General features: G+C 45.2%; 40 protein-coding genes and 1 rRNA gene. 10 read left to right on the forward strand and 31 right to left on the reverse strand.

The genetic code is table 11. The features are described 5' to 3' along the window. From L3V37_RS22285 to dusA, 8 genes are all read right to left on the reverse strand, one after another. Positions 1–93: ribosomal RNA gene (locus tag L3V37_RS22285) — 16S ribosomal RNA — on the reverse strand; the annotation flags it as partial. A gap of 597 nt (positions 94–690) precedes the next feature. Next, on the reverse strand, positions 691–1470 hold the full coding sequence (locus L3V37_RS22290) for a phosphoadenylyl-sulfate reductase (RefSeq protein WP_054729680.1): 780 nt from the start codon (positions 1468–1470) through the stop codon (positions 691–693). Next, complete coding sequence (cysI, locus tag L3V37_RS22295) at positions 1463–3199, reverse strand: assimilatory sulfite reductase (NADPH) hemoprotein subunit (RefSeq protein ID WP_237307142.1); 1737 nt, start codon at positions 3197–3199, stop codon at positions 1463–1465. The genes L3V37_RS22290 and cysI overlap by 8 nt, the downstream gene beginning before the upstream one ends. Further along, positions 3199–5070 (reverse strand): assimilatory sulfite reductase (NADPH) flavoprotein subunit, encoded by a 1872-nt coding sequence (locus L3V37_RS22300; RefSeq protein ID WP_005381262.1) that lies wholly within the window; start codon positions 5068–5070, stop codon positions 3199–3201. Before L3V37_RS22300 ends, cysI begins: the two co-directional genes overlap by 1 nt. Before the next feature lie 117 nt (positions 5071–5187). Beyond that, positions 5188–5418, reverse strand: a complete 231-nt coding sequence (locus L3V37_RS22305; protein ID WP_005381264.1) for a hypothetical protein — start codon at positions 5416–5418, stop codon at positions 5188–5190. A gap of 157 nt (positions 5419–5575) precedes the next feature. Then, positions 5576–6235, reverse strand: coding sequence for a TIGR04219 family outer membrane beta-barrel protein (locus L3V37_RS22310; RefSeq protein WP_237307143.1), 660 nt, complete (start codon positions 6233–6235; stop codon positions 5576–5578). Between the two features lie 98 nt (positions 6236–6333). Next, the gene (gene pspG / locus L3V37_RS22315; RefSeq protein WP_005381266.1) at positions 6334–6549 is read right to left on the reverse strand and encodes an envelope stress response protein PspG; all 216 of its coding nucleotides are present in this window, start codon (positions 6547–6549) and stop codon (positions 6334–6336) included. A gap of 164 nt (positions 6550–6713) precedes the next feature. Further along, a complete protein-coding gene (dusA, locus tag L3V37_RS22320) occupies positions 6714–7694 on the reverse strand; it encodes a tRNA dihydrouridine(20/20a) synthase DusA (protein ID WP_017821727.1) in 981 nt (326 codons plus the stop codon). 321 nt (positions 7695–8015) lie between these two features. Between dusA and zur the strand changes: the two genes are divergently transcribed. After that, positions 8016–8480: a zinc uptake transcriptional repressor Zur gene (gene zur, locus L3V37_RS22325; protein ID WP_237307158.1), complete on the forward strand. Its 465-nt coding sequence runs from the start codon at positions 8016–8018 to the stop codon at positions 8478–8480. Between the two features lie 9 nt (positions 8481–8489). Continuing rightward, complete coding sequence (locus L3V37_RS22330) at positions 8490–8951, forward strand: chemotaxis protein CheX (protein WP_005381269.1); 462 nt, start codon at positions 8490–8492, stop codon at positions 8949–8951. Positions 8952–9049: 98 nt separating this feature from the next. Here L3V37_RS22330 and pgi read toward each other — a convergent pair whose 3' ends face one another. Then, complete coding sequence (pgi, locus tag L3V37_RS22335) at positions 9050–10702, reverse strand: glucose-6-phosphate isomerase (RefSeq protein ID WP_130545459.1); 1653 nt, start codon at positions 10700–10702, stop codon at positions 9050–9052. Between the two features lie 306 nt (positions 10703–11008). Here pgi and L3V37_RS22340 point away from each other — a divergent pair, with 306 nt between their 5' ends. Further along, positions 11009–11428, forward strand: coding sequence for a secondary thiamine-phosphate synthase enzyme YjbQ (locus L3V37_RS22340; RefSeq protein ID WP_005381271.1), 420 nt, complete (start codon positions 11009–11011; stop codon positions 11426–11428). Positions 11429–11466: 38 nt separating this feature from the next. On the opposite strand, the gene alr is transcribed toward L3V37_RS22340, so the two are convergent. Together alr and L3V37_RS22350 are read right to left on the reverse strand one after the other, a co-directional pair. Then, positions 11467–12543, reverse strand: a complete 1077-nt coding sequence (gene alr, locus L3V37_RS22345; protein WP_237307160.1) for an alanine racemase — start codon at positions 12541–12543, stop codon at positions 11467–11469. Positions 12544–12556: 13 nt separating this feature from the next. Then, a complete protein-coding gene (locus L3V37_RS22350) occupies positions 12557–13957 on the reverse strand; it encodes a replicative DNA helicase (RefSeq protein ID WP_005382759.1) in 1401 nt (466 codons plus the stop codon). Positions 13958–14178: 221 nt separating this feature from the next. Here L3V37_RS22350 and L3V37_RS22355 point away from each other — a divergent pair, with 221 nt between their 5' ends. Beyond that, positions 14179–14943 carry a DUF481 domain-containing protein gene (locus L3V37_RS22355; protein WP_005381276.1) on the forward strand — a complete coding sequence of 255 codons (765 nt, stop codon included), beginning with the start codon at positions 14179–14181 and terminating at the stop codon, positions 14941–14943. 77 nt (positions 14944–15020) lie between these two features. On the opposite strand, the gene rplI is transcribed toward L3V37_RS22355, so the two are convergent. The 14 genes from rplI to pilM all read right to left on the reverse strand — a co-directional run bounded on the left by rplI (position 15021) and on the right by pilM (position 26209). Further along, on the reverse strand, positions 15021–15473 hold the full coding sequence (gene rplI / locus L3V37_RS22360; protein ID WP_005381278.1) for a 50S ribosomal protein L9: 453 nt from the start codon (positions 15471–15473) through the stop codon (positions 15021–15023). Positions 15474–15506: 33 nt separating this feature from the next. Beyond that, positions 15507–15734, reverse strand: coding sequence for a 30S ribosomal protein S18 (gene rpsR, locus L3V37_RS22365; protein ID WP_000090472.1), 228 nt, complete (start codon positions 15732–15734; stop codon positions 15507–15509). 16 nt (positions 15735–15750) lie between these two features. Next, a complete protein-coding gene (gene priB, locus L3V37_RS22370; RefSeq protein ID WP_005381298.1) occupies positions 15751–16053 on the reverse strand; it encodes a primosomal replication protein N in 303 nt (100 codons plus the stop codon). A gap of 8 nt (positions 16054–16061) precedes the next feature. Beyond that, entirely contained in the window at positions 16062–16451 is a 390-nt protein-coding gene (rpsF, locus tag L3V37_RS22375; RefSeq protein ID WP_005381299.1) for a 30S ribosomal protein S6, read from the reverse strand. Positions 16452–16695: 244 nt separating this feature from the next. Continuing rightward, on the reverse strand, positions 16696–17367 hold the full coding sequence (gene rpe, locus L3V37_RS22380) for a ribulose-phosphate 3-epimerase (protein WP_005381300.1): 672 nt from the start codon (positions 17365–17367) through the stop codon (positions 16696–16698). Between the two features lie 92 nt (positions 17368–17459). Continuing rightward, positions 17460–18299: a Dam family site-specific DNA-(adenine-N6)-methyltransferase gene (locus L3V37_RS22385; protein WP_005381301.1), complete on the reverse strand. Its 840-nt coding sequence runs from the start codon at positions 18297–18299 to the stop codon at positions 17460–17462. Between the two features lie 69 nt (positions 18300–18368). Then, positions 18369–19880, reverse strand: a complete 1512-nt coding sequence (locus L3V37_RS22390; protein WP_237307144.1) for an SPOR domain-containing protein — start codon at positions 19878–19880, stop codon at positions 18369–18371. A 52-nt stretch (positions 19881–19932) separates the two neighbouring features. Further along, positions 19933–21033 (reverse strand): 3-dehydroquinate synthase, encoded by a 1101-nt coding sequence (gene aroB / locus L3V37_RS22395; RefSeq protein WP_005381318.1) that lies wholly within the window; start codon positions 21031–21033, stop codon positions 19933–19935. 32 nt (positions 21034–21065) lie between these two features. Beyond that, complete coding sequence (gene aroK / locus L3V37_RS22400; protein WP_005381319.1) at positions 21066–21584, reverse strand: shikimate kinase AroK; 519 nt, start codon at positions 21582–21584, stop codon at positions 21066–21068. 187 nt (positions 21585–21771) lie between these two features. Next, positions 21772–23517, reverse strand: a complete 1746-nt coding sequence (locus L3V37_RS22405; protein ID WP_237307146.1) for a type IV pilus secretin PilQ — start codon at positions 23515–23517, stop codon at positions 21772–21774. Positions 23518–23542: 25 nt separating this feature from the next. Next, positions 23543–24058, reverse strand: a complete 516-nt coding sequence (locus L3V37_RS22410) for a pilus assembly protein PilP (RefSeq protein WP_237307148.1) — start codon at positions 24056–24058, stop codon at positions 23543–23545. Further along, entirely contained in the window at positions 24048–24641 is a 594-nt protein-coding gene (locus L3V37_RS22415) for a type 4a pilus biogenesis protein PilO (RefSeq protein WP_053350733.1), read from the reverse strand. Before L3V37_RS22415 ends, L3V37_RS22410 begins: the two co-directional genes overlap by 11 nt. Further along, complete coding sequence (locus tag L3V37_RS22420) at positions 24634–25209, reverse strand: PilN domain-containing protein (protein ID WP_237307150.1); 576 nt, start codon at positions 25207–25209, stop codon at positions 24634–24636. The genes L3V37_RS22415 and L3V37_RS22420 overlap by 8 nt, the downstream gene beginning before the upstream one ends. Then, positions 25193–26209, reverse strand: coding sequence for a type IV pilus biogenesis protein PilM (gene pilM / locus L3V37_RS22425; RefSeq protein WP_237307152.1), 1017 nt, complete (start codon positions 26207–26209; stop codon positions 25193–25195). Before pilM ends, L3V37_RS22420 begins: the two co-directional genes overlap by 17 nt. A 144-nt stretch (positions 26210–26353) precedes the next feature. Here pilM and L3V37_RS22430 point away from each other — a divergent pair, with 144 nt between their 5' ends. Beyond that, positions 26354–28915: a penicillin-binding protein 1A gene (locus L3V37_RS22430; protein ID WP_005381325.1), complete on the forward strand. Its 2562-nt coding sequence runs from the start codon at positions 26354–26356 to the stop codon at positions 28913–28915. A gap of 53 nt (positions 28916–28968) precedes the next feature. Here the strand turns inward: L3V37_RS22430 and oxyR are convergent, their stop codons facing one another. Beyond that, positions 28969–29880 carry a DNA-binding transcriptional regulator OxyR gene (oxyR, locus tag L3V37_RS22435; RefSeq protein WP_005381326.1) on the reverse strand — a complete coding sequence of 304 codons (912 nt, stop codon included), beginning with the start codon at positions 29878–29880 and terminating at the stop codon, positions 28969–28971. Between the two features lie 169 nt (positions 29881–30049). On the opposite strand from oxyR, the gene L3V37_RS22440 reads away from it, so the two are divergent. From L3V37_RS22440 to L3V37_RS22450, 3 genes are all read left to right on the forward strand, one after another. Continuing rightward, positions 30050–30778, forward strand: a complete 729-nt coding sequence (locus tag L3V37_RS22440; protein ID WP_005395721.1) for a redoxin family protein — start codon at positions 30050–30052, stop codon at positions 30776–30778. A 191-nt stretch (positions 30779–30969) separates the two neighbouring features. Continuing rightward, positions 30970–32442 carry a dihydrolipoyl dehydrogenase gene (locus tag L3V37_RS22445; RefSeq protein WP_237307154.1) on the forward strand — a complete coding sequence of 491 codons (1473 nt, stop codon included), beginning with the start codon at positions 30970–30972 and terminating at the stop codon, positions 32440–32442. Positions 32443–32815: 373 nt separating this feature from the next. Further along, positions 32816–33097 carry a DUF3624 domain-containing protein gene (locus L3V37_RS22450; protein ID WP_025768083.1) on the forward strand — a complete coding sequence of 94 codons (282 nt, stop codon included), beginning with the start codon at positions 32816–32818 and terminating at the stop codon, positions 33095–33097. A gap of 194 nt (positions 33098–33291) precedes the next feature. Here the strand turns inward: L3V37_RS22450 and argH are convergent, their stop codons facing one another. From argH to argC, 4 genes are all read right to left on the reverse strand, one after another. Further along, a complete protein-coding gene (gene argH / locus L3V37_RS22455; RefSeq protein WP_005381331.1) occupies positions 33292–35166 on the reverse strand; it encodes an argininosuccinate lyase in 1875 nt (624 codons plus the stop codon). 242 nt (positions 35167–35408) lie between these two features. Continuing rightward, a complete protein-coding gene (locus L3V37_RS22460) occupies positions 35409–36623 on the reverse strand; it encodes an argininosuccinate synthase (protein WP_005381332.1) in 1215 nt (404 codons plus the stop codon). 84 nt (positions 36624–36707) lie between these two features. Next, the gene (argB, locus tag L3V37_RS22465; RefSeq protein ID WP_130545469.1) at positions 36708–37499 is read right to left on the reverse strand and encodes an acetylglutamate kinase; all 792 of its coding nucleotides are present in this window, start codon (positions 37497–37499) and stop codon (positions 36708–36710) included. Positions 37500–37520: 21 nt separating this feature from the next. Continuing rightward, on the reverse strand, positions 37521–38525 hold the full coding sequence (gene argC / locus L3V37_RS22470; RefSeq protein WP_237307156.1) for an N-acetyl-gamma-glutamyl-phosphate reductase: 1005 nt from the start codon (positions 38523–38525) through the stop codon (positions 37521–37523). A 144-nt stretch (positions 38526–38669) separates the two neighbouring features. Between argC and argE the strand changes: the two genes are divergently transcribed. Together argE and ppc are read left to right on the forward strand one after the other, a co-directional pair. Further along, positions 38670–39806, forward strand: coding sequence for an acetylornithine deacetylase (gene argE, locus L3V37_RS22475; protein ID WP_005381335.1), 1137 nt, complete (start codon positions 38670–38672; stop codon positions 39804–39806). A gap of 272 nt (positions 39807–40078) precedes the next feature. Then, on the forward strand, positions 40079–42712 hold the full coding sequence (ppc, locus tag L3V37_RS22480) for a phosphoenolpyruvate carboxylase (protein ID WP_005381336.1): 2634 nt from the start codon (positions 40079–40081) through the stop codon (positions 42710–42712). Positions 42713–42754: 42 nt separating this feature from the next. Here ppc and L3V37_RS22485 read toward each other — a convergent pair. Beyond that, positions 42755–42847: integrase core domain-containing protein (locus tag L3V37_RS22485; RefSeq protein ID WP_155489908.1), on the reverse strand; the 93-nt coding region annotated here is incomplete at its 5' end.

Genomic DNA, 42847 nt, shown 5'->3' on the forward strand with positions numbered 1-42847 from the left:
CCCGAAGGTTCAGATAACTCGTTTCCGCTCGACTTGCATGTGTTAGGCCTGCCGCCAGCGTTCAATCTGAGCCATGATCAAACTCTTCAATTTAAGATTTTGTTCGGCTCAATGAATACTGAACATTTCTTTCGCTAATAAATAGCAGAAGTAATGTTTGAATTGACTGTGCTGAATCTTTCGATTCAATGGTCACTTCGTTTCATTGAAACCTAATTTGATACCGAAGTATCGAATTGGATTATCATCAACGAGTGCCCACACAGATTGATAGGTCTATATTGTTAAAGAGCAACTCTTCTTTGTGATTAACATCACTTCGGAAGAGGCGGCCATTCTAGCGAGATAATTTATTGTGTCAAACACTTTTTCAAATTATTTCGTTTTTCTTTTCAGCCTTGCCGACTTTGCTTAAACCCTTGTGAGCCCTTGCCCTGTCGACGAGGAGGCATTATAGAGATCGCGCTCACATTGGCAAGTGTTATTTTTCAAAAATTGCAAAAATAATAGTTAAACGATGAGTTTTCGATCAAACCTTTATTTATTCAACTTTACCCCAAACTATCACACAACTTATCCACAGAGTTGTTCTTTGAGACGTGTTTTTCAAGTACCATAAATAAAGAAAGCTGCTTTATTGCAGCTATCTTTATTAAACTTAACCTAAACTCTATTTAAAGAGCATTATGGCTATATGCCAGACCCATCTTGTTCAGAGCCATCATCTTCGTGTAGGCCACATTCTCGCTTTAAGCCAAAGAATCGAGTTTCTTCCTCTGACATTCCCGGCTCCCATTTACGAGTAGTATGTGTATCACCAACTGAAAGGTAACCTTCATCCCACAATGGGTGGTATTTAAGGCCGTGTTGTTCTAAGTAGTAATGAACGTCTTTATTAGTCCAATCAATTACTGGTAGAAATTTAAACACACCGTTCTGAATTGATAGAATCGGTAAACCTGCACGAGATTTACTTTGCTCTCGACGCAGTCCAGAGAACCACGTTCCAACATTAAGCTCTTTTAACGCTCGACGCATCGGCTCAACTTTATTGAGCTTGTTGTATTTTTCAATTCCCTCTACGCCCTGCTCCCATAATTTTCCATATCGAGCTTCTTGCCAATTCGCACTTTCTTTGGCTCGATAAACTTTTAAATTTAGGTTGAGAGCATCTGTCAGCTCATCGATAAATCGGTACGTCTCAGCAAACAGGTAACCAGTATCGGTTAGAATGACGGGGATGTCCGTTTTGGCGCGAGTAACTAAATGAAGCATAACCGCGGCTTGAATACCAAAACTAGAAGAAACCGCGAACTCGCCTTCTAGATTATCTAAAGCCCACGCTACTCTCTCTTGTGCTGAAAGCTTTTCGAGCTCGACATTAATTTGAGCAAGACGGAGGATTTGCTCCGTCTTTGTTAATGTCAGTAACTCTGTAAGCTCCAACTTGGATGCTACAGAATCAAGCATGAAAGTCCCTCTTTGATACGAGCACTTCTTGGATAATGCCAGCACGAATAGTGAAATCGCCAAAGGCTTCGCCTTCTTCACGCTCTTTCGACCATCGAGCCACCAGCAGATCAATCTCTTCTAAGATTTGCTTATCCGTGATGTTCTCTTTATACATTTTTGGTACTCGAGTACCGGCACGGTTACCACCTAGGTGTAAATTGTAACGACCTGGCGCTTTACCAACTAGACCAATTTCAGCCAACATTGCACGACCACAACCATTTGGACACCCAGTTACACGCAAAATGATGTTGTCATTTTCTGGTAGGTTGTGCTTCTCCAGAATCCCCTCCACATCAGTAACAAACTGAGGAAGGAAACGTTCAGCTTCTGCCATCGCTAGCGGGCAAGTTGGAAAAGCAACACAAGCCATTGAGTTCTTACGCTGTTCACTTACGCCGTCGTCCATTAAGCCATGTTCACGAGCGATCTTTTCAATTTTCGCTTTTTCGTTTTTAGGTACACCCGCAACAATTAGGTTTTGGTTTGCTGTCATGCGGAAATCGCCTTTGTGGATTTTGGCAATTTCAGCAACACCCGTCTTAAGTGGTTTACCTGGAAAGTCTAATAAGCGACCGTTTTCGATGAAAAGCGCTAAATGATATTTACCATCAATTCCTTCTACCCAGCCAATACGGTCACCACGTTCTGTGAATTCATATGGACGGCTTTGCTCAAACTTAACACCAGCGCGTTTCTCGACTTCCGCTTTAAAGACATCGCTACCTACACGATCCAATGTGTATTTGGTTTTTGCGTTCTTACGGTTTGAACGGTTACCCCAGTCGCGCTGAGTTGTGACAACCGCAGCCGCCACATCAAGTGTTTTTTCTAGTGGGATGAAACCGAAATCGTCCGCACGGCGTGGGTAGGTTGACGTATCGCCATGCGTCATCGCTAAGCCGCCGCCGACCAGGACGTTAAAACCAACCAGCTTGCCGTTATCTGCAATCGCTACGAAGTTGAGATCGTTAGCGTGTACATCTACGTCATTTTGCGGTGGGATAACCACTGTGGTTTTAAACTTACGTGGTAAGTAGTTCTTGCCTAGAATCGGTTCGTCTTCTTCCGTGCTTTCTACTTTTTCACCGTCTAGCCAAATCTCTGCATAAGCGCGTGTTTTCGGAAGCAGGTGTTCACTGATTCTCTTCGCCCATTCGTAAGCTTCTTGGTGTAACTCTGACTCCACTGGGTTAGTGGTACACAACACGTTACGGTTTACATCACCCGCGGTTGCAATCGAATCAATACCAATACTGTTGAGCGTTTGATGCATCAACTTAATATTCGGTTTTAATACCCCATGAAACTGGAACGTTTGGCGAGTCGTCAGACGAATACTTCCATATAAAGAGTGCTCCGTTGCGAACTTGTCGATCGCTAACCATTGCGTTGGCGTGATGATGCCTCCAGGCATACGAGCACGAAGCATCACATTATGTAATGGTTCCAGTTTTTGCTTTGTGCGTTCATTACGGATATCACGATCGTCTTGTTGATACATACCGTGGAAACGAATTAACTGGAAGTTGTCGGCAGTAAAGCCACCAGTAATACGGTCCTGTAAATCTTGCTCAATGGTGCCACGTAATAAGTTGCTTTCTCGCTTCAGGCGCTCGTTATCAGATAGCGACCCTAACTCTTCACCTAATACAACCTGCTTATTATTGTCCGTAGAAAAAGTCATTAGTACACATCCCTCTGATAACGTTTCGCTTTACGTAGGTCATTAATAAATTGTTCTGCATCGTCACGCGGCATCTTGCCTTCTTGTTCAGCAACGATAACCAATGCGTCGTGCACATCTTTTGCCATACGCGTTGCATCACCGCAGACATAGATATAAGCGCCTTCTTGGATCCACTGCCACACTTGAGCTGCGTTTTCTAAGATGCGATGTTGTACGTAAACCTTTTCTACTTGGTCACGACTAAAGGCAACATCCAATCGGCTTAGTACTCCTGACTTGAGATACTTTTGCCATTCCACTTGGTACAAGAAGTCTTGAGTGAACGTGCGATCACCAAAGAACAACCAGTTTTTGCCTTCAGCATCGCGGTTTTCACGCTCCTGAATAAAACTACGGAATGGTGCGATCCCTGTGCCAGGACCAACCATGATAATTGGAGTGCTATCATCTTCCGGCAGTTTGAAGTTGTTGTTATGCTCGACAAATACTTTAACTTCATCTCCCTCTTCGAGACGCTGTGCTAAGAAACTAGACGCTCCACCATATCGTTTTTCGTCGTTTTGTTCGTACTCAACCAAAGCAACCGTTAGGTGTACTTCTTCATCGACCTCTTCTTGGCTTGATGCAATAGAGTAAAGGCGTGGAGTAAGACGACGAAGCAAACCAATCAACTCATCTGCGGTTAACTTGGTTTTCTTTTCTGCCAGTACATCAACGATTTGAGTATTTGCAGAGTACTCGCGAAGCTTATCTTTATCTTCCACTAACTTTTGTAGCTTCTTGCTACCGGATAACTCGGCAAACTTTGTGATGAGCTGCGGGTTAGATGTTGTGATTTCATATTTACTCACGAGAGCACTGTGGATTGACAAGCTTTCACCATCAACGTCAACAGTCTCAACCCCAGACAAACCGACCTTACCAAGAATGGCATTTGCAAGTTCCGAGCTATTTTCAAACCACACACCTAGTGCATCACCTGGCTGATACGTTAAGCCCGAGCCTTCTAAGTCGATTTCTATATGACGAACGTCTTTTCCAGAGTCACGGCCCGTGATTTTTTGACTGGTCAATAACGTCGCAGTGTACGGATTTTGTTTATTGTAAGGAGAGTGCGCAGTCGCAGCTTGACCCACAGGAAGTTGAACCACATCCGCTTCAGAGCCAGAAGACAGTGTATCTTTTACCTTGTCTAACGCATTCTTACGCCATTCAGTTGCAGGGGCTTCATAATCCACATCGCAATCAAGACGCTCGATAAATGGAGTCGCGCCTAGCTTTGATAGGTAAGTGTCGAAGTCTTTACCGGTCTGACAGAAGAACTCGTAGCTAGAATCTCCCAATGCAATAACACCATATTGCAGGTTTGGCAGCTTTGGAGCCTTCTTCGATTGCAAAAACTCATGTAGCTCAATGGCATTGTCTGGCGCTTCGCCTTCGCCGTTAGTCGATGCCACAATAATGACATGCGTTTCTTTGGCTAAGTTTTTACCTTTGTAATCGCTTGCATCAAAAAGTTCGACTGCAATTCCTTCTGCTTTTGCTTCCTGTTCCAGAGCTTCAGCAACACCTTTAGCATTGCCCGTTTGGGAAGCAAAAATAATACTCAGCTTACCTGCTGGCTTCGCTGATACGGCTGCCGTTGCTTGTGCAATTGGAGTTACCGCTGTGTTTGGTTGATTTTGAGCTAATCCCCAAAAATACCCACTGACCCAAGCAAGTTGCTGTGAAGACAACTCAGAGACAGTTTGTTGGAGTGAGCTAATTTGTTGGTCATTCAGAGGGCTTGCGATTGGAGGATTTCCTCCTTGCCCATTATTATCTTCAGACACATTCTTGTGAGAATACTCATTCTTTTGAAAAGACATTATCACGACATCCCTATTCATTGCGTGACGATAGAGTACCCACTCTCCTTAATAACAAGAAAGAATAGAAGTGAATGTTTTATAACTTTTTGGAAGTAAGAACGGCTTACTTTTTGCTCATCGGTCTTCAATGCGGACTTGTTGAAAGCCTACTGCCATTGCCGATTTTGACGCAGTATCCAAATCTTCATAAAGACATTCTTCGCCGTGACTGTCCGTTAGAAAAACAAAACCACCGCGCGCATGTCTGAACTCTACAACCCAACCACCCTCTTGGATTGCAGGCTCAATAATCGCTTCGATAAGCTGATTTTCACGGAATAGATGTCTTAGTTCATTTATTGTCATCGCTATCCCTGCTTTAACTTTCACATTGCTCCTAGGTAAGCATGGTCTAAGTCAGCCAAATAGGGAGAAATTTCGATTAGATATAATGAAGTGATATAAAAAAACGCCGCTTATAAAGCGACGTTTTAAGTAAATCGAATATCTAACATGGCTGAGTTTAGAACGCGTATTCCGCACTCACAAAGAAGCCGTTAGCAAAAATAAACTCTTTCCCTAGATCCGACATGAATTTATCGGACTCTAAATCAATCACACGGTAACCTCCTCGAAAAGCCAGTCGAGCTTTTTCGAGCGGTACATTGTATTGAACACCTGCCATGAAATCGGTGCTTTTAATACCTTTGTTGTCACCAAAGTTTATCTCACCAATCACATCAAAGTTTATATCCGGAACTTGAATTTCTGCGTAGCCATACCAAGCCCAAATCAGCTCATCAAATTCTTCTACACGCCTGCTTGAGCCAGCATCAATATATTTAGTGTCACTTAAATTACTGAACGTAAGACCCGCATCAAAGTGCAATAAATCATGCTCTAGAACGTGGTAATACAAGGTTAAATCGAGCTTATCGAACCCCATGTAATTCGCATCAACACTTGAGTAACGAAGGCGCGCATTAGGGACGTATTTAACATCATGTTCAATCGCCGCAAAAAAAGTGCCTGCGGTACTGCTATCTCGTCTCGCTTCATTAACTTTAGTGTCGGCAGCCCATACCTCTGCGCCGACTTTTGTCGATACAGAGTACTCTGCAAAAACAGGAAAAGATACTGCCAACGATAATGCCGTTAAAGCGATGTTCGCTTTATTTGTCATGTAGTATTTACTCCGAGATAGCTGATATTCACGTAGAGGACGTGAGAGGAAATATACCATATTCTCACGCCTCTCCATCAACTAAATGATGTTACTCATTATTTATAGCGGGGCTGAGCAACGTAATTCTTGAAGAACCAAATACCCAATGCAATCACGATTAACCATGGTAATAGTTTGAGTACCGCTCCAACCATTCCCAGTAAAAACATCACAACTAACGCAATACCAGTTGCTGCGAATACGGTCATCATTGTGATACCCGTAACCAACAAGGTCGCCGCAAAGACTAAAATAAAGATTAGCTCCAACATAATCACTTCTCCATTTGTTTTCAATAAACAGAGCAGTTTCCATACCAACTTACAGAAACGAAGTTAAGATTATGATTTTTAATAAAAAAACAAAGCCAGAGGCATTTCTGCACTCTGGCTTTACCATTCTTTAGTTGGTAATTTTAGCCATTCACTGGCGAATTTTACACATTCAATTCTTTTGGAATCTTAGCTAGCGCGTCTTGCAATACTTCTAGACCAGAACCTGGTTTGTGCGCATTTTCACTGATATGACGACGCCATTGACGAGCACCGGGCATGCTTTGGAACAAACCTAACATGTGGCGGGTAATATGACCAAGGTACGCACCTTTCGCTAATTGCGCTTCAATGTATGGGTACATCTCTTCAACAATTTCGCTGCGTTTCTTCACTGGAGCATTAGAGCCAAACAACTCTTGGTCTACCGATGCCAGTAAATATGGGCTTTGGTATGCTTCACGACCAATCATCACACCGTCAAGATGCTGAAGATGTGCTTTTGCTTCTTCTAATGATTTCACGCCACCGTTAATCGCAATCGTTAGGTGTGAGAAGTCTTGCTTCAATTGGTAAGCGCGTGGGTAATCCAATGGTGGGATCTCACGGTTTTCTTTTGGGCTTAGACCACTTAACCATGCTTTACGTGCGTGGATAGTGAACTGCTCACAGCCACCCTTTTCTGAAACAATAGAAACGAAATCCGTTAAGAACTCGTAAGAATCTTGATCATCAATACCAATGCGAGTCTTGACTGTTACAGGGATATCGACCACGTCTTTCATTGCTGCGACACAATCCGCAACTAACTGCGGTTCAGCCATTAGGCAAGCACCAAAGCGACCGTTTTGTACGCGGTCAGATGGACACCCCACATTTAGGTTAATCTCATCGTAGCCACGCTCTTGCGCTAGCTTGGCACACGTAGCCAAATCTGCTGGGTTTGAACCACCAAGTTGAAGGGCTAACGGATGCTCTTCTTCGTTATAAGCCAGGAAATCTCCTTTTCCATGAATGATCGCACCTGTCGTCACCATTTCAGTGTACAGCAGGGTTTCTTTGGTCATTAAGCGATGGAAGTAGCGACAATGACGATCAGTCCAATCTAACATTGGTGCTACGGAGAGCCTGCAAGAATGAGTCATGATATAAACACCCGTTTTTATGTTGCCAAGGTCGAGCGCAGCAGTACGCTCAAAAAATAAGTCGGGTATTGTATACCCAAGCACCTCTGGGTGCTAGTTTCAGCGAGAATGATTTGGTTGGCTGACTAGCCAAGTGCTTAGGAATACGCAGAAGTAATACGAATCTGTCATTCGTTGATTCATTCTGTGATGATTATTCCGCCTTCACACCACCACCGACTTGCTTTAATTCATGATTTTCGTTCTGATAGTGGGTAAAATGAAGCATTTCTAAACGAACTTCGTATAGAAATGATTTATCATAGAGCACGTCCGATAGTTATGGTGAAAGGTTTGACCCCAACAATCATTGAACAAATTGAAAGTATCTGCGCAGAGCGTGGAGTACGACTGACTCCGCAACGCCGACGCGTATTTGAACTCATTTGTTCTAATCGCCGCGCCTCAAGTGCGTATGAGCTATTGGAGCAACTAAAAGAGAGTGAGCCTCAGGCTAAGCCGCCCACTGTTTATCGAGCATTAGATTTTCTCCTAGAGCAAGGCTTCATCCACCGAGTGGAATCGACAAATAGCTTTATTACTTGTTGTTCTTTCAATACTCAGCAGCACTTTTTCCAATTACTAATTTGCGATAAATGTGGTGATGTCGTTGAACTCGAAGATGAGACGCTGATATCCTTGTTAGCCGAAAACGCCGAGAAGCATGGATTCAAACTGACCAACCAAGTTATTGAAACTCATGGTGAATGCCAGGCCTGTTCCTCCGAGACGAAAGAAAAAGTATAGAAGAACGTTATGCGCGCTGAATTTGTAAACCCGTTTTTAGCTTCTTTAATGAACGTGCTAAAAACTATGGCTTCTCTTGAGCTGAAGCCACAAAAACCGCGAATCAAAAAAGATGAGATCGCACGAGGTGACGTTTCTGGTCTGATTGGTATGGTAGGCCCACAAACTCGTGGTTCAATGTCGATCACCTTTGATGAAGCACTCGCCCTAGAAATCATGCAGAACATGCTTGGTGAACGTCCAAATGGGCTCAATGAAGAAGTGACCGATATGGTGGGTGAGATCACCAACATGGTTACTGGTGGTGCGAAACGCATTCTGGCAGAAAGTGGTTTTGACTTTGATATGGCAACACCGGTTGTGGTTTCGGGCCGAGGTCATACGATTCGCCACAAGTGTGAAGGCTCAATTATTATCATGCCTTTCTCTTCCCAATGGGGAAATGCCTTTATCGAAATTTGCTTCGAATAAAAGAGAAAAATAGGTTGGCACTGGCCAACCTATTTTGTTTTTGCCTCAGGCAATAAAAAGGTCAGCATTTGCTGACCTTTTCTTTATCTATTCAAACATTAAGCTTTGAACGCTTTAAATGCGTTGATTAGACCGTTTGTTGAGCTGTCATGCGAGCTGATTTGAGACTCATCTGCAAGCTCAGGTAGGATTTGGTTAGCCAGTTGTTTACCTAGCTCCACGCCCCACTGGTCAAAGCTGAAGATATTCCAGATAACTCCTTGTACGAAAATTTTGTGTTCGTACATTGCGATCAGGTTACCTAGCGTACGAGGCGTGATTTGCTTCACTAGAATAGAGTTTGTTGGACGGTTACCTTCAAACACTTTGAATGGCGCAATCGCTGCCACTTCTTCAGCATTCTTACCTACTTTCACCAACTCTTCTTTCACGGTTTCTTCATTTTTACCAAACGCTAGAGCTTCAGTTTGCGCGAAGAAGTTAGACATCAGTTTTTGGTGATGATCGCTAGCTGGGTTGTGGCTAATTGCAGGTGCAATGAAGTCACATGGGATAAGCTTAGTACCTTGGTGAATTAGCTGGTAGAACGCGTGCTGACCGTTGGTACCTGGTTCACCCCAAATGATTGGGCCAGTTTGGTAAGTTACAGCATTGCCGTCACGGTCAACGTATTTACCGTTTGACTCCATGTTACCTTGCTGGAAGTACGCTGCGAAACGGTGCATATACTGATCGTAAGGTAGGATAGCTTCTGACTCCGCACCGTGGAAGTTGTTGTACCAAATACCAATCAAAGCAAGAATCACTGGAATATTGCTTTCCAGATCTGTTGATACGAAGTGCTTGTCCATCTCGTGAGCACCATCAAGCAACTCAACAAAGTTGTCGAAACCTACTGCTAGTGCAATTGATAGACCGATCGCAGACCATAGTGAGTAACGGCCACCAACCCAGTCCCAGAATTCAAACATGTTCGCTGTATCGATACCAAATTCAGACACGGCAGTCGCGTTTGTTGAAAGCGCAGCAAAGTGTTTAGCCACATGAGCCTGATCACCCGCAGATTCTAGGAACCAATCACGAGCAGTGTGCGCGTTAGTCATGGTTTCTTGCGTTGTAAACGTCTTAGACGCGATCAAGAATAACGTCGTTTCTGGGTTAACTTTCTTCAACGTTTCAACGATGTGTGTACCATCAACGTTAGATACGAAGTGAAAGTTTAGATGATTTTTGTATGGCGCTAGAGCTTCCGTCACCATGTAAGGGCCAAGGTCAGAACCGCCGATACCGATGTTCACAATATCAGTAATTGCTTTGCCTGTGTAACCTTTCCATTCACCGCCGATAACGCGCTCAGTGAATGATTTCATTTTTTCTAGAACCGCGTTCACTGCTGGCATTACGTCTTCGCCGTCTACCATAACTGGAGTATTAGCGCGGTTACGTAGTGCAGTGTGAAGAACAGCGCGACCTTCTGTTTGGTTGATCGCTTCACCACTGAACATCGCTTCAATTGCAGATTTCAGCTCGGTCTCTTTCGCAAGAGCAAACAGATGCTTCAGAGTTTCCTCATTGATGAGGTTCTTTGAGTAATCGACTAGGATGTCTGAGCCGAAACGTGCAGAGTATTTGTCGAAACGCGCTGCGTCTTGAGCAAACAGCTCTTTAAGATCCATATCTTGTGCAGATTCGAAATGCGCCGTTAGCGCTTTCCAAGCTTGTGTTTGCGTTGGATTGATATTTTTCAACATGGTCTTTATCCCGATGTTACAGTAGGTTCCATTCCTTACAGTCTAGCGAAAACTGTGGAATCCCCGATTTAGCAAATAGAATATAAATTAGATGTTTGGGCAAATTGCCACAAAACAAGTCTTTGTAATTTTTTTTCAGGCGCCAATTATGACCGAGAGCTTTTACACTCACATTGAGTTAGGTCACGTTCCCTGCCCTGAAATTGAACAATTCATTTACGATGACAAGAATCATATCATTTACTAATGACAGGCTCTAATTGGAATAGGATAGACGCCAATTTATAAATTTCCAAAGGAACACGTATGTGGGCACAAAAAACACTGCAATTAAAAGCGAGAAGCCGCGGTTTTCACCTGATAACTGATGAAATTGAACAACAATTACCACAAATAAACGAACTTTCAGTAGGTTTATTACACTTATTTATTCAGCACACCTCCGCCAGTTTGACCTTAAATGAGAATGCTGATCCAACCGTGCGTATGGACATGGAAGCGCACTTCAATAAGTTTGTGCCAGAGCGTGCTCCTTATTATCAGCACACCTATGAAGGTGACGACGACATGCCGGCACATATTAAAGCATCACTGCTTGGCAGTAGTGTGACGGTACCAATCCAAAATGGTCGATTAGCTTTAGGAACATGGCAAGGTATTTACTTGGGTGAGCATCGAGACTTTGGTGGCGGCCGCCGCGTTATTGCTACGATTAACGGTGAGTAGATAAAACAAAGGCTAACCTTGGGTTAGCCTTTCGTTGTTTATTTGGAGTATTCCATCTCGACGCGAGGCGTTAGCTTAGTCACGAGTTCATACGCAATCGTACCAATGTGACCCGCCACTTTTTCTACTGGGAGCTCTTTCCCCCAAAGAATCGCTTCGTCGCTGACTTTATCCGTTGCGTCTGTTCCCAAATCGACCGTCAGCATATCCATGGAAACTCGACCTGCAATAGGTACTTTACGGCCATTAACCCACACCGGCGTACCGTTTGGAGCACTTCTTGGGTAACCGTCGCCATACCCTACAGCGATGACCCCAACTTTTGTATCTCGCTCACTGGTCCAAATACCACCATAGCCAACACTTTCGCCCTTCTTCACTTCACGTACCGCAATAAGGTGGGATTTAAGTGTCATGACAGGCTGATACCCAAGATCTTGCGCCGTTTTGTCATCGAATGGCGACACACCATACATGATAATACCCGGACGAACCCAATCTAAATGGCTTTGAGGCCATGCCAATAACCCCGCAGATGCCGCCAGTGAACGTTCCCCTTGGCAACCAGAAGTCAACGATTTAAACAGCTCAATCTGTTGTGGGGTAATATCGCTATCCAGCTCATCTGCACAGCCAAAGTGGCTCATGTAACGCAACGGTTTCGCTACATTTGGACACTCCTTCAGCCGCGTTACAAAGTCGTCATATTGTTCAGGACGAACCCCAAGGCGGTGCATGCCACTGTCAATCTTCAGCCACACGACAACCGGAGTTTCAAGGTCTGCTTGCTCCAAGGCGATAAGCTGCTCTTCACAGTGCACCACGGTTTGGATGTTGTTCGTCACAAGAACAGGTAAATCACCAGGAGAGTAAAAACCTTCTAGCAATAGAATCGGCTTTACTACTCCACAAGCGCGCAGTTGCAATGCTTCTTCAATGCGAGCCACGCCAAACGCATCCGCATGGTTAGCATGTTTTGCGACATGACGTAATCCGTGACCATAACCATTGGCCTTGACGACAGCCATCACTTTACTTTGTGGCGCTTGAGCTTTTACGCGCTGTAAGTTGTGCTGCAACGCAGACAAATCAATGCACGCCTTGGCCGCTTTCATATAGCTCATGGAATTACTCATCATCAATATCGAATGCAGGACCCGCGTAGTTGTCGAAACGCGAATGTTGACCTTGGAAAGTGAGGCGAACAGAGCCGATAGGACCGTTACGCTGTTTACCAATAATGATTTCGGCCGTACCTTTGTACGGACTATCTGGGTGATAAACCTCATCACGGTAGATGAACATGATCAAGTCGGCATCCTGCTCGATGGAACCGGATTCACGCAAGTCCGAGTTTACTGGTCGTTTATCCGCACGTTGCTCTAGGGAACGGTTTAGCTGCGACAGTGCCACAACAGGTACATTTAGCTCTTTTGCCAGCGCCTTAAGAGAGCGAGAGATCTCAGCAATCTCAAGAGTACGGTTATCGGTTAACGAAGGCACGCGCATCAACTGAAGGTAGTCGACCATGATCATAGATAGACCGCCATGTTCACGAGCGATACGGCGAGCGCGCGAACGCACTTCGGTCGGAGTTAGACCAGAGCTATCATCAATGTACATATTTTTCTTCTGCATCAGGATACCCATAGTAGAAGAAATACGCGCCCAATCTTCGTCATCTAGCTGACCCGTACGGATCTTGGTTTGGTCAACACGAGACAAAGAGGCCAACATACGCATCATCAACTGTTCAGCTGGCATCTCTAACGAGAAAATAAGTACGGGCTTTTCTTGTTGCATGGCCGCATTTTCACACAAGTTCATCGCAAAGGTCGTTTTACCCATCGATGGACGCGCTGCGACAATCACCAAATCAGAGCCTTGCAAACCTGCGGTTTTCTTATTGAGATCGGTGAAACCGGTATCGACCCCGGTAACACCATCTTGTGGCGTTTTATACAACAACTCGATACGTTCTAACGTCTTTTCGAGGATGTTGTCGACGTTTTGTGGTCCTTCGTTTTCACTAGTTCGAGACTCGGCGATAGCAAAAACTTTACTCTCAGCCATGTCTATTAAATCTTCAGAACTGCGACCTTGAGGGTCATAGCCCGCATCCGCAATTTCATTCGCGACACCAATAAGGCCACGAACAATCGCGCGCTCAGCGACAATATCAGCATACGCATTGATGTTAGCTGCACTTGGCGTATTCTTCGCCAAGTCAGCGAGGTAAGCAAAACCGCCTACATCTTCTAACAACTCGTGACGCTCTAGATATTCCGATAAAGTAATAAGATCGAGAGGTTTACCCGCTTCAAGAATGGTTTTTACACCTTCAAAAATCAGGCGGTGTGGACGACTATAGAAATCACTGCTCACAACACGTTCGGCAACGGTGTCCCAACGTTCATTATCCAGTAAAAGACCACCAATTACTGATTGCTCGGCTTCTAGTGAGTGAGGTGGCACTTTGATTGCGTCGACCTGACTGTCTGAAGGTTTGCGATTTCTGTTTTCCGCCATGACTTTGCTCGATAACTACTATTGACCCACGATTATAACCTTAACCTAACTGAGATGCTTCCCCGAAGCGACAATTACTTGTTAAGAAATCATCATGTGAACCACCCGGGTAATAGCCTGGTTCTTCCGCCTAGCTCTAATAAAAATTAACCTACCATTGACCCAACCAAATATCTGTATCAGTATCATGCCCCTCCTTTTTGATTACGTTCGAGGTTGATGTGTCCCGATACTGGTTACTTAGCTTTAGCCTACTGTGCGCTAGTGCATCGTATGCTGACGAATCAGTACAGCCAGAGCAAAATATTGATGTACCCGACCCACTAAAAACCGAGGTGGAGTTCGGCTATCAGGCTCACACAGGTAACACGGACTCTCGTTCCCTGAATGCTCGTTTGAGTGCTGAATATACGTCAGGTCGACACCGTTCTAACGGTGAATGGAAGTACTACAACTTGTACAAAGACGGTGAAGAAGATAAACGCTCATCCACCTATTCCCTACAGAGTGACTACAAGTTAGGCCCTAAGACGTATTTGTATGGCAGCTTTAAAGGAGTGGATTCTCGCTACAGTGCTTATTTTAAAGACTATACGTTGTCAGGTGGTTTGGGTTACCAGTTCTCCTACACTGAGAACTTCATTTTAGAGGTAGAAGTAGGCCCTGGTTTTCGCTATCAAGAGCCAAACTTAGACGAAATAGATGATGACGATATTGTCTTTCCCGATATCGTTAGAGAAGGCATTTTTCGAGGAAATATCAACACAACTTGGCATGCATTGGATAATTTAAGTTTCGCAGCTGATATTACGTTGGTAACAGGTAGAAGTAACACACGTACTGATAGTGAACTCAGTGTAACCAATGATATTACTGAAGATATTGCACTGAAACTGGCGCACTCTCGTCAGTATCACGATAAAGTGCCTGAAGGCTTAAGCAAAGCAGACAGCGTATTTTCCGTTAATTTACTTTTCGCTTTTTAACCCTTTTTCTCTCAGTTTTAGAAATAAAAAAAGCACCTCCAAGGAGGTGCTTTTTAGTATTTCGTCTTGATACTGAATTACTCAGCAGCAACAACTTGTAGGTTCACAGTTGCGAAAACTTCAGAGTGAAGTTGAACGCTGATCTCGAACTCACCAGTTGTACGTAGAGCACCTTCAGGAAGGCGAACTTCGCTCTTAGCAACTTCAACGCCTGCAGCTGTGATAGCGTCAGCGATGTCACGAGTACCGATAGAACCGAATAGTTTGCCTTCGTCACCAGCTTTAGAAGCGATAACTACAGCTTCTAGAGCGTTAACTTTCTCTGCGCGAGCTTCTGCAGCAGCTAGTTGCTCAGCAACTTTAGCTTCTAGTTCAGCACGACGAGCTTCAAACATTTCAACGTTAGCTTTAGTTGCCATAACTGCTTTACCTTGTGGGATAAGGAAGTTACGAGCGTAGCCAGATTTAACGTTTGCAGTATCGCCAAGACCACCTAGGTTACCAATTTTATCAAGTAGAATAACTTGCATTGCTTAATCCTCTTTCTTAATAAAATGAACCGATTACTGATGCTTGTCAGTGTACGGTAGTAGAGCTAGGTAGCGTGAACGCTTGATAGCACGTGCTAGTTGACGCTGGTACTTAGCGCTTGTACCAGTGATACGGCTAGGTACGATTTTACCAGCTTCAGTGATGTAGTTTTTAAGAGTTGCTACGTCTTTGTAATCAATCTCTTGTACGCCTTCTGCAGTGAAACGGCAGAATTTACGACGACGGAAGAAACGAGCCATGGGCTATCTCCTGATCTTAAATTTGAGTAATGTTGTCGGCGTGTAACACTAATTTTCCCACGCCATTTCGGCCGGTTTGATAAGTGACAAAACCACTTACCTTAATGTTACTGCCTTGAACTAAATTCTGAGTTAGTGCTTGTGACCCAAGCCCGCTGACGACTACCGGCATACGACAATAAACTTGTCGAGGTAAGTCAGCTTCGATAATAGTAGAGCGATGCTCCAGCCAAAACCGACAGTGTTCAATGCCACCAGGGCTTTTACTACGAATGGGCGGTTTGGCAATGGTGCCGCTCAGCTCCATTCGATTGGCCATAAGAAAACTTACTCAGCAGCTTCTGACTTAGCTTCAGGCTTAGCTTCAGAACGCTCTTCACGACGTGGAGCACGCTCTTCTTTTTGCTTAAGCATGATAGATTGCTCAGTGATCGCTGCTTTAGTACGCATGATCATGTTACGTAGAACTGCATCGTTGAAACGGAAAGCAGTTTCTAGCTCATCAATTACAGCTTGGTCAGCTTCAACGTTCATAAGAACGTAGTGAGCTTTGTGAAGCTTGTTGATTGGGTAAGCCAGTTGACGACGGCCCCAGTCTTCTAGACGGTGGATTTTACCGCCAGCTTCAGTGATTGAACCAGTGTAACGCTCGATCATGCCAGCAACTTGCTCGCTTTGATCTGGGTGCACCATGAATACGATTTCGTAATGACGCATTGGTTGCTCCTTACGGATTATTCAGCTTCCACAAATGGCTCAGTCGTCCAGAGGAAGCAAGGAACTAAAGATAATTGACTGAGTTTAAGGAGCACGAATAGTACAGAAAGGGCGTAAAATAGGCAAGTGATTATTTGCTCATCGCAGCGGATATTTAATTTCTTCTAATACTAGAAAACACAAAGGCTGCCAACAACATGGCAGCCTTTAAAATCAGTGTGTTATTGCGCTGGCTTATCGGTGCTTATTTAACTTCAGCCAGTTCAGCGCGCATTTGATCGATCACTTGTTTGTAATCTGGCTCACCGAAAATCGCCGAGCCTGCGACAAACATGTCTGCGCCCGCTTCTGCAATTTCACGAATGTTGTCAACCTTCACACCGCCATCGATTTCTAAGCGGATATCACGACCAGACTCGTCAATCATCTTACGAACGGCACGCAGTTTATCTAGTGTATGAGGAATGAATGATTGACCACCAAAACCAGGGTTTACCGACATCAGTAGAATCATGTCGACTTTATCCATAATAAACTCAAGACTTGCAAGTGGCGTTGCTGGGTTTAGTACCACACCAGCCTGACAGCCGTGCTCTTTAATTAACTGCAGTGTACGGTCTACATGATCAGAAGCTTCTACATGGAACGTAATCATCGACGCACCCGCTTTTGCGAAATCAGGAATAATACGGTCAACGGGTTTCACCATTAGGTGAACATCGATTGGCGCTGTGATGCCATAATCGCGTAGTGCTTTACACACAGGCGCACCAAAAGTCAGGTTTGGTACATAGTGGTTATCCATAACGTCGAAATGCACCACATCCGCACCCGCTGCGAGTACTTTTTCTACATCTTCACCGAGACGAGCAAAATCTGCCGATAAAATGGATGGAGCAATAAGAAAATCTTTCATACCTGACCTCAGTAGTAATGAGCAAACAATCTGCGCGCAATTCTACCGAAGCCAGTGGGGAGATCCACTATTTAGATATAATAGTGTGAGAATTAAGAGTTTGATTTATCCATGTCTGGGGCATGAAAAAGCGCAAGTAGCTCATCAACTTTATTACGACCGTTACCATTACGGCTAATGGTACGCTTTACTTTTACCACATTAAGATCCGCACCGTGATACAACCGACGTGTCAAGGTAGTGTCGTGGTTAGAAATCAACACAGGAATGCCACGTTCAGTCGCTGTTCTTTCAGCAATGTCGGCTAATGCAGCTTGGTCGTCCAACGTGAAACCATTACCTGCGTATGAGGTGAAATTTGCCGTATTTGAAAGCGGCGCATAAGGTGGATCGCAATACACGACGCTCCCTTTGCGCGCACGACGAAATGTTTCAGGATAACCTTCACAAACAAACGTAGCTTTTTTGGCTTTTTCTGCAAAAAACTCCAATTCCGCCTCAGGGAAATACGGCTTTTTGTAAGAGCCAAACGGTACATTGAAGCCACCTTTTTTGTTGTAACGGCATAGGCCATTAAAACCAAAGCGGTTCATATACAAAAACGCTAAAGAGCGGTACATCACGTCATCGGTTTTATTAAACTCAGCGCGAATGTGTAGGTAGGCTTCTTTGCGGTTGTTCTCAGCGACAAACCAACGCTTCGCTTCAGAGATATACTCTTCAGGGCGTTCTTTCAGCAGGTTGTACAGATTGATCAAATCTGGATTGATATCTGCAAGTAGATAATGGTCATAATCGGTATTCAGAAACACTGAGCCCGCACCAACAAAAGGTTCAACTAGCTTTCGAGCCGGCGGCAAATGACGTTGGATGTCTTCAACCAGTCCGTATTTTCCTCCTGCCCATTTAAGAAAGGCTCGTTGCTTTTTCATCTACTGCTCTATCTATCGACCAAAAATTAAGGCTGCGGAATGTAACATATTTTTCAGGGAAGCTCAGGTTTATTTCACTCGTTCAATTTCACGGTGAACCTGACGGAGTGATTTTGCCCAAGGACTCACCGACTTAACCGAATCTGGCAAGCTTGCGACGGCATCACGAGCCATTTGAATTGTCGGATAATCTTGATATGTGATGATATACCACTCGGTGTCATTACGAACGGTAGGATAAATTCGCACTTGATTATTCAGTTGATGCTCATTGAGAAAGGATTGTACATCTTCCATTGAGGTCATAGCCGCGAGTTGTAAAGTATAAGCTCTTGGCGATAGCGCTTTTAGTTCTTCACGAGCAAATGAAAATTTCACAACAGGTTGGTTTGCCTCACCCTCTTCTGACTGAGCAGGTGCTTGCGTCATATCTTGATTCGGTTTTACGACTTTAATCAAAGGGGAGCTAGTTTCATCGGCGGTTTCTGTCTTCTCAGTACCTACGACATCATCAATCGCTTTTGTGTCTGCTGAATCAGCTTTACCTTCAAGCAATGCATCGACCACATTCGACTCAATCACCACTCTTTGTTGATTGTCATCACTGCCTACGCTCGCTACTTCTTCTGTCACTGCTGGCGGTAATGAATCAGAATCATCAACCGCACCAGACTTATCAAGACTGCTAGAGCCATCGGTTACAGGTTGCAGTGAAGACTGCGCTGCACTGATTCCTGACTCTTCAAAAGTTGGAATAGCCGTTTGCTCTAAACTGCCAGCAATTTGCTGCGCTTTATCATCAGGACTTGGTTGACTAAGCATCCACCAATAGCCACCAGCAGCAAGCAACAGTAATACTAATACCACCAACGCAATATTCAGGGGTGAACCGACAATCGAGCGGATAATGATCCGTTTTTCCACTTTCATCTCTCCTAACGCCATGATGTCACCCGGTACTGGGTCGACTTTTTTAAATGCATCTCGAACCCGTTTCTCAGACTCATCATCGACGTAGCGCGCAACAAGTGACTCAAAGAAACGACGAGCTTCCACTTCGGACAACATATCAATATCAAGCTCAACAGGCTTTATCTCTTGTCCATAACTGAGACGTGCTAGCAAACCTTCTAAACGTCCAGACTGTGTAAACAGTAAGACATTGATGGTCCAATTTGGCTTATGGTGCGCCTCTAAGACCAGCATCCAAAGCTCAGAGATAAGTGTCTCACTCAATAAATGCGCATCATCTACAACAATTGCAATGTCACACGGCTCATCACCTAAAAGCCTTTCAAGGCTATCAAGTAAAGGCTCTTGCTGATTAAACAATGCTTCTGAAACAAGTTGACTCAAAATAAGGACGCGATGCTGCACATCGTCTTGATTAGAATGACAAAGTAACAAACATTGATTCTTGTTACTGGCACCCACTTCAAGGTATCGCTGCGCTAACCAAGATTTGCCATACCCATCATGACCATTAATCGCAATGAGATTGGAACCAAAGTTAGTCAGTAGACCTAATCTATCAAGCAACTCGATTTGAGAATCTAATTCCAGTACGTGAGCAACACTCATCTAATAACCTTAATACACTACAAGAATGACGCCCAAAGGCGCCATTACAAGGTTAAATATCGCGACCGAAGTCTATTGCCTGTTTGAGTACGTCTTGTGTCGTATCAGCAATTACCTCGGCAGTGCCAATGCCTGTTGGCAAAACCAATCGTAATTGACCAGAGAGGACTTTCTTATCTCGCATCATGTGCTTGATGAAGTCATCGAAATTCATACTGTCTGGAGTATGCACAGGCAGTTTTGCACGACGCAAAATCGCAACAATACGCTCAAATTGCTCTTCCGAGATCAGACCGCGTAGATGCGACGTTTTGGCCGCCATAACAGTGCCGGAAGATACCGCTTCACCATGCAGCCAATTGCCATAGCCAAGTTCCGCTTCAATCGCATGACCAAAGGTGTGACCTAAGTTAAGCAAAGCACGGATGCCCGACTCTTTCTCATCCTGAGCCACCACTTCCGCTTTTATTTCACAGCAACGTGCGATCGCATAAGTTAGTGCTTCTTCATCCAACGCATACAAGCGCTCAAGATTGTCTTCTAACCATACAAAAAAATCTGCATCGTAAATAATGCCGTACTTAATGACTTCGGCGATACCCGCAGCGAACTCACGTTCAGGCAACGTCGACAGGCAGTTGGTATCAATGATCACTGCTTTAGGTTGGTAAAACGCACCTATCATGTTCTTACCCAACGGATGGTTAACCGCGGTTTTTCCACCAACCGAAGAGTCCACTTGGGATAGTAATGTGGTCGGTATTTGAATAAAGTCGACTCCACGCTGGTAACAGGCAGACGCAAAACCCACAAGGTCGCCAATAACACCACCACCTAACGCGATGATCACAACATCACGAGCATAACTCCCTTCCAGTAAGAAGTTCATGACTTGATTAAATACATCCAAGTTTTTGTACTGTTCACCGTCAGGCAATTCTAACAAGGATGCACTACAACCGAGCTGCTCGAGTTGCTTTAAAATTTTGTCTGCATACAAAGGCGCCACTGTGACATTACTGATCACAACAACTTTTTGTTTTGCATTTTTGTTTGAGAGAACTTGAGAGAGGTACGCCGGGTCCTCAAATAACCCGGCGCCAATAGAGATTGGGTAGCTACGCTCAGCTAGGTTGACCGTAATCCGTTCCATCGGTTTGCTCCAATTAAAAAAAAGATAAAGACTTATCTCTCTTCTAGCATTTTTACGATCTGGTTGGCTACCACTTTTGCACTTTGATCGTCAGTGCGAACAGTGTAATCCGCTACTTCTTCATATAAAGGATTACGTTCTTCAGCTAATTGCTCCAATACTTCGCGAGGGTTATCCGTTTGAAGTAAAGGACGCTTCTTGTCGCGGTTTGTACGCGCAAGTTGCTTTTCAATCGTCGTTTCTAAGTAAACAACAACACCACGTGCCGAAAGACGATTGCGGTTTTCTTTGCTCTTAACAGAGCCACCGCCAGTCGCAAGCACGATGCCTTGCTCTTGTGTTAGGTCTTCAAGTACCGCTTCTTCACGCTTGCGGAAGCCTTCTTCACCTTCTACATCAAAAACCCAAGAGATGTCTGCACCAGTGCGTTCTTCGATCACTGTATCGGAGTCAACAAACTCCATATGCAGTTGCTGTGCTAGATGTCTACCAATTGTACTTTTGCCGGCGCCCATTGGGCCAACAAGGAAAATATTACGTTTCTCAGCCATGTTTAGCAGTAATTTACAACATTGATTCAATAAGATCGCCACAAGAAAACACAGCTAAACTGCTGTTCTACAAGGCTTGTGGCACCAGTTCCTCACAGATAATTCGTGATAAGACCCGAAATTATCCAAGCATGGTGCCACTATTGCAACTTTATTTTTGATTTAATCAGTTTTTCCCGAGACAGAACTACTGAATCACCACCTTAGGCGTGACGAAAATTAACAGCTCACTTTTACCAACATTTTCATAACTTCGACGAAAAAGCGCACCTAATAGCGGAAGATCGCCCAACAAAGGCACTTTGTCCACCGAGTTAGTAATGCTGTGCTGAAAAATACCACCAAGAACTACCGTTTCACCGTTATTCACTAACACTTGCGTCCCGATACGTTGAGTATCAATTGCAACAGCTTCACCAGTGCCTGTCTTCACGACTTGTCCTGGTCTATCTTGCGTGACACTTAAATCCAATACTAAGCGGTTATCCGGTGTGATTTGCGGGGTTACCTTCAAACTTAATACCGCCTTTTTGAACGTCACCGTCGTTGCACCACTTGATGATGACTCAAGATAAGGAATCTCTGTACCTTGTTCGATATAGGCAGGTTTCTTATTGGTAGTGATCAAACGTGGGCTCGAGATAATCTCAGCTTTAGACTCTTGTTGCAGAGCAGAAAGCTCAAGATCCAACAAGGTGTCTGAACCTAACTTCGCAACTTGGAAAGCAAGACTGGTCGCATTCGGACTGGTTGCAGCTAAGTTTACATTTAGGAAGTCATCGATCCCTACTCCATCACCGTCACCACCGTCATCACCCCCTTCTCCATTATAGAGACCGATCGTGGCAAGGTTGTTCTCAATAGAACCGCCCACTGTATTACTGCCATTAATAGACGTAAAACCCCAACGAATACCTAGCTCGTCCATGTTACCTTCATTGATGGTCACAATACGCGCCTCAATTTGAACCTGTTTAACTGGAATATCCAAAGACTCAACAATTTCTCGAATCACCTCGATGTTTTCAGGTAACTCTCTAATCAATAACGAGTTAGTTCGCTCATCAATGGTCATACTGCCGCGCTCTGACAGCATGCTGATATTTCCTTCTCCATTGATCATCTCCGCAATGTCTGATGCTTTAGCAAAATTAACTTTGATGATTTCAGATGAAAGCTCTCCCATTTCTTCCGTCAGTTTTTGTTTTTCTAACTGCTGCTTCTCACGCAAGTCCAGCTCATCAGTCGGAGCAACTAAAATCACGTTGCCATCAACACGCTTATCTAACCCCTTAACTTGCAAAATAATATCCAGCACTTGCTGCCAAGGGACACCATCAAGACGAAGCGTGAGGTTGCCTTCTACAGAGTCGGAGACAACCAAATTGAATTGGTTGTAATCAGCAATAAGCTGCAAGACGTTTCGCACAGGAATATCTTGGAAGTTAATCGAAATAAGCTTACCTTCTCTTTCTAAAATGCTTTTATCTGGGGCTTTCTCATTAGGTTTGATCTTCGCTACTTTGATTTCCAAAAAACGCCCCGTTAAACGGTAATCATGCTTGTATTCTTCATTGATGTGCGCAACCAAGCGCGTCGTCGAGGTGTCGCGAAACACTTCTACGCTCTCAACCACAGTCGAAAAATCTTTCACGTCTAGGAGATACAATTGCTCGTCTTTTACTGAAGTGTTAAGCAAATCGATACTTAACCCTTCCTGTACACGCTTGATATCTACAATCGCGGCCGGTGACGCCAATTCGACGACAATCACGGCGTCTTTATCTTTATTAGTTCGAAAGTCGATACTTTTTAGGGCATTGGACGAAACTTCTTCAGCTGCCGCTAAAGGGGCTAAAAATACAAACAACCATAAGGAGAAGAGCCCAGTAAGTATCCTTGGTGTACGTGTTAATCCTTGTCTCATTTTCATTACTCAATATCAAAAATAAATGGGGCTATCTCAAAGCCAACTTAACTTTACGTTTTTGCCAACATCCTAAGCCGTCGGGCAACGTTTCATTAATCAACAAATAGGAGTGGCTGACGTGGGTCACTTTGCCATTATTGCGTCCGAGGTATTGACCCGGCTTAACTTTATAGACGGTGCCATTGGGAGCCTGAACGAGGCCAGAAACCGTTTTATCCATGCCCATGACACCTTTCAAACGTAATTGGCTTAATGGGAATTTTTCTAATTTGCCAGTTCGCCTTCTTGAGGGCGGTTGCCAACAATCTTTTCTTGCAACTGGCTGAGTCGCGATGGTGGCTTCTTTGGGTAATTCAAAGGGTGCACGCTGTACTTCCGGTGCGTACGTGACTGCAACATACTTGTCTGCGGGCTTAAGCTTCTCGACCTCTCGACGCGCCTGTGTTTCCACTCCTCGAATAAAATCCGTCAATGATTCATCATTCGCCTGGCAGCCCATCAATAGAGAACCCATCAGTACCAGCAACAAAGACTTACTTGTCATTTTTCGTCTCCTCCGGCTTAAACTGATAGGTATTAGCACGCACCCGAAAGTGCAGGGTTTCGCTCTCTTGGCTGACACGTTGCCAAGTCACATCTTTAAACGTGATGATTCGAGGTAGCGTCGCTATCGCCTGAGAAAAATGGCCGATGTCATGAAAGTCGCCCGTTAACTCAATGTTTAAAGGGAGACGATAAAGGAAGTGCTCTGATTGTTTTTCGCCCCAGTCGATTCGGGTGAAAGTCAGCTTATTGTCGATGCCAAGCTCATTCACTGAAGCGAGCATTGTAGCCAGCTCTTTTTGCGCAGGCAGTTGCTGCAGTAATAACTCGTAACGAGTGGTAAGTTCATCCAATTGAGATTGAAGCTGAGGCAACGCTGCCACTTTGTTCGCTTTGATCTTCAATGCCACCTTGAGTGTCTGCTCCTGCTGGATCAAGTGATTCAACTGTTCTTCTTTCGGTTTAAGGTAAAACCAATAACCTAAGCCTTGAATCACCATGATCAGAAGCGCGATTACTACAATCTGGGGCAACAATGGCCACTCGGCCATTTCATCGATTTCGAGATCCTGCCAATCAACCACGTTGAGCCTCCAATTTCTTCTCCGTTACTTTGAACATGAAAGACACTTTGAATGTTTGAAACTCTTTCCCAAAACGGGCTTTGCCGTGAACGATGGAATGCATTTCTACGTCGTTCAACTTGGCCGAGCGCTCCATGTTGTCCAGCATCGTGGCAAGTTTTGGAGTGCTATCTGAGATCCCAGAGATCTCAATTTCCAGATCATTCATTTTGATCTTGTCGACATATACACCTTCAGGGATAACGGCAGGCATTAAGTTCATGAACTCGGTCGTTTTGTTTCGTCCGTTTTGTAAACTTTCAACGACCTTTAGACGTTCGAGGATTTTGCTGTGCTCTTGCTCTGCAATTTTCATTGCTTCAATACGCTGGTCGAGTTCGGCAATGTAGTGAGTGAGGTAATCGAGCCGATCCTGTTGTTGATCTTGTTGGTACTCAAAAAACTTTCCAATACCCCACTGGATGCCAACAGCGACCAACATACCTAATGCGACCAAACTGATGAAACGACGTCGGTGCTCTTCTCTTTGATTCTCTCGCCAAGGAAGTAAATTAATGCGATAAAGCACGGGCGCCTCCTAGCCAATGAATGCCACGAACGGCCAGTCCGGCTGCTGTTGAGAAATGCTGCCAATCCACAGCACTACGCTTACGCTTAGACACCTTCATCTCAAATAGCCCTAGCGGATTTAGCAATTCACACTCTAACGACAATTGTTGAGACAACTCCTCTGCGAGCATGGGAGTGGAGGCTCCTTCCCCTGATAACCAGATACCCTTGATGTTTTGTGAGCCATTGATTGAGGTATAGAGCTGCATCTGGCGCTTTACTCGCTCTATGATTTGACGGTTAAACAGCTCTGTTTTCTCCTGAGCATCATCGGACAGAAAATCGACTGGAGAAGCGCTGTTTGCTCCGCGTGTGCCGTAAGCAAACTCTTTGTGAAACAGTTCACCTTGTTCGGTAAACATGGTGAAGGAGCTCGATAAGGTGCCAATATCGAGTAAGCAGTATTTGTTTTTGTCAGGAAAGCGATCGGCGGTGAGCTTCCAGATATGACCAAGGCTTTGCGAATGCACGTCCACTAAAACAGGTTTTAGTCCGGACTTTTGTAATGCATCGACTCGGCCTTCTACCACATCTTTTCTTGTCGCAAACACTTGATAGCTATCACTGCCACTCTGCCCGCCCTCAGCGCGAAGACGAACGAAGTCTAAACTCAGCTCTTCGACAGGGAATGGCGATTGATGAGAAAAGGCTTGTATCACTGCAAACTCAACTTCACTCTCTTCAAGATTTTGTTCTATTTGCAGTTTCTTGCTAATTACCGAGTTATCAGGAACTGAAATCGCCACTTTTTTAGCACCAAAAGGCAGTTCTTTTTTTATCTGCTTGAGGGTCTTTACAATTTCTTGATGATTTATGGTGTTATTTTCAGCGACAATACCTTCCTTTAGTAATATTTCTTTGTAACCCAACAGAGCGTAATTGTTGCCTGTGGGTTTAAGTACTACGGCTTTGAGGCTGTTATGGCCTATATCGATGCCGGTAACGATTAGCTTATCCATCTCTTACTCTCGCTCCGAAATTTCTTCGTGCAAAGGTTGTTATTAGCTTCCAAATAAGAGTTAATATCTCTTATGTGCTAAATTTTTGACCTAAGAGTACAAGGGTTTGCCGTTACACAGCCTCAACCAATCAGGGATTCTCCGGTGAAGTTCATAAAGCGTTTATTATTTTTAACATTGATTTGCATAATTCTTGGAGTCACCACAATATTTGGCTTCTATCAGTACGTGAAGCCTGAATTGCCAGATGTTGCAACTCTAAAAGACGTTGAATTACAAACACCTATGAAGGTGTTTAGTCAAGACGGGAAGCTGATCGCACAGTTCGGTGAAAAGCGTCGTATTCCTGTTACTTATGACGAAATTCCTCAAGACTTAATTCACGCGCTCATCGCAACCGAAGATAGCCGTTTCTACGAGCATCCTGGTATCGACCCTATCGGCATCACTCGTGCAGCTGTTGTTGTTGCGGTTTCAGGCTCGGCCAAACAGGGTGCAAGTACGATTACGCAACAGCTAGCTCGTAACTTCTTCTTATCTAATGAGAAGAAGATCATGCGTAAGATTAAAGAGATTTTTATTGCTATCCATATTGAGCAGCTTTTAAGTAAGCAAGAAATCATGGAGCTTTATGTCAATAAAATCTTCCTTGGTTACCGCTCATATGGCTTTGGTGCTGCCGCTCAAGTGTATTTTGGCAAGAGCCTTGATGAGTTGACGTTAAGTGAGATTGCAACACTCGCTGGTATGCCAAAAGCGCCATCAACCATGAACCCAATTTACTCTCTTGAGCGCGCAACAAAACGCCGTAACGTTGTATTAATGCGAATGCTTGATGAAAAATACATTACACAAGAGCAGTATGACGAAGCACGCAATGAGCCTATTGTGGCGCGTTATCATAGCGCTGAGATTGAGCTTTCTGCACCTTACGTAGCAGAATTGGCTCGTGCATGGGCAGTAAAAGAGTACGGTGAAGAAGAAGCTTACACCTCTGGCTTGAATATCTACATGACTGTGGATTCTAAACTGCAAGATGCTGCAAATACGTCTGCGGTAAATAACCTCTTGTCATACGATGAACGTCATGGCTACCGTGGTGCAGAAAGTGTGCTTTGGAAAGAAGGGGAAGCGGCCTGGGACAATGAGCAAATAGAAAAGCACCTGAAGAAACAGCCAACTTATGGTGACCTTTACCCTGCGGTTGTGACGAAAGTCGATGATAAGACGGCACAAGTATGGGTTAAGAACCATGAAGAGCAAACCATCCCTTGGACTGGAATGCACTGGGCGCGTAAGTACATTACTGATAACCGCCAAGGCTCAACACCAAAGTCAGCGCATGATGTGCTAGCGACAGGTCAACAAGTTTGGGTTCGCGAAGTAAGTGAAACCGATGAAGATGACAACACAACACTGAGCTGGAAACTGAGCCAAGTGCCGACAGCAAACACCGCGTTTGTTGCGATGAACCCAGAAAATGGCGCGATATTGTCGCTGGTTGGTGGTTTCAACTTTGTTCACAGCAAGTTTAACCGTGCAACCATGTCAGTGCGTCAGGTTGGTTCAAGTATCAAGCCTTTCATCTACTCGGCAGCAATTGACAAAGGGCTGACTCTAGCCACTTTGATTAACGATGCGCCGATTAACAAGTGGGATGCAGGTTCTGGTTCAGCTTGGCGACCAAAAAACTCACCACCGACTTATGGTGGTCCAACGCGTCTTCGCCTCGGCTTAGCTCAATCAAAAAACGTCATGGCAGTGCGTACACTCCGTGAAGTTGGCCTCGAGGAGACACGTCAGTACCTTACTCGTTTCGGTTTTGATATTAACCAAGTACCACGTTCAGAGACCATCGCACTCGGAGCTGGCAGCTTAACACCAATGAAAGTGGCACAAGGTTACTCTGTGTTTGCGAACGGTGGTTATTACGTTGAACCATTCTATGTAGAACGCGTGGAAGATGCATTCGGTGAAGTACTGTTTAAAGCCAATCCAAAGAGTGTTTGTCATAAGGATTGTCCGCAAATGAGCGAGCAGCCAGAAAATCGCTACGCTGATGAATTTGGCGAACAAGACGTCGCAATTGATGGCCTAGCAACAGACAATGCCCTTGAAAATGATGAACCTCAATATGCACCGCAAGTTATCTCTGAACAGAATGCATTCTTAATGCGTGAGATGATGTACAGCAACATTTGGGGTGGCGGTAACTGGCGTGAAGGCACAGGTTGGAATGGTACAGGCTGGCGCGCGCAAAAACTTGGTCGTCGTGATATCGGGGGTAAAACGGGTACAACGAATGATTCCAAGGATGCTTGGTACAATGGCTATGGACCTGGTGTCGTTGCGATAGCTTGGGTTGGCTTTGATGATCACTCACGTGCACTTGGCCGCACCACTGTTAACAGCAACCTAGGGCAAGGCCAAATTTCTGGTGCCGAGTCGGGTGCGAAAACCGCAGAGCCTGCTTGGATTGACTTCATGCGTGTTGCGCTAGAAGGGACGCCAGAGCAAGGTAAAAATATTCCAGAGGATATTATTCGAGTTCGTATTGATCGCAACAGCGGTATGCTAACGCACAAGGTAGATAGCACATCAATGTTCGAATACTTTGAAAAAGGCACGGAGCCTACCGAATACGCTGGCGACCGTTTAGAAGATAGTATTTATTCTTCAGGCTCTGGCGCAGAAGAACTGTTCTAAATCACAAAAGCACAAGGGAGAGCATCAAGCTCTCCCTTTTTTATGTCTGCTTCTTATGCTGCAGCATTCAATGATGGATAAGAAGCCAACACCTCTTTAATCTTCGCTGCTAAAGCTTCAAACCTAGCTCGTAATGGTGAGCCTGGACGGTATACGAGAACGATATTACGCGAGGGGGTTGGGTTAACAGCTGGTACGTAGCATACGCCATCTTTTTGCTTCTCATTAGGGATAGAAAGCTGAGGCAATAACGTAATCCCCGCACCGGCAGCAACCATGTTGCGTAACGTCTCCAAGCTGGTGGCTTTAAAACGCTCATCGTCTTTTGCACCAGCGGCAAAACAAAAACCTAACGCTTGATCTCGCAGACAGTGGCCGTCTCCCAACGCTAAAACGGTTTTACCATTCAGCTCCAACATATCAACATGGTCGAGAGAGGCCCACTCATGGTCACATGGCACTGCGACACTTAATGGCTCTTGATACACTTCGATCTCTTTAAATGGCGCAGTTTCATCAACCGAAGCTAAAACTAAGCAATCTAGTTTGCCTTCTTCCAATTGACGCACTAATTGATGTGTCTGAGCTTCGTGCAGAAATAGTTCCAACTCAGGAAATGCTTCTTTTATCTGCGGCAGAATTTTGGGTAATAGATAAGGCCCAACCGTCGGGATGAAACCAATATGCATCGGTCCAGTCATGGCTCCGCTTTGACCGCTTGCCATATCTCTGAAGGTTTTCACTTCACTTAAGATGCGTTTAGCCTGCTCCACCAGCTGTAACCCTGAATCGGTAAACAAAACACGTCGGCTGCTTCGCTCTAAAAGCGTGGTCCCGAGTTCATCCTCTAGTTTACGAATTTGCCCACTCAGTGTTGGCTGGCTAACAAAACATGCCTCTGCCGCTTTGCGAAAGTGCTTATGTTCCGCAAGTGCAACTAAGTACTCAAAATCTCGAATATTCATAATTCACGCTTCGCTTCTTTAACAATAGCTAATACCTATCAAAACCATAACACCAAACGATTAGAGCTATCAAAGGATTTTTACAATAATGGGCTCAACAAAACGAAACAGAGCGACGAAAAACGCTAAGCTCTATACGCATAATTTAAAATAGTTAAAGGAAATCATTATGTTTGTATCTAAAGAAGGTCAACAAGTCCCTCAAGTTACTTTTCCAGTTCGTCAAGGTGACTCTTGGATGAATGTAACGACCGATGAACTATTTAAAGGTAAGACCGTTATCGTATTTAGCTTACCGGGTGCATTTACTCCAACCTGTTCATCAAGCCATCTACCTCGTTACAACGAATTGTTCCCTGTATTTAAAGAGCACGGAGTGGATGAGATTATTTGTGTCTCGGTCAATGATACGTTCGTGATGAATGCATGGAAACAAGACCAAGAAGCAGAAAACATTACCTTCATCCCGGATGGTAATGGTGAATTCACCGATGGCATGGGTATGTTAGTGGATAAAAATGACATCGGCTTTGGCAAACGTTCATGGCGTTACAGCATGCTAGTAAAAGATGGCGTAGTGGAAAAAATGTTCATTGAGCCAAACGAACCAGGCGACCCATTCAAGGTGTCAGACGCAGATACGATGCTGAACTACATAGCGCCTGACTACAAAACGCAAGAATCCATCACGGTGTTCACTAAACCAGGCTGCCCTTTCTGTATGAAAGCGAAACAAAATCTGATTGACCACGGTCTTCAATATGAAGAAGTGATTCTGGGTAAAGACGCAACAACAGTTAGTCTACGAGCTATATCTGGTCGCACGACTGTTCCACAAGTCTTTATCGGTGGCAAGCATATCGGCGGTAGCGAAGAACTAGAAGCGTATCTAGGCTAAGCTGTCCATAGCCTACACCCTCGGTCTCCGGTGCCTTTTGGCTCGGAGGCCAACCCTAAACCACTTCTTCTACTAGTCTAGATAAGTAGTCATCTGCCAATAAGGTGACTACTTATCCAGATTCAACTATCCAATTCACTCTCCAAGCTCAATGTAGCTAGCTTGGCTTAAAACAAAAGCGAGAGTTCACGATGAAACAAGTTAATGTCGACGTAGCGATTATTGGTGGCGGGACGGCTGGTCTTGGTGCTTATCGAGCAGCAAAAGCTCATACCAACAGCGTGGTAATGATTGAGGGCGGTCCCTACGGAACAACCTGTGCTCGTGTCGGATGCATGCCGTCTAAGCTGTTAATTGCGGCAGCAGAAAGTGTTCATCAAATCGAAAAAGCACCTGGATTTGGGATACACCCGCAAGGTGAAGTACGAATTAACGGACGAGAAGTTATGGATCGTGTAAAGCGCGAACGCGATCGTTTTGTTGGCTTTGTGCTTGAAAGTGTCGATGATATTCCCGCTGAAGACAAACTATCGGGCTACGCGAAGTTTGCCGATGACCACACTCTCATCATAGATGATCATACTCAGGTCACCGCACAGCGCATTGTTATTGCGACAGGATCTCGTCCAGCATATCCGGCAGCTTGGAATGAACTGGGTGATCGCCTAGTGATTAACGATGATGTGTTTGACTGGGATGACTTACCAGAGTCCGTGGCAGTATTTGGCCCAGGAGTCATCGGCCTTGAATTGGGTCAGGCTTTACACCGCCTAGGAGTGAACGTGAAGCTCTTTGGCCTTGGAGGACAAGTGGGCCCACTGACAGACCCAGAGGTGATGGCGTATGCAGATAAAGCCTTTAAGGAAGAGTTCTACCTTGATGCAGATGTAAAAGTCGAAAGCATGAAACGCATTGCTTCGTCAGACAATGACGGCGAAGACAAGGTCGAAATCCAATTCATCAACCATGATGGTGAATTAGAAACTTTCGTTGTCGATTACGTATTGGCCGCAACGGGTCGTCGTCCAAACGTAGATAAGCTGGCGATCGAGAACACCAATGTGGCTCTTGATAAACGTGGCGTACCAACGGCGGATCACTACACATTGCAAACTTCGGTAGAGAGCATCTTCATCGCAGGTGATGCAAGTAACCAAATTCCACTGCTGCACGAAGCCGCTGACCAAGGCCGTATTGCTGGAGACAACGCAGGCCGTTTCCCAGATATTCGTGCGGGTCTGCGTCGCTCACCAATTTCAGCCGTGTTCTCCGACCCTCAAATTGCTATGGTTGGAGAAACATATAAACAACTAGAAACACGTCTAGGCACATGTGGATGTTTCGCAACCGGTGAAGTCTCGTTTGAAAATCAAGGACGTTCGCGCGTCATGCTTCGTAATAAAGGCATTCTGCATGTCTACGGAGAGCAAGGCACTGGACGTTTTTTAGGTGCAGAAATGATGGGCCCGAATGCAGAGCATCTTGCTCACCTTTTAGCATGGGCACACCAAAATAGGATGACGATTTCTGAGATGTTAGATATGCCCTTCTATCACCCAGTGATTGAAGAAGGCGTCCGCACCGCTCTACGTGATTTGAATGCAAAACTACACTTAGGGCCAGAAATGGTGAAACATTGTCTTGACTGCGGCCCAGGCTGCTAACGCTTTCAGGCTTCTATCTAAATATAAAGCAAAGCCTCGTCATCAACGAGGCTTTGCTTTACTACTTTGGCGCAATGAAATCTCTCTTACGCTGCCATCATTGCATAGCGACTGACCATACAAATCGCGACAACACCGATCATAAAGAACCCACCAGCGATACTTAGCGCAAGTTTCAACTCTGTCGACATCATTATATTTCCTGTTAAAGACTGACAGCGCACCATACATCAATTACGTGCCACAAAGCTTTTACAAAGCTAACTTTCCATTTTTGGTTGTGTCATGGCGCTCTAAGTCCGGTACAAGAAACGCTTTCCACCATATAGTTAGATATATAATCTGAAGCAACACTAATGGTTTGGAAAACACTATGACTTGTCGCCGCTGCGAGGAACATTGGTTTTGGAAAAAACTTGGACGTTGCCAACGATGCTTGGATCAATTGACGGTACTTTCTGTACTGTGTTGGATTGTGTGGTGGTTTACGCTCAAAGATGATCCACAAAGCATCGAGTCGATCGCTTTGATCTTTGCCGGCTTCGCTTTCAACGTTTTGTTGTTTCTACACTTATGGATGCGTTTTGTCATCTTGCCTTGGCAGCGTCGAAAGGGACAAAAAAAGGCGAATAAAAAAGAGAAAAGTGACAGATAGAAAAAAGCCCCAAAACCAATGTCAGTTCTGGGGCTCTCTTAGATTCTTCTAAGAAAAAGCAGTGGTACTTTAATAGACCGGGCTTCCTCTCAAAGGTTCCAAATTTTTTCGATTTTTTTAGCTAATACTGATGTAAGTAAGCAGGAAAATGACTATGTCATTGAATGCTAATAAAATCACTCCACAACTTCAGTTCATGCCACATGCGTTTTTTGGATCACTTGCTCCATTAAATTGATCTCAAGCGCTACCTCATCACATGCATGTTGACGTGGGCACTGATCGCAATCTTTCAGAACTTTCTCCGGCAGTAATGACTTCGATGTCGGTAAAAAGCTTTGCTTCATAAAGAACTCAGGCGTTCGCGTTAGAACAAAGACTTTCTTGATCGCCATCTGGCGCGCTTTCTCAACCAAATAGTTCACAATCGCACTGCCCTGCCCTTGGCCTTGCCAGCCCGCTTCGATACCAAGAGAGCGTATTTCAGCCAACCCTGAGTCATACACATATAGAGAAGCGCAACCCGTCACTTCACCATGATGCTCAGCCACCGCGAAAGAGCCAATATCTCTCACGAGCTCATTACGAGAGCGCGGAAGATTCTCACCAAGGTTCGCCCAGTAAGCAACCATACCTTCCAACGTTTCAATGTCCGTCAAACGTGCAGGACGCACTTTCACCGCCGAGCTGTCACGCTGGCTCAGGCGCTTATCCGCTTGTTCTACCGCGTAAGCGACCTGGTGAGGCGAAACACCACCCAAAGCACAACGCTTTTCCAAACACGAATCGATAGTCAGGATGTCATACACATCCGCTTCAATGACCTCTGAGAAGGCTTTTAACTCTTCGATAGACAGTTCTTCTAGCGCACAACCTTTAGCAATAGCACCAACGACCGCGACACCGACGATGTGGTGAGCTTCACGGAATGGGATGCCTTTCGCCACTAGGTAATCAGCTAACTCCGTCGAGTTTGCGTAACCTTGTTTCGCCGCCTCTAGTGTGCGCTCGCCATTCACTTTAATACCGTCAAAACACAGAGCTGCCATTTCCATGCAGTCGTTCCATGTATCTAAAGCGTCAAACAACCCTTCTTTATCTTCCTGCATGTCTTTGTTGTACGCCAATGGCAAGGCTTTAACTGTCATCATCATGCTCGATAATGCGCCATAGACACGCCCTGTCTTACCACGGATCAACTCAAGTGCATCTGGGTTTTTCTTCTGTGGCATTAATGACGAACCAGATGTCACCGTATCCGCTAACTCAATGAAGTTTGACTCGCCTGAATTGTAGAAGATCATATCTTCTGCAAGACGAGAAAGGTGCAGCATAGAAATCGAAGCCACCGACATCAGCTCCATCACATGATCACGATCTGAAACCGAATCGAGTGAATTACGCGTAGCACGGTGGAAACCGAGATTATGTGCTAATTGTTCGCGATCAATCGGATAAGCCGTTCCCGCTAACGCACCCGAGCCAAGTGGACAAGTGTCGAGACGCTGTAAGGCATCATTCAGACGAGAGTAGTCACGCTCGAACATTTCAACATAAGCCAAGCACCAGTGAGCAAAGGTTACAGGTTGAGCACGCTGAAGATGAGTATAGCCTGGCAATACGGTGCCTTGGTGCTGTTTAGCAACATGGACCATTTGTGCTTGTAGGCGATCTAAAGCAATCAATAATTGCTGACCTTGCTGACGACACCAAAGTTTCAAGTCTGTGGCGACTTGATCATTCCGAGAACGCCCAGTGTGGAGTTTTTTACCTAAATCTCCCACTTTACTGATTAGCTGCTGTTCAACCCAAGAGTGGATATCTTCTGCATCAGAGCGAAGAATTTGGTGAGGGTCTTCCATCACTTCTAACTTCAGCTCATTTAAAGCAAGTTCCAGTTTTTGCTGTTCTTCTGCCGATAGCACATCAACAGAAAGCAGAGCTTTAGACCATGCGATTGAACCTACGATGTCTTGCTCAGCCAATCGGTAGTCAAAACGCAACGAATCATTGAACTCTTTAAATCTGGTGTCTGCCGCTTGGGTAAATCTTCCGCCCCATAATGCCATTGCGTCTCTCCTGATGACTATTGCTTACTCTAACGTTCTCGAATGAGTAGTAACCAATTTGATGGTCATTTGCTCACTTTTTCTTATGGGTCAACGTTACGGCAATTTCGATAAAAAATAAAGTATAAATTCAATATTTTTACATATATATTCAAACAAAATTTAGGTACCCGCTTTTAGAAACCAAAAGACCCGCCTATAAATGGCGGGCCTTTATTCAATCCAAGATGGATGTTAAGGGATTATTTCTTCTGGCTGTTCAATGCACGAATACGGCTTGATAGCGAGTAAAGACGGATGAACCCACCTGCATGGCTTTGGTCGTAAACTTCATCTTCACCAAAAGTCGCGAACTCTTCTGAATACAAGCTGTTGTCAGAACGTTTTTGCGTGACTGTCGCTTGACCTTTGTAAAGCTTAACAACCACTTCACCGTTAACGTCTTGCGCTAGCTCTTCTGAAGCGGCAAGGATCGATTTACATAGTGGCGTAAACCAACGGCCATCGTATACAAGGTGAGACGCCTTTAGACCTAGCTCCTCACGGAATTCGAATGATGATTTGTCTAGCACAAGCTGCTCTACAGCACGCAGCGCTTCCATCATGATGGTGCCTCCCGGTGTTTCATAACAACCACGAGACTTCATCCCAACAAGACGGTTTTCCACGATATCGATACGGCCAACACCGTGCTTAGCGCCCTTCTCGTTTAGGTAAACCAGTGCGTTGTATGGTGTCATCACTTCACCATCAACTTCGACCACTTCACCTTTTTCTACTTTCAGCGTGACGTATTCCGCTTCATTTGGCGCTTGCTCTGGGTCGACAGTCCACACCCAGCAGTCTTCGTTTGGTGCGTTCCACGTATCTTCTAAAACGCCGCCTTCCGTCGAAATGTGCCATGCGTTTGCATCACGTGAATAGATCTTAGTAAGAGACGCAGAGCAAGGAATATTACGCTCAGCGAGGTAATCCAAACACTCTTCACGGCTCACTAGGTCCCACTCACGCCAAGGTGCAATCACTTGTAAGTCCGGTGCTAGTGCTGCGAATGCGCCTTCAAAACGTACTTGGTCGTTACCTTTACCTGTACAGCCATGACACAGAGCGTCCGCGCCCACTTTACGTGCCACTTCAACCTGCGCTTTGGCAATGATTGGACGCGCCATTGATGTACCTAGCAGGTACTTACCTTCGTAGTACGCGCCGGTTTTTAGTGTCGGGTAAATGTAGTCTGCGACCATTTCTTCTTTCAGGTCAGCGATGTAGCATTCAGAAGCACCGGAGGCTTTTGCTTTCGCTTCAATGCCTTCTAGCTCTTCGGCACCTTGACCAACATCGGCAACGAAAGCCACTACTTCACAGTCGTAGTTCTCTTTTAGCCACGGGATAATTACTGAAGTATCTAGACCGCCTGAGTATGCGACTACCACTTTATTTACGTTCACTTTGCTCATGTTTTTTCTCCAAACTTAACTGGCGCTGCGCTCGGCGGTCAGTGCCAACTACGACTTCCTAATATTGAATTCTTTTGCTGATGCTTATTGAGGCAAGAATTGAGTACCAATACTTTCACCAGCGAATAACTGCTCTAATTTTTCTGGGTAACGCCAGGTCGCGACTTCAATTGGACGGCCAAGATCATTGGCGGCCTCCAAAGCGGCTTTAACTTTGACGATCATGCCATCGGTGATCACATGTCCATCGATCAACGAGTTAGCTTGCTGCTCTGACAGGGTTTTGATCAAATGGCCTTTTCCATCTAGTACACCACTCACGTCTGATAACAGGACTAACTCCGCATCTAATGCGCCCGCAACCGCGACTGCTGCTTGATCAGCATTCACATTCATCATCTGGCCATCTTTGGTTAAACCAATTGAACTGATGATCGGCAGTGCACCTGTGTTTAGCACCGCTTGTAATAGTGCTGAGTCACCCGGTGATGCTTTGCCTACCGCGCCGAGTTCTGGGTCAAGTTCTTCAACAAGACACAAACCACCATCCGCAAGGCTAAGGCCCACAGCGTTAAGACCGTCCGCAATCGCTTGACCTTGAAGTAACTTATTCGCAGTGCCTGCAAGCGCGCCTGCAATCACAGGAATTTGATCGTAAGGCGTTACGCGTAAACCGTTTTTCTTAACGGTTTCAAGCTGAAGCTTTGCCATCAACTCATCAACTAGGTAGCCACCGCCATGAACGATGGCGATTTGTCGCTGTGCCGATTTTTGGTAAGCCGCAATGGCACCAAAAAGTTGGCTTAAGGTTTGAGTGCATGATAGAGCTGCACCACCTAGCTTAATGACTAAAGGAGCTTGATTGGTTTGCGTCATCGCATTTCCCTCTTTCAACGACTACAGCAACGCTGTCAGTTCTGGGTAACCGTAATGAATATTGAGACATTGCATCGCTTGACTCGATGCACCTTTAAGTAGGTTGTCGATAGCTGAAATCACAATGATGTGTTCGCCTTGTACCTTCCAGCCGATATCGCAGAAAGGGGTATTTTCGACATCCTGAATACGTGGAATACCGTCGCCTTTAAGACGCACCGCAGGCTTGCCTTGATAAGCTTGTTCAAACGCCTGTGCCACTTGTGCTTCTGTCACACCTTGCGCAAGCTTCATGGTGATAGTGGCAAGAATGCCGCGTTTAAAGTTGCCGAGGTGCGGAGTAAAAATCACATCGCAACCCAAGTGCTGAGCAATCTCTGGCTGGTGACGATGGTTAAATACACCATAGGGTTGCAAGCTGACTTCACAGAAGCTGTTAACCATGGAGGCTTTACGCCCTGCACCTGATACACCACTGGTTGCGTTGATCACTGGCCATTGGTTGGTATCAAGCAACGCATGTTCTAATAAAGGTTTGATTGCAAGCTGTGAAGCGGTTGGGTAGCAACCTGCTACTGCAATCAAAGGAGTGGTTTTTATTGATTCTTGGTTCCAGTCTGCTAAGCCGTATGCTGCTTTATCTAGCCAGTTGTTATGTTGATGTGCGAAGCCATAAAAAGTGTCGTAAAAGCCTTCACTTTTCACACGGAATGCACCCGATAAATCGAATACCTGACAGCCTGCCTCCAAGAAAGTTGGGGCTAAATCATGGCTGACTTCGTGAGCCGTTGCCAAAAACACCACGTCCGATTCTTGAGCGATTTGCAGTGGATCCGTTAGTGGTAAAACTGGCATATCAATGATGCCCGCTAGCTTACCGTGCAGCTGCGCGATGCTCTTTCCCGCATCAACACTGTTGGCGGAAACGTATAAACCTGATAGCGTGAGTTGTGGGTGTTTATTAACCATTAACGCTAACTCTGCGCCTGTGTAACCGCTGGCTCCAATAATCGTGGTTTTTAGCATTGTGTAACATCCATATACTTAAAGGCTCAAATGACTATTCATATTTAATTTTTGCTTTATTTTGATTTTTTATTCATTAAATATGATTTAATATGTGTTTTACATTTTTGTGGTCTGTCTGTCAACAGGAGATTTGAAGAATCCATGCAATTACCAACTTTTCTAGAGGTCTATGAAGGACTCATCAGCACCTCTTCTATCAGCTCCACGGATCCGAGCTGGGATCAGGGCAATGCAAAAGTCATCGAAAAACTCGCATCTTGGTTTAAAGATCTGGGTTTTAGCGTTGAAGTGATCGAAGTCGAGCCAGGCAAGCACAATATGATCGCACGTATGGGAGAGGGAGAAGGTGGCCTTTTACTTGCTGGCCATAGTGATACCGTGCCATTCGATCAAGGGCGATGGAATTTTGATCCGCATAAACTGACGGAAAAAGACAACCGCTTCTACGGTTTAGGCACAGCAGACATGAAAGGCTTTTTCGCCTTTATTTATGAAGCAGTGAAGAAAGTCGATTGGAGCAAGCAGAGCAAACCACTTTACGTATTAGCCACTTGTGACGAAGAGACCACCATGTTGGGCGCGCGACATTTCACAGCAAACGCCCCATTTAAGCCGGATTACTGCATCATTGGTGAACCCACCAGCCTTGTGCCAATTCGAGGTCATAAAGGGCATGTGGCAAATGCCATTCGCGTAACAGGCAAGTCCGGTCATTCATCGGACCCAGCGCTTGGCGTTAACGCTATTGAGATCATGCATGAAGTCATGTTCGCCATGATGCAACTGCGTGACAAATTGATTAAAGAATATCACCATCCGGGTTTTGCCATACCAAGCCCTACCCTAAACCTTGGACACATTCACGGTGGTGACAGCGCTAACCGTATTTGTGGTTGCTGTGAGCTGCATTACGACGTGCGTCCTCTTCCTGGCATTAGCCTTGATGGTTTAGAGAACATGTTGCGCGGAGCATTAAAAGAAGTCGAAGCGAAATGGCCAGGGAGACTGGAGATTATTCCATTGCATGAGCCTATTCCGGGTTACGAATGCCAACATGACCACCCATTTATTGGTGGTGTTGAAGAGATTTGCCAAACTAGTTCAGAAACCGTGAACTACTGTACTGAAGCACCATTTCTACAGCAGTTGTGTCCAACCTTGGTGCTCGGCCCTGGGTCAATCGACCAAGCCCATCAACCGGATGAGTTTCTATCCTTCGACTTTATCGACCCCACAATTGATGTGCTTTCAAAGGCGATGGTCAAGTACTGCTGTTAATACGCGTTTAAGCTCGAAAGTCTGTGCAGCTCGATTGAGCTGCATCTTTTTATCTTCACAATTTAGCGCTAGTCTTAACACTTATTTAACTTGTTATTTTGTAATTAATTTTCACTTTTTACTCTATGGCTGCCGTAAATTTGCTCTAAATCAGGAGACAGCGGAATAATTGCAAACTTAGTCTGCTTTATTTGACTATAACTGGTGCTTTTCGCTAGATTGGAGTCTTAACAAGGACAATGGATGTAGTTTTTTTACGAGGCAGGACGACAATGAACGAGAAATACGCCGCACTCAAAAGTAATGTGCGCATGTTAGGCCACTTATTGGGTAACACCATTCGCGATGCCCATGGCGAAGAAATCTTCGAGAAAGTGGAAACCATTCGTAAATTATCCAAATCAGCTCAAGCAGGGAATCAAGCAGACAGGGACAGCTTGATCGAAGAAATCAAACATCTACCTGATGAGCAGCTAACGCCCGTTACTCGCGCGTTTAACCAATTTCTAAACCTCACCAATATCGCTGAGCAATACCACACGATTTCACGCCATTGTGAAGAGCACATTTGCGAACCAGACGCGATTAACTCGCTGTTTTCTAAACTGGTACAAAACGATGTGAGCAAACTGGACACTGCCCAAGCGGTTCGTGATCTGAATATTGAATTGGTATTGACGGCTCACCCAACAGAAATTACGCGCCGCACGATGATCAACAAACTGGTCAAGATAAACGAGTGCTTATCAAAGTTGGAGCTAAGCGATCTTTCTTCTAAAGAGCGCAGAAAAACCGAACGCCGCCTAGAGCAACTGATTGCCCAAGGCTGGCATTCAGACGTGATTCGACAACAACGCCCTACTCCGTTGGATGAAGCAAAGTGGGGCTTTGCGGTCGTTGAAAACTCTCTATGGGAAGCAGTACCGGACTTCCTACGTGAGATGAATGACCGTCTAAAATCTTACCTTGGAGAAGGTTTACCCATTGATGCTCGCCCAGTGCACTTCTCCTCTTGGATGGGCGGTGACCGTGACGGTAACCCGTTTGTTACTCACAACGTTACGCGTGAAGTCTTACTATTGTCTCGTTGGAAAGCCGCCGATCTTTATCTCAATGACATCAACGAGTTGATCAGCGAGCTGTCTATGACAGTTTCAAACGATCAAGTCCGTGAACTTGCTGGCGAAGATCAGCACGAACCATACCGTGCGATCCTGAAGCAATTACGCACTCTGCTCAATGAAACCAAAGATATTCTCGATGCTAAGATCCACGGTCAAAAGCTGGCTGTTAAAGCACCACTGCAAAAAGTCGAGCAACTTTGGGAACCGCTGTATGCCTGCTACCAGTCACTAAACGAATGTGGCATGGGTGTAATAGCCAACGGCTCACTACTGGATACACTACGCCGCGTAAAAGCATTTGGTATCCATCTTGTACGTCTTGATATCCGCCAAGAGAGCACGCGTCACTCAGACGTCTTGTCTGAACTGACTCGCTACTTAGGTATTGGTGATTACGAACAATGGAGTGAGCAAGATAAGATTGCTTTTCTAACTAACGAGCTTGCATCTAAACGTCCGCTTCTCCCTCGTGATTGGGAACCGTCTGAACCCGTCAAAGAGGTTTTGGATACCTGCAAGATTGTTGCAGCACAACCGCGTGAAGCGTTTGGCGCTTACGTTATTTCAATGGCACGTACCGCCTCTGACGTACTAGCCGTTCATCTACTGCTACAAGAAGCGGGTTGCCCTTACCGCATGGATGTGTGTCCTCTGTTCGAAACGCTAGACGATTTGAACAACGCAGAATCGGTCATCAAGCAGCTTATGGGGATTGACCTTTACCGTGGTTTTATCCAAAACCACCAGATGGTCATGATTGGTTACTCTGACTCAGCGAAAGATGCAGGTGTTATGTCTGCAGGTTGGGCTCAGTATCATGCGATGGAATCGTTAGTTAAAGTGGCTGAAGAAGAAGGCGTTGAGCTAACTCTATTCCATGGTCGTGGGGGCACAGTCGGTCGCGGTGGCGCACCTGCGCATGCTGCGCTTTTGTCGCAACCACCAAAAAGCTTGAAAGGCGGTTTACGTGTAACAGAGCAAGGCGAGATGATCCGCTTTAAACTGGGACTCCCAGATGTCGCAGTAAACAGCTTTAACCTATATGCAAGTGCGATTCTGGAAGCCAACTTGTTACCGCCACCAGAGCCAAAACAAGAATGGCGCGACTTGATGGAAGTGCTATCAGAAGTAAGCTGTGAGTCTTACCGAAATGTGGTTCGTGGCGAGCCAGATTTCGTGCCTTACTTCCGCCAAGCAACACCAGAACTCGAACTCGGCAAGTTGCCACTTGGTTCTCGTCCTGCAAAACGAAACCCTAAGGGCGGAGTAGAAAGCTTACGTGCAATCCCGTGGATCTTCTCATGGAGTCAAAACCGTTTGGTACTTCCTGCATGGCTAGGCGCAGGCGAAGCGATTCAATACTCGATCGATAAAGGCCACCAAGCATTGCTCGAAGAGATGTGCCGCGAATGGCCGTTTTTCTCTACTCGTCTCGGCATGCTAGAGATGGTGTACTCGAAGTGTAATATTGATATCTCTCGCTACTACGATGAGCGATTGGTGGATGAGTCGCTCCGTCCACTCGGTGAAAAACTTCGTGCTCAGCTTCAAGAAGACATCAAAGCGGTACTGAATGTAGAGAACAATGAAAACTTGATGCAGCATGACCCTTGGGGACTCGAATCGATTCGCTTACGCAATATCTACGTTGAGCCATTGAATATGCTACAAGCAGAGCTACTATACCGCACGCGTCAAACCGAAGAAGCCTCTGCAAACTTGGAAGAAGCGTTGATGGTGACGATTGCTGGTATTGCTGCTGGTATGCGTAACACAGGCTAATCATTTCATTGACCCGTCCTGATATGGGTTGACACTTTTTAACTAAAACGCTCGATGTACTTCATCGGGCGTTTTGTATTTTAAAGCCGTATGAGGCCTCATTTGATTATAGATATCTACGGACTCTGCTACCAT

Source organism: Vibrio sp. D54 (assembly GCF_021728075.1).
GTDB classification, from domain to species: domain Bacteria; phylum Pseudomonadota; class Gammaproteobacteria; order Enterobacterales; family Vibrionaceae; genus Vibrio; species Vibrio alginolyticus.

What these genes read in the sequence shown, in the direction of transcription:
- L3V37_RS22290 (WP_054729680.1), bottom strand. Translation starts at nt 1,470, where the DNA reads ATGCTTGATTCTGTAGCATCCAAGTTGGAGCTTACAGAGTTACTGACA.
- cysI (WP_237307142.1), bottom strand. Translation starts at nt 3,199, where the DNA reads ATGACTTTTTCTACGGACAATAATAAGCAGGTTGTATTAGGTGAAGAG.
- L3V37_RS22300 (WP_005381262.1), bottom strand. Translation starts at nt 5,070, where the DNA reads ATGTCTTTTCAAAAGAATGAGTATTCTCACAAGAATGTGTCTGAAGAT.
- L3V37_RS22305 (WP_005381264.1), bottom strand. Translation starts at nt 5,418, where the DNA reads ATGACAATAAATGAACTAAGACATCTATTCCGTGAAAATCAGCTTATC.
- L3V37_RS22310 (WP_237307143.1), bottom strand. Translation starts at nt 6,235, where the DNA reads ATGACAAATAAAGCGAACATCGCTTTAACGGCATTATCGTTGGCAGTA.
- pspG (WP_005381266.1), bottom strand. Translation starts at nt 6,549, where the DNA reads ATGTTGGAGCTAATCTTTATTTTAGTCTTTGCGGCGACCTTGTTGGTT.
- dusA (WP_017821727.1), bottom strand. Translation starts at nt 7,694, where the DNA reads ATGACTCATTCTTGCAGGCTCTCCGTAGCACCAATGTTAGATTGGACT.
- zur (WP_237307158.1), top strand. Translation starts at nt 8,016, where the DNA reads ATGGTGAAAGGTTTGACCCCAACAATCATTGAACAAATTGAAAGTATC.
- L3V37_RS22330 (WP_005381269.1), top strand. Translation starts at nt 8,490, where the DNA reads ATGCGCGCTGAATTTGTAAACCCGTTTTTAGCTTCTTTAATGAACGTG.
- pgi (WP_130545459.1), bottom strand. Translation starts at nt 10,702, where the DNA reads ATGTTGAAAAATATCAATCCAACGCAAACACAAGCTTGGAAAGCGCTA.
- L3V37_RS22340 (WP_005381271.1), top strand. Translation starts at nt 11,009, where the DNA reads ATGTGGGCACAAAAAACACTGCAATTAAAAGCGAGAAGCCGCGGTTTT.
- alr (WP_237307160.1), bottom strand. Translation starts at nt 12,543, where the DNA reads ATGAAAGCGGCCAAGGCGTGCATTGATTTGTCTGCGTTGCAGCACAAC.
- L3V37_RS22350 (WP_005382759.1), bottom strand. Translation starts at nt 13,957, where the DNA reads ATGGCGGAAAACAGAAATCGCAAACCTTCAGACAGTCAGGTCGACGCA.
- rplI (WP_005381278.1), bottom strand. Translation starts at nt 15,473, where the DNA reads ATGCAAGTTATTCTACTTGATAAAATTGGTAACCTAGGTGGTCTTGGC.
- rpsR (WP_000090472.1), bottom strand. Translation starts at nt 15,734, where the DNA reads ATGGCTCGTTTCTTCCGTCGTCGTAAATTCTGCCGTTTCACTGCAGAA.
- priB (WP_005381298.1), bottom strand. Translation starts at nt 16,053, where the DNA reads ATGGCCAATCGAATGGAGCTGAGCGGCACCATTGCCAAACCGCCCATT.
- rpsF (WP_005381299.1), bottom strand. Translation starts at nt 16,451, where the DNA reads ATGCGTCATTACGAAATCGTATTCATGGTGCACCCAGATCAAAGCGAG.
- rpe (WP_005381300.1), bottom strand. Translation starts at nt 17,367, where the DNA reads ATGAAAGATTTTCTTATTGCTCCATCCATTTTATCGGCAGATTTTGCT.
- L3V37_RS22385 (WP_005381301.1), bottom strand. Translation starts at nt 18,299, where the DNA reads ATGAAAAAGCAACGAGCCTTTCTTAAATGGGCAGGAGGAAAATACGGA.
- L3V37_RS22390 (WP_237307144.1), bottom strand. Translation starts at nt 19,880, where the DNA reads ATGAGTGTTGCTCACGTACTGGAATTAGATTCTCAAATCGAGTTGCTT.
- aroB (WP_005381318.1), bottom strand. Translation starts at nt 21,033, where the DNA reads ATGGAACGGATTACGGTCAACCTAGCTGAGCGTAGCTACCCAATCTCT.
- aroK (WP_005381319.1), bottom strand. Translation starts at nt 21,584, where the DNA reads ATGGCTGAGAAACGTAATATTTTCCTTGTTGGCCCAATGGGCGCCGGC.
- L3V37_RS22405 (WP_237307146.1), bottom strand. Translation starts at nt 23,517, where the DNA reads ATGAAAATGAGACAAGGATTAACACGTACACCAAGGATACTTACTGGG.
- L3V37_RS22410 (WP_237307148.1), bottom strand. Translation starts at nt 24,058, where the DNA reads ATGACAAGTAAGTCTTTGTTGCTGGTACTGATGGGTTCTCTATTGATG.
- pilM (WP_237307152.1), bottom strand. Translation starts at nt 26,209, where the DNA reads ATGGATAAGCTAATCGTTACCGGCATCGATATAGGCCATAACAGCCTC.
- oxyR (WP_005381326.1), bottom strand. Translation starts at nt 29,880, where the DNA reads ATGAATATTCGAGATTTTGAGTACTTAGTTGCACTTGCGGAACATAAG.
- L3V37_RS22440 (WP_005395721.1), top strand. Translation starts at nt 30,050, where the DNA reads ATGTTTGTATCTAAAGAAGGTCAACAAGTCCCTCAAGTTACTTTTCCA.
- L3V37_RS22445 (WP_237307154.1), top strand. Translation starts at nt 30,970, where the DNA reads ATGAAACAAGTTAATGTCGACGTAGCGATTATTGGTGGCGGGACGGCT.
- L3V37_RS22450 (WP_025768083.1), top strand. Translation starts at nt 32,816, where the DNA reads ATGACTTGTCGCCGCTGCGAGGAACATTGGTTTTGGAAAAAACTTGGA.
- argH (WP_005381331.1), bottom strand. Translation starts at nt 35,166, where the DNA reads ATGGCATTATGGGGCGGAAGATTTACCCAAGCGGCAGACACCAGATTT.
- L3V37_RS22460 (WP_005381332.1), bottom strand. Translation starts at nt 36,623, where the DNA reads ATGAGCAAAGTGAACGTAAATAAAGTGGTAGTCGCATACTCAGGCGGT.
- argB (WP_130545469.1), bottom strand. Translation starts at nt 37,499, where the DNA reads ATGACGCAAACCAATCAAGCTCCTTTAGTCATTAAGCTAGGTGGTGCA.
- argC (WP_237307156.1), bottom strand. Translation starts at nt 38,525, where the DNA reads ATGCTAAAAACCACGATTATTGGAGCCAGCGGTTACACAGGCGCAGAG.
- argE (WP_005381335.1), top strand. Translation starts at nt 38,670, where the DNA reads ATGCAATTACCAACTTTTCTAGAGGTCTATGAAGGACTCATCAGCACC.
- ppc (WP_005381336.1), top strand. Translation starts at nt 40,079, where the DNA reads ATGAACGAGAAATACGCCGCACTCAAAAGTAATGTGCGCATGTTAGGC.